Annotated in this window: 47 protein-coding genes and 1 pseudogene (1 of these 48 running past the window's edge); 39 read left to right on the top strand and 9 right to left on the bottom strand. The window is 40.2% G+C overall.

Annotated features, from left to right (window positions below; all coding sequences use genetic code 11):
• From GUY17_RS12590 to GUY17_RS12455, 28 genes are all read left to right on the top strand, one after another.
• A protein-coding gene (locus GUY17_RS12590; protein ID WP_162023347.1) for a serine/threonine-protein kinase crosses the window boundary here: on the top strand, positions 1–116 show its 3' end. It extends 1,870 nt beyond the left edge of the window; 116 of the gene's 1,986 nt are visible here — the last part of the coding sequence; its start codon lies off the left edge, out of view; its stop codon occupies positions 114–116.
• A gap of 53 nt (positions 117–169) precedes the next feature.
• Positions 170–1,522: a type VI secretion system-associated FHA domain protein TagH gene (tagH, locus tag GUY17_RS12585; protein ID WP_162023346.1), complete on the top strand. Its 1,353-nt coding sequence runs from the start codon at positions 170–172 to the stop codon at positions 1,520–1,522.
• An 18-nt stretch (positions 1,523–1,540) separates the two neighbouring features.
• Entirely contained in the window at positions 1,541–2,011 is a 471-nt protein-coding gene (gene tssJ / locus GUY17_RS12580; RefSeq protein WP_101086867.1) for a type VI secretion system lipoprotein TssJ, read from the top strand.
• Positions 2,012–2,035: 24 nt separating this feature from the next.
• Complete coding sequence (gene tssK / locus GUY17_RS12575; RefSeq protein ID WP_101086868.1) at positions 2,036–3,364, top strand: type VI secretion system baseplate subunit TssK; 1,329 nt, start codon at positions 2,036–2,038, stop codon at positions 3,362–3,364.
• Between the two features lie 24 nt (positions 3,365–3,388).
• Positions 3,389–4,678 (top strand): type VI secretion system protein TssL, long form, encoded by a 1,290-nt coding sequence (gene tssL, locus GUY17_RS12570; protein WP_162023345.1) that lies wholly within the window; start codon positions 3,389–3,391, stop codon positions 4,676–4,678.
• A 23-nt stretch (positions 4,679–4,701) separates the two neighbouring features.
• Complete coding sequence (gene tssM / locus GUY17_RS12565) at positions 4,702–8,250, top strand: type VI secretion system membrane subunit TssM (protein ID WP_162023344.1); 3,549 nt, start codon at positions 4,702–4,704, stop codon at positions 8,248–8,250.
• Positions 8,232–8,963 carry a type VI secretion system-associated protein TagF gene (gene tagF / locus GUY17_RS12560; RefSeq protein ID WP_162023343.1) on the top strand — a complete coding sequence of 244 codons (732 nt, stop codon included), beginning with the start codon at positions 8,232–8,234 and terminating at the stop codon, positions 8,961–8,963. Before tssM ends, tagF begins: the two co-directional genes overlap by 19 nt.
• Complete coding sequence (locus GUY17_RS12555; protein WP_162023342.1) at positions 8,954–9,721, top strand: PP2C family serine/threonine-protein phosphatase; 768 nt, start codon at positions 8,954–8,956, stop codon at positions 9,719–9,721. Before tagF ends, GUY17_RS12555 begins: the two co-directional genes overlap by 10 nt.
• 287 nt (positions 9,722–10,008) lie before the next feature.
• The gene (tssA, locus tag GUY17_RS12550; RefSeq protein ID WP_162023341.1) at positions 10,009–11,115 is read left to right on the top strand and encodes a type VI secretion system protein TssA; all 1,107 of its coding nucleotides are present in this window, start codon (positions 10,009–10,011) and stop codon (positions 11,113–11,115) included.
• Positions 11,116–11,156: 41 nt separating this feature from the next.
• Positions 11,157–11,657 carry a type VI secretion system contractile sheath small subunit gene (gene tssB, locus GUY17_RS12545; protein ID WP_101086874.1) on the top strand — a complete coding sequence of 167 codons (501 nt, stop codon included), beginning with the start codon at positions 11,157–11,159 and terminating at the stop codon, positions 11,655–11,657.
• Positions 11,657–13,150, top strand: coding sequence for a type VI secretion system contractile sheath large subunit (tssC, locus tag GUY17_RS12540; protein ID WP_011637822.1), 1,494 nt, complete (start codon positions 11,657–11,659; stop codon positions 13,148–13,150). Before tssB ends, tssC (GUY17_RS12540) begins: the two co-directional genes overlap by 1 nt.
• Positions 13,151–13,201: 51 nt before the next feature.
• The gene (gene tssC / locus GUY17_RS12535) at positions 13,202–14,737 is read left to right on the top strand and encodes a type VI secretion system contractile sheath large subunit (protein WP_162023340.1); all 1,536 of its coding nucleotides are present in this window, start codon (positions 13,202–13,204) and stop codon (positions 14,735–14,737) included.
• A gap of 14 nt (positions 14,738–14,751) precedes the next feature.
• Positions 14,752–15,540 (top strand): type VI secretion system accessory protein TagJ, encoded by a 789-nt coding sequence (locus tag GUY17_RS12530; protein WP_162023339.1) that lies wholly within the window; start codon positions 14,752–14,754, stop codon positions 15,538–15,540.
• Positions 15,541–15,548: 8 nt separating this feature from the next.
• A complete protein-coding gene (tssE, locus tag GUY17_RS12525) occupies positions 15,549–16,037 on the top strand; it encodes a type VI secretion system baseplate subunit TssE (RefSeq protein WP_242445137.1) in 489 nt (162 codons plus the stop codon).
• Positions 16,034–17,863, top strand: coding sequence for a type VI secretion system baseplate subunit TssF (gene tssF / locus GUY17_RS12520; protein ID WP_101086877.1), 1,830 nt, complete (start codon positions 16,034–16,036; stop codon positions 17,861–17,863). Before tssE ends, tssF begins: the two co-directional genes overlap by 4 nt.
• Positions 17,860–18,867, top strand: coding sequence for a type VI secretion system baseplate subunit TssG (gene tssG / locus GUY17_RS12515; RefSeq protein ID WP_102036674.1), 1,008 nt, complete (start codon positions 17,860–17,862; stop codon positions 18,865–18,867). The genes tssF and tssG overlap by 4 nt, the downstream gene beginning before the upstream one ends.
• Before the next feature lie 19 nt (positions 18,868–18,886).
• Positions 18,887–21,493: a type VI secretion system ATPase TssH gene (gene tssH, locus GUY17_RS12510; protein WP_162023338.1), complete on the top strand. Its 2,607-nt coding sequence runs from the start codon at positions 18,887–18,889 to the stop codon at positions 21,491–21,493.
• Positions 21,494–21,859: 366 nt separating this feature from the next.
• On the top strand, positions 21,860–22,339 hold the full coding sequence (locus GUY17_RS12505) for a type VI secretion system tube protein Hcp (protein WP_101086880.1): 480 nt from the start codon (positions 21,860–21,862) through the stop codon (positions 22,337–22,339).
• Between the two features lie 70 nt (positions 22,340–22,409).
• Positions 22,410–24,266, top strand: a complete 1,857-nt coding sequence (locus GUY17_RS12500; protein ID WP_162023337.1) for a type VI secretion system tip protein VgrG — start codon at positions 22,410–22,412, stop codon at positions 24,264–24,266.
• Positions 24,267–24,268: 2 nt separating this feature from the next.
• Positions 24,269–24,622, top strand: a complete 354-nt coding sequence (locus GUY17_RS12495; protein ID WP_101086882.1) for a hypothetical protein — start codon at positions 24,269–24,271, stop codon at positions 24,620–24,622.
• 42 nt (positions 24,623–24,664) lie between these two features.
• Positions 24,665–24,955 (top strand): PAAR domain-containing protein, encoded by a 291-nt coding sequence (locus GUY17_RS12490; RefSeq protein WP_011637812.1) that lies wholly within the window; start codon positions 24,665–24,667, stop codon positions 24,953–24,955.
• A gap of 21 nt (positions 24,956–24,976) precedes the next feature.
• Positions 24,977–26,077 carry a hypothetical protein gene (locus GUY17_RS12485; protein ID WP_162023336.1) on the top strand — a complete coding sequence of 367 codons (1,101 nt, stop codon included), beginning with the start codon at positions 24,977–24,979 and terminating at the stop codon, positions 26,075–26,077.
• A complete protein-coding gene (locus GUY17_RS12480; protein ID WP_162023335.1) occupies positions 26,074–27,018 on the top strand; it encodes a hypothetical protein in 945 nt (314 codons plus the stop codon). The genes GUY17_RS12485 and GUY17_RS12480 overlap by 4 nt, the downstream gene beginning before the upstream one ends.
• Positions 27,019–27,024: 6 nt before the next feature.
• Complete coding sequence (locus GUY17_RS12475; protein ID WP_162023334.1) at positions 27,025–31,674, top strand: RHS repeat-associated core domain-containing protein; 4,650 nt, start codon at positions 27,025–27,027, stop codon at positions 31,672–31,674.
• Complete coding sequence (locus GUY17_RS12470) at positions 31,667–31,927, top strand: hypothetical protein (RefSeq protein ID WP_162023333.1); 261 nt, start codon at positions 31,667–31,669, stop codon at positions 31,925–31,927. The genes GUY17_RS12475 and GUY17_RS12470 overlap by 8 nt, the downstream gene beginning before the upstream one ends.
• A gap of 235 nt (positions 31,928–32,162) precedes the next feature.
• Positions 32,163–32,345 (top strand): hypothetical protein, encoded by a 183-nt coding sequence (locus tag GUY17_RS12465; protein WP_162023332.1) that lies wholly within the window; start codon positions 32,163–32,165, stop codon positions 32,343–32,345.
• Positions 32,346–32,439: 94 nt separating this feature from the next.
• The gene (locus tag GUY17_RS12460; protein WP_217351053.1) at positions 32,440–33,231 is read left to right on the top strand and encodes a glycoside hydrolase family protein; all 792 of its coding nucleotides are present in this window, start codon (positions 32,440–32,442) and stop codon (positions 33,229–33,231) included.
• Positions 33,225–33,677, top strand: a complete 453-nt coding sequence (locus GUY17_RS12455; protein ID WP_162023331.1) for a hypothetical protein — start codon at positions 33,225–33,227, stop codon at positions 33,675–33,677. The genes GUY17_RS12460 and GUY17_RS12455 overlap by 7 nt, the downstream gene beginning before the upstream one ends.
• A 404-nt stretch (positions 33,678–34,081) precedes the next feature.
• Here GUY17_RS12455 and GUY17_RS12450 read toward each other — a convergent pair.
• From GUY17_RS12450 to GUY17_RS12435, 4 genes and pseudogenes are all read right to left on the bottom strand, one after another.
• Positions 34,082–35,559, bottom strand: a pseudogene (locus tag GUY17_RS12450) (IS66 family transposase).
• 91 nt (positions 35,560–35,650) lie between these two features.
• Positions 35,651–36,001 (bottom strand): IS66 family insertion sequence element accessory protein TnpB, encoded by a 351-nt coding sequence (tnpB, locus tag GUY17_RS12445; protein WP_162023330.1) that lies wholly within the window; start codon positions 35,999–36,001, stop codon positions 35,651–35,653.
• The gene (locus GUY17_RS12440; protein WP_162023329.1) at positions 35,998–36,342 is read right to left on the bottom strand and encodes an IS66 family insertion sequence element accessory protein TnpB; all 345 of its coding nucleotides are present in this window, start codon (positions 36,340–36,342) and stop codon (positions 35,998–36,000) included. The genes tnpB and GUY17_RS12440 overlap by 4 nt, the downstream gene beginning before the upstream one ends.
• A gap of 184 nt (positions 36,343–36,526) precedes the next feature.
• On the bottom strand, positions 36,527–37,813 hold the full coding sequence (locus GUY17_RS12435; protein WP_101086890.1) for a citrate synthase: 1,287 nt from the start codon (positions 37,811–37,813) through the stop codon (positions 36,527–36,529).
• 429 nt (positions 37,814–38,242) lie between these two features.
• Here GUY17_RS12435 and sdhC point away from each other — a divergent pair, with 429 nt between their 5' ends.
• From sdhC to GUY17_RS12390, 9 genes are all read left to right on the top strand, one after another.
• Positions 38,243–38,617 carry a succinate dehydrogenase cytochrome b556 subunit gene (sdhC, locus tag GUY17_RS12430; RefSeq protein WP_101086891.1) on the top strand — a complete coding sequence of 125 codons (375 nt, stop codon included), beginning with the start codon at positions 38,243–38,245 and terminating at the stop codon, positions 38,615–38,617.
• Positions 38,611–38,958 (top strand): succinate dehydrogenase, hydrophobic membrane anchor protein, encoded by a 348-nt coding sequence (sdhD, locus tag GUY17_RS12425; protein WP_101086892.1) that lies wholly within the window; start codon positions 38,611–38,613, stop codon positions 38,956–38,958. The genes sdhC and sdhD overlap by 7 nt, the downstream gene beginning before the upstream one ends.
• On the top strand, positions 38,959–40,725 hold the full coding sequence (gene sdhA / locus GUY17_RS12420; protein WP_101086893.1) for a succinate dehydrogenase flavoprotein subunit: 1,767 nt from the start codon (positions 38,959–38,961) through the stop codon (positions 40,723–40,725). It abuts the gene before it with no gap.
• Positions 40,726–40,741: 16 nt separating this feature from the next.
• On the top strand, positions 40,742–41,449 hold the full coding sequence (locus GUY17_RS12415) for a succinate dehydrogenase iron-sulfur subunit (protein ID WP_101086894.1): 708 nt from the start codon (positions 40,742–40,744) through the stop codon (positions 41,447–41,449).
• A 202-nt stretch (positions 41,450–41,651) separates the two neighbouring features.
• Entirely contained in the window at positions 41,652–44,474 is a 2,823-nt protein-coding gene (sucA, locus tag GUY17_RS12410) for a 2-oxoglutarate dehydrogenase E1 component (protein WP_101086895.1), read from the top strand.
• A 28-nt stretch (positions 44,475–44,502) separates the two neighbouring features.
• Complete coding sequence (odhB, locus tag GUY17_RS12405) at positions 44,503–45,699, top strand: 2-oxoglutarate dehydrogenase complex dihydrolipoyllysine-residue succinyltransferase (RefSeq protein WP_101086896.1); 1,197 nt, start codon at positions 44,503–44,505, stop codon at positions 45,697–45,699.
• A 76-nt stretch (positions 45,700–45,775) separates the two neighbouring features.
• Positions 45,776–46,942: an ADP-forming succinate--CoA ligase subunit beta gene (sucC, locus tag GUY17_RS12400; RefSeq protein WP_101086897.1), complete on the top strand. Its 1,167-nt coding sequence runs from the start codon at positions 45,776–45,778 to the stop codon at positions 46,940–46,942.
• On the top strand, positions 46,942–47,814 hold the full coding sequence (gene sucD / locus GUY17_RS12395) for a succinate--CoA ligase subunit alpha (protein ID WP_101086898.1): 873 nt from the start codon (positions 46,942–46,944) through the stop codon (positions 47,812–47,814). Before sucC ends, sucD begins: the two co-directional genes overlap by 1 nt.
• 137 nt (positions 47,815–47,951) lie before the next feature.
• Positions 47,952–48,878, top strand: coding sequence for an AEC family transporter (locus GUY17_RS12390; protein WP_162023328.1), 927 nt, complete (start codon positions 47,952–47,954; stop codon positions 48,876–48,878).
• Between the two features lie 80 nt (positions 48,879–48,958).
• Here GUY17_RS12390 and fur read toward each other — a convergent pair whose 3' ends face one another.
• Complete coding sequence (gene fur, locus GUY17_RS12385; RefSeq protein WP_101086900.1) at positions 48,959–49,390, bottom strand: ferric iron uptake transcriptional regulator; 432 nt, start codon at positions 49,388–49,390, stop codon at positions 48,959–48,961.
• 358 nt (positions 49,391–49,748) lie between these two features.
• Between fur and cobB the strand changes: the two genes are divergently transcribed.
• Together cobB and GUY17_RS12375 are read left to right on the top strand one after the other, a co-directional pair.
• Positions 49,749–50,471 carry a Sir2 family NAD+-dependent deacetylase gene (cobB, locus tag GUY17_RS12380; RefSeq protein ID WP_162023327.1) on the top strand — a complete coding sequence of 241 codons (723 nt, stop codon included), beginning with the start codon at positions 49,749–49,751 and terminating at the stop codon, positions 50,469–50,471.
• A gap of 31 nt (positions 50,472–50,502) precedes the next feature.
• The gene (locus GUY17_RS12375) at positions 50,503–50,949 is read left to right on the top strand and encodes an ATP-binding protein (protein WP_162024356.1); all 447 of its coding nucleotides are present in this window, start codon (positions 50,503–50,505) and stop codon (positions 50,947–50,949) included.
• A gap of 126 nt (positions 50,950–51,075) precedes the next feature.
• Here the strand turns inward: GUY17_RS12375 and GUY17_RS12370 are convergent, their stop codons facing one another.
• The 4 genes from GUY17_RS12370 to GUY17_RS12355 all read right to left on the bottom strand — a co-directional run bounded on the left by GUY17_RS12370 (position 51,076) and on the right by GUY17_RS12355 (position 57,481).
• Positions 51,076–53,175, bottom strand: coding sequence for a bifunctional 2',3'-cyclic-nucleotide 2'-phosphodiesterase/3'-nucleotidase (locus GUY17_RS12370; RefSeq protein WP_162023326.1), 2,100 nt, complete (start codon positions 53,173–53,175; stop codon positions 51,076–51,078).
• 978 nt (positions 53,176–54,153) lie between these two features.
• Positions 54,154–54,549, bottom strand: coding sequence for a phosphate ABC transporter substrate-binding protein (locus GUY17_RS12365; RefSeq protein ID WP_162023325.1), 396 nt, complete (start codon positions 54,547–54,549; stop codon positions 54,154–54,156).
• Between the two features lie 11 nt (positions 54,550–54,560).
• Positions 54,561–55,784: a hypothetical protein gene (locus tag GUY17_RS12360; RefSeq protein ID WP_162023324.1), complete on the bottom strand. Its 1,224-nt coding sequence runs from the start codon at positions 55,782–55,784 to the stop codon at positions 54,561–54,563.
• An 80-nt stretch (positions 55,785–55,864) separates the two neighbouring features.
• Positions 55,865–57,481 (bottom strand): methyl-accepting chemotaxis protein, encoded by a 1,617-nt coding sequence (locus GUY17_RS12355; RefSeq protein ID WP_162023323.1) that lies wholly within the window; start codon positions 57,479–57,481, stop codon positions 55,865–55,867.
• Positions 57,482–57,671: the final 190 nt, after the last annotated feature.

Genomic DNA, 57,671 nt, shown 5'->3' with positions numbered 1-57,671 from the left:
CTTTTTTACGCCAAGCAAATGTGTATCTTGATAAGCAATATCTGAAAACAGCCAGAGAGTTATTTGCCAGAGGAAATGAAATGTATGAACGTCTAAATGGTGTTCAACGCTTATAACGCAATGGGTATGATGGCTAGTCAACAAGTTGATGAAGGAAGATGTAATAGAAATGGAATTATTGCTAGAGATTGTGAGTTATCACAGGTTATCCCCTGAGCAGGTCATAACAAAAGATGTCACAGAAACCTTAACGTTAGGGCGCTCTGATGTATGTGATTGGCATATGCCTGATCCAGAAAAAGTGGTTTCTGGTACTCATGCTCGGATCACCAAGCGCAGTGATGATTTTTTCATTGAGGATTTATCAACCAACGGATTATATGTCAATCGCGCAGTCGAAGCGTTAGGCACCAATCGTGAGCATAAAATTGAACACGATGATCTGTTTACTTTTGGTGATTATGAGATCAGTGCGAAGTTACAAATGTTACATGTGGCCTCTAATAGTCAACCTCAACAAGAGATACATGACGCCCCACATGTTGCTACTTTGCAGCAAAATAAACTCATTCCAGCTTCTTCCTCATCAATGCTTGATACTGGGTTTGAATCTGATTTAGCAGGATTTGATTCTGCTATGTTACTGAACCAATCTCGACAACAATCAGCAGGTCTCTCGCAGATGAATGCTGATTTACAAGACCATTTTCAACCACCAGTAGCCATTCCAGAAGAATGGGATAAAGATATTTTTGGACAACATTCTCAAGCTCACGCAAAAACTGATATCCGATCTGTTGTTCCACAAGAGCCCGAGCTTCTGGTTGCTAAAGCTTCAGTTAACCCTATAAAAGTGCCTGAAACGGTAAAAGCGGAGGTGAAAAAAGTGGCCCCCGTGTCACCAAATACCAAAGTACCCGTTAGTACACAGGTAAGCCCTTCATCTGCATTAAGCAAAGCGTTTTTTCAGGGTATGGGAGTCAATGAACAAGATTATGTCAATGTGCTAACTGAAGAGTTGATGTTTGAACTGGGCCAAAGTATGCAGTTTATGTTGACTGGACTGATGGAATCACTACGTCAACGTTCAAAGCTGAAAACTGAGTTTAGGATCAATCAAACAACATTCCAGCAGCGTGAAAATAATCCATTGAAATTTTCGGCCAATATTGATGATGTATTTCAAAATTTATTTTTAAGGAAAAGTGCGAGTTTCTTGTCATCTCAACAAGCGATTACCGAAGCTTTTAATGACGGTCGAAAACATGATACTGCGTTAACTGCAGGCACATTAGGCGCTATCCGTGGATTGCTAAATCAATTAGATCCTGAATTTATTGAAGCCAAAAGTCAAAACCAGTCGCTTACAGACATGTTAGTGCCGGGACAGAAACAGATGCGCCAATGGAAAGTATATAAAAGCTTACATTCCAATTTAAAAACAGAATTTATGCAAGACAGTGCTGCTGCATTATCAGATGATTTTGTTAAAGCATACGACAATAAAATTAAAACATTATAAATTATTAAGGGCTAATAAATGAAATTGAAGTTAGGTCTATATCAAATTGTATTAGTGAGCTTTTTATTACTTAATTCTGGCTGTAAAACGATTAATGCTGTCGTCCCGCCATCGACAGATCTTACCTTTAATGCCAGTGCAGACATCAATCCTGACATTAACGATCGGCCATCACCAGTGGTGGTGAAAATATTTGAATTATCATCAAGAACTATCTTTGATACTCAAGATTTTTTTACCCTTGATGAGTCAGCTGAAAGTGTACTTGGTCCAGATCTTATTCGTAAAGATGAGTTGGAATTACAGCCATCAGAAACGCGTGAATATGCCATGACACTGGGACAAAACACCCGATTTGTTGGTGTTATTGTCGCATACAGAGATATTGATTCATCTCGTTGGCGTTCAGTCGTCGCTGTCGATCCTACTGGTTATGATGATGTCGTTATCAACATCGAAAAAATAGCTGTGTATAACTCTGAAAAATAATTGTTGTGAATAAATAGGGAAATTATGAGCGATTTTAGCCCAATAGCATGGACAGAGGGCATGTTTCTTCGTCCGCAACATATGCAGCAGCAAGAACGTTTTTTGCAACATCAACAAGCGCGAACTGCCAAGAATAACAATCCACTTGCTTGGGGGGTTGTGAGCTATGAAGTCAATTATGGCCTACTACCACTGGGGCAATTTGGGTTAGACCGCATCGATTGTGTTTTTCCTGATAACACCTTGGCTTGTCTTCCTGAGCAGAGCCCGTTACCAACGGCTATTACTGTCCCAGCAGGTACATTGGACCAACTTGTTTATCTTGTTCTTCCCGTTGCGAAAAGCAATGGGATGAATATTTCATCTTCTGAACAAAATCAAATTACTCGCTACAGCTATGAAGATCACAACATTGTTGACACAAGCGTTGGCTCTGATGCTATGGAAGTGCTGCAAGTTGCCAAATTAGATTGTCGGTTAAAGTTACAAACGGAAGATCGCTCAGGCTACGTCTCAATTGCGATCGCTCGGGTTATTGATGTGTCTGAAGAGGGCGTGATTCGATTAGATAAAAAGTTTATTCCGGCATGTATTGGCATTGAACACATTAAAACCTTAATGAATATGACAACTGAAGTCACTGGCATGATTAATCAGCGTGCAGAAGCCATAGCCGGTCGCTTAAGTCAATCCCAAGGGACTTCCAGTTCGATAGCAGACTTTTTAATGTTACAACTTTTGAATAAGTATCAACCTATTTTTGAACATTATGGGGTTGTTAGTCATATTCATCCAGAATTGCTATTTCGCACACTCATTAGTTTTTCTGGTGAGCTTTCAACGTTCAGTAGTCCCAACAAGCGACCGCCAAAATTTCCTGTCTATCAACATGATAATTTAACCTATGTGTTTAGTAACACTATGGTAATTGTTAATCATGGCTTAAGTAGTGTATTGGAACAAAGTGCCACAGAGCTGATCCTAGAGAAGACCAAATTTGGTGTGTATTTCTCGACGATTGCAGACAAAAGTATGCTTGATAATGCTGAATTTATTCTCGCTGTTAAAGCAAATGTTCCGCATGATGAGCTTCGTCAACGCCTACCTTCACAAATTAAAATAGGGTCAGTTGAAACCATTCGTGAACTGGTTAATAACCAATTACCCGGTATTGGAATATCCAACCTCCCAGTCGCGCCAAGACAGGTGCCATACCATGCGGGTTATCACTATTTTCAATTAGATAAAAATAATAGCCATTGGATAAAGCTTAAATCAAGTGGCGGTGTAGCAATGCATATTTCTGGAGCATATCCAGAGTTACAAATTGAACTTTGGGCCGTGAGTATTTAACGCCAAAACATTAAGGATAATTTTGTGAACGATAAAACCATCGTTAAACCTCGCCCAGGGAAAGGGTCGGGTATGGCTGGCAATAAAACAAAGGTCGATGATGATAGTCAGAAAACCTTGATCCAAGATCATCGTGCCGATAATCGAGACAACCGATCGCAACTAAGCTTATCGCAAAACCCAATCGTTGATTTTGCGGGTACGCTTTTATCTATTTGTACTCAGTTACGAAATAGTACCGAGCATGATGATGTCAATACTTTACGGGTGCATTGTGTCGAACTCATCAAGAATTATGAGCAACAATTACGTAATGCAAATTTAGCGTCAGATGACATTAAGTCTGCTCGATATTGCTTGTGTTGCTTTATAGATGAGGTGGTCCTCAATACGCCTTGGGGAGAGCAAAGCTATTGGGCGTCTGACAGTTTACTTTCTACTTTTCACAATGAAACCTTGGGTGGCGAATATTTCTATACCTTGCTTGACGCCTCACTTCGTCATCCTTCTGAAAAGTGTAATTTACTTGAGTTGATGTATTTATGTTTAACTCTTGGTTTTGTTGGCAAAATGAGAGTTGAGCCTCAAGGCGATCAAAAACTAGAAGCATTACGTGAAAAAACGTATTTAGCCATTCAATCTTGCAAAGGCGATTTCCATCGAGAATTATCACCAGGATGGCGACAGAATATTGTCCCTAATCTAACCTTCCAGCAGCCATTTCCTTTATGGGTTATCGGGGCATTATTTGGGGTGGTTATTTTATTTATCTATATGGGTTTTAGTTATAGCATCAACAATTACTCATCAGAGGCTTATAAAGAATTGACCTCGATTGTGCCTTGGGAGAAAACCATTGATGCGCAACAACAAATTAGTCGTGATGAAGCATTATTACTGCAACAACTTTTACAAACTGAAATTGGCAAGAATCTACTCGAAGTTGAACAATTAAGTGATCGTGTGAGGATCCGCATTGGGGCGACTGAACTGTTTGCTTCTGGTAACACTCAACCTCGTTCAGATTTTGAAGCTATTTTAGCTAAAATTGCTCTGACGCTAGAGAGCACAAATGGCAAAATATTGATCACCGGTCATACCGATGATGAGCCAATCTTTACGTCTAAATACCCATCAAATTGGCATCTTTCATTAGCAAGAGCAACGTCGATTGCGAACGTTCTCGCTAATAACTCATCGCTAAGTGGCCGCTTGTGGCCCGAAGGTCGTGGTGAGTCTGAGCCCCGTGTGGTGAACGACAGTGAACAGAACCGCGCGTTAAATCGTCGAATCGAAATCGACTTATTGTTTTAGTGTGACACAAAGGAATCGCATCAATGTCTTTAAAATCAATTGGCAAAGGAATTGTCGACACACTTAAGTCTAAATGGACAATTACCATAATAGGTTTTTTATGTTTGGCTTTACTTATTTGGTTTGGTGGCCCTTTAGTGGCTATAGCGGGGTATGAACCGTTAGCATCAGCAGCCACACGGATTATCTTACTACTGGTTATTGTTATTATTTTTGGTGCCATTCACTTTTCTCGACAACTCAAGAATAAAAAACAAAGCGAGAAAATGGTTGATAGCTTAATTAATGGTGAAGAGGGTAGCTCTGTGGCCAGTGATGACTTAGCAAAAAGTGAAATCACTGTTTTACAAAATAAAATGACCCAAGCATTAGATATTCTTAAAAATACCAAGTTAACTAAAAATAAAAGTATTTACGAATTACCTTGGTACATCATGATTGGTCCACCTGGAAGTGGAAAAACCACAGCTATTCAACATTCTGGTCTTGAATACCCATTAAAAGAAAAAATGGGCGTAGATATGATTGAAGGCGTTGGAGGAACAAGACATTGTGATTGGTGGTTTACCAATAAGGCAGTATTAATTGATACGGCGGGTCGTTATACGACTCAAGATAGTCATGTAAAACAAGACTCTCGGGCATGGCAAGGTTTTCTGGGTTTATTGAAAAAATACCGCCCAGTTCGTCCTATTAATGGGGTGATAATCAGCATGGGCATGTCTGATTTGTTAAACCAAACCAAGACAGAGAGAAATTTACACGCACGCGCAATTAAGCAGCGTTTACAAGAACTGCAAAATCAACTGGGTATGACTTTTCCGGTATATGTTTTATTTTCGAAATCAGATTTAGTTGCTGGGTTTAATGAGTTTTTTGATGATTTAACCAAAGAAGATTGTGAACAAATTTGGGGTATTACCTTCCCACTCAATGCCGATACAGAAGACACTGATATTGTCAGTTCATTTAATAAAGAATTTCATGATTTATTATTAAATTTAAATGCAAGATTAAATAGCCGTTTAAAAAACGAACGCGACCTAGAGCGTCGTGCGGCCATCTATGAGTTTCCAAAGCAGCTTCGGTTATTACAGAGCTCAGCCGATGATTTTCTTAAAGAGATCTTCGCGCCTAATGCATACGAAGAAGCACCGCTATTGCGTGGTGTTTATTTAACCAGCGCAACTCAAGAAGGTACCCCAATTGATCATCTTTCTAGTCACTTATCCAGTGGCATTAAGAGTAAAACTAAAACCTTCGCCGCCAATAAGCAACGCAGCTACTTTATTAAACGCCTATTAGAAGATGTTATTTTTCCAGAGAAAAATTTAGCATCGACCAATCGCAAGCATACAAACCATAATAAACTTTTACGAAAAATATCAGTAGGCATTGCTGCAGGTGTCACTTTGTTTGCGAGTTATGTTTGGTGGCAAAGTTATGATTGGAATAGACAATTGATTGATGATACCTATCAAGGTGTCACAGCATATAAAACGGTTACCAGTGGTGGGTTAAATGCTAAGTCTGATGTGATTACACTTACCAAAGGATTAACATTAATTCGTGATCTCCCTGTTGGTTTTGGTACTGACAAGCCTGAGGATGCATATACCTTTGGTTTGTATCAAGGAGATAAGCTTAAACAACCTGCTACAGCGGCTTATCACCGTGCTTTAGAAACACATTTAATGCCTTACCTACAAGGTGTGCTAAGTGCAGAAATGGACGCTAATGGTGGGCACCTTAACTACCTCTATGAGACATTGAAAACCTACTTAATGTTGTATTTTCCCGAGCATTTTGACAAAAGTGATGTGCAAGTCTGGTTCTCGGCTTATATCGATAGAAACCTGGTTGGTGATGTAAATGGTGAGGTTAGAAAGGAGTTAAATAAGCATATAGATACATTACTGTCTTTAGGGATTAGAGGTCATCAATATGACAGTATGACAGTGGATAGTGCCCGGATTAATTTGACCATGTTACCTCTGGTTGAGCGCGCATATCAGCGTTTAAAAAGTGATTTTTCAAACAGCAGTATCCCAGATTTTAAACTGGTTGATATTCTGGGTGTAGACAGTTTAGATGGCCTGGTGTTCATCAGTGGTCGCCAATTTAATCAAGGTATTCCTGGTCTTTATACTTTTAATGGTTTTCATGGCATTTTTAGTATAGAAAAGAATAAGATAATAAAAAACCTAACCGCAGACAGTTGGGTTTATGGTGATGAGTTAGTTGATTTAGACGAACAAGCGAAAGCGCAGATTACCCAAGAGTTAGAAAACAGATACATTCGTGATTATATTTTCTATTGGGAAGATTTCTTAAGCGACCTTGCTATCAAACCATATTCAACACGTGAGGAAGCTGAGAGTGTTACTGCAGCGCTTGCGAGCCCAGATCAACCGATCAAAACCATTATTACCGCAGTTCAGAAAAATGTGAATTTAACTAAGCTTCCTGCCGATTCAAATAATTTAAAGGCCGCGGCGGAAGTGGCCGGTAATATTTCTGATGTTGCATTTCGGTCTAAAAAAGCACGATTAAATAGACTGTTACCCGATACAGCAATAGAGTTAGATATTGATTTGCCTGGCAAAGATGTAGAATTTGCTTTTGCAGAATTGCTCAAAATAAATCCTGCTGACATTGATAAAATTCAAACGACGTTGCGGGCTCTTAATCGAAACTACAATAAATTATCAATGCAGTCAGAAGGACAAGGTAACGTTGTTAATCAAGCCACAGAAGAAAGCTTTGCTCAACTAGGTTCTAGTTTATCTGAGCAATTGATGGATCTACCTTATCCAGTAAAAAATTGGTTAAGTGAAGTGGCTTATCGTACTCGCTCGTTTGCTAAATCCAATCAAAGTCAGCGTTTCAATGGTATTTGGCGTTCGCAAGTGTTGGCTGAATTCAATCGAGCGATCGCAGGGCGTTACCCATTTGACCGAAAATCGTCAGAAGATGTCAGACTAAAAGACTTCAGTAAGTTTTTTGGTTATGGCGGCACCTTAGATAAATTTTGGGATCAATACCTCGCTTCACATGTCGATACCAGCAAAAAACCTTGGCGTTTTAAGCGTAATATCGGCATTCGTAATGACATTTTAGAAATGTATCAACGCGCAGAAATTATTAAAGAAGCATTTTTCGAACCGGGATCTAAGCAGCCTATTGTTAACTTTTCATTAGAACCGGAATTATTAGATAGAAGTGTGAGTATGTTTTTATTCGAAATAGATAGCCAACAGCTGAAGTATCGACACGGTCCTACTCGCAAAGAGTTATTTACCTGGCCTGGCCCTGGAGCAAATAACGAAACACGAATTGCATTTTCACCTCCTAACGGCGGGCGCTCTATCAATAAGAAATATGAAGGTGAATGGTCATTCTTCAAATTATTAGATGAATTAAGTAAAAAGCGTCCACAAACTAAAAAAGATGGCAAGTTACTCATCAATCTCAAAGGCTACAATGCTGTACTGAAATTGACCGCAAACAGTGTTAACAATCCATTTTGGATGGCAAATATGGAGAAGTTTAGATGTCCTGCGAATCTTTAACATCAGTAGGTTACTGTGGCAAAGTCCCCTCAAAAGGGGATTTTATTCAGCAGAACTTAAATGTTGATTTTCTTAAAAATTGGAATGACTGGTTACAAGCTGTTATTGCGGTGAGTAAAGAACAAACCGAACACAATTGGTTGGATTATTATCTGACGAGTCCCATATGGCATTTTTCGTTATCTGCCGGTGTGTGTTGCGACCAAGCTGTTGTCGGGACCGTCATACCAAGTGTTGACCATGTTGGTCGCCATTATCCATTCACATTAGCAGGATTACATAATCAATCGGCTTTAAGAGGTTGGAAAGACAATCAGTGGGTTGAGGTTTTTGAACAGAATATATTACAAGTGCTTGAAGATGATACTGTTCTTAGTAAATGGTTCGATGCCATTACAAAAGAGACTTTAACGGTTGCCGCCAATAACGACAAGCTACTCGAGAGCGAATCGTTGGATCGCAACAAGAAAGCGTGGGTATTTCAAGGCGACAATTCTCCTGATGTACTTTTATTACTGGACCAGCAATACAGAAAACGCTTTGATCGTTACAGCATTTGGTGGACAGAAGGCTCTGACGATGTTGAACCATGCACGATTATTACTGAAGGTTTACCACAGATCAGTCAATTTATTTCTATGTTAAATGGCCAATGGCAACAGCGTGGTTGGAATACTGCAGAGCTCATTAAGGATCAAACATCATGCACTTAAGTCATGCATTAACTCATCGAGGCACCGTAAGAGCAATCAACGAGGATGCATATCTTGAATTACCACATTTAGGTATTTGGGTGGTTGCAGATGGTATGGGTGGACATGCAGCAGGAGATGTCGCAAGTCAATTAGTGATTGATGGCATCCAGCAGGCCGTTGAACATTTACAACCAGAGACTATTACATTAGATGTTTTAAAACAGTCGCTTATTGCGAGCAATCGTTTTTTGCAACAAATGAGTGAGCATGAATTTGATGGGAAGGTGGCTGGCAGTACTGTCGTTGTTTTGTGGTTATACCAAGATAACTATCACTTGTTATGGGTAGGCGATAGTCGAATTTACTTGTTACGAGATCAACAAATGAAGCAAGTCACTAAAGACCACAGTCAAGTTAATGACATGATTGATGAAGGGTTACTTCTACCTGAAGAGGCTGAATCTCATCCATTAGCGAATGTAATCACTCGGGCTGTCGGTGTTGACTCACAATTAGACATAGATTATCGCACCGATAGTATGAAAGAGGGTGATGTCTTTTTACTTTGTAGCGATGGTTTAAATAAAGAATTAAATGATGTTGAAATTGAACGAACAATAAAGTCTGGCAATATCATTGATTCCGGTATGGCACTACTCCATGCCTCTTTAGTCAGGAATGCACGAGATAATGTCACCTGCATTCTTGTTAAAAATACACCTAAAAAAATAAATATCATTGATGATAGTGATAAAACAATTCCAATATTTGGTTAATGTTTTGATGAATTAAACTCATATAAGTGTTTTTGTTTGATGAGTTTAATTGTCGATAGCCATTAATTATAAATGTTGTATTTAGATGTGCTGTAACATTATTTCAAACGTAATTATATTGGGTGTAATCACATGGGGTGTTTTTGTTTTTTTGTGATTATCCATTGTAATTAGTTATTGGCATTATATTGTATTTTGCTTCTATTAAAGGGCAATAAGTATTGTTTTTGAAGTTCTATACTTTTATTATTATAAATTAATCGTTTTTATTCAGGGATTGAATTAGATTGAGTAAGCTAAAGAATTTAACAATTGATGAATTAATTCTTCCCATTACCATTGATGCGGAGTCAGGAGTTGATCCTCGTGAAGATATAAGTCCGACATCAACTTATTATCTACTTAAAGATGTGCGAAATATTGCACGTTCTAGAGAGCGTAAAGCACTAACTGACGAAGAAGATGTATTGTCCGTTGCAGCTGAATGGCGACCGATTTTCGAACAAGTTCCGGGCATCTTAAAACAACAATCAAAAGATATTGAATATGTAGCTTGGTTTATAGAGGCAGCTTGCAGGTTATATGGTTTTAAAGGACTTTGTTTTGGTTTCACTCTAGCTACAGAGCTCGTTGAGCGCTATTGGGACACTATTTACCCAACACCTGAACCAAATGATTTGGCAGAGCGCATTGCGCCGCTTATTGGTTTAAACGGTATCGAAAGCGAAGGTTCTTTAATTCATCCAATCAGAACTATTCCGATCACTGATGGTGGCGTCATTTATTCTACTTGGCAATATGAGCAAGCTTTAGACACCAGTCGTCTAGATAAAGACAAACAAGAAAAACGTTTTGATTCAGGTTCAGTGTCACTTGAAGATGTCGAACATAGCATAAGAGAAACCTCTGACAGTTTCTTTATTGAATTAGACCGTGATGTTCAAGATGCCATCGCTGCTTTTAGCAAACTTTCTGCTGCCATGGATGCTGCCATGAGCGGTGAGCCACAGCCTACCAGTTACATTCGCAAGGCATTAGAAGCATGTGCGCTACAAATCAGCGCTATCACGGCTCCCATTATTGCAAAAAACAAAGCAAACCTTGAACAAGAACAACATCACGAAAAAGAACAACACAGCGACCCTAATGACCACAGCACAACGTCATCAGGTGTTGATGGGCAGCTTAACTCGAGAGCACAAGCCATTAATAATCTTGAAACAATAGCGGACTTTTTTAGACGTACCGAACCACATTCGCCTATGTCTTATGCCATTGAACAAGTTATACGTTGGAGTGATCTCAGTTTGCCTGAGTTGTTACAAGAATTAATCCAAGATGGTGAAGCAAGGAATGGTTTCTTCAAGTTATCTGGAATAAAAACGGAAGATTAATCTGTAGTTGATTACTCAACATATTATTGAAAGGAGTTCATATGAGTGTACATGATAAATTAAAGCGAGTAAGAAAACCTCGTGTCCATATTACCTATGATGTCGAAACTGAAGGTACAGTTGTAAAAAAAGAACTGCCTTTTGTTATCGGTGTTACAGGTGATTTTACTGGACACAACACCGCAGATTTAAAACCATTGAAAGACCGCCGTTTTGTGCAAATCGATCGTGAAAATTTCAATGATGTATTAAAACGTATGAGTCCCCAATTAAACATTTCAGTGCCTAACACACTTGCCGGTGACGATACTGAAATGAAGGTTGCATTACAATTTAGCAGCATCGAAGACTTCGAGCCTGCTGCCATTGTTAATCAGGTTGAACCATTAAAAAAATTAATGGAAACTCGTAACAAACTCCGTGATTTGATGACCAAAGTTGATCGTTCTGAGAATCTCGAAAATATCTTAGAAGAAGTGTTAAATAACACTACTAGCCTAGATAAATTAGCTGGTGAACTTAACCTCAAAGGAGCGGAATAATGAGCATGGAAGCCGCGTCATTAGATGCTGTATCTGAAGAGCAAGCACAAAGTGTTTCTATTTTAGAGCAAGCAATTTTTGCAACCAAGCAAACCGATTCTTCGCGTGCTGAAGAGCTTATTCGTTCGTTAACGGAAGAAGCCTTGAAAGGCACTGTACAGTGGGATAAAAACCTCACAGTGACTTTTAACAAGGCGATTACTCGATTAGACGACATTATCTCTAAGCAATTAGCTGCCATCATGCACAATGAAGAACTGCAAAAACTGGAAGGCAGTTGGCGTGGATTGCATCATACAGTGAAAAATTCTGAAACAAATGAAACGCTTAAAATTCGTGTCATGAGTTTGTCTAAAAAAGAACTTCACAAAGATTTGAGTAAAGCAGTTGAGTTTGATCAGAGTCAAATGTTCAAAAAAATCTATGAAGCAGAATTTGGCACCCCGGGCGGAGAGCCTTATGGTTGTTTAGTCGGCGATTATGAGTTTAGTAATCATCCTGAAGACGTTGAAACATTATCGTTGATATCTAATGTTGCAGCCGCTGGCTTCTGCCCATTTGTTTCTGCTGCTGGTTCTTCTTTATTTGGTTTTGATGAGTGGACTGAACTCAGTAAACCACGCGATCTTGAAAAAGTATTTGAATCTTTAGAATACACTCAATGGCGCTCTTTCCGTGACAGTGATGACTCTCGTTTTGTCACCTTAACCATGCCACGAGTGCTTGCCCGTCTTCCATATGGTGAAGCAACAAAACCTGTTGAAGAGTTTTGCTATGAAGAATTCGAATTAGATTTAGAAAGTGGCCGTGCTAAAGTCGCTGATCATGATGACTATTGCTGGATGAATGCCGCGTATGTTATGGCAACTAATATGGGACAAGCATTTAGCAAATATGGTTTCTGTACCGCAATCCGTGGCGCCGAGGGTGGTGGTAAGGTTGAAGGATTACCTGCTCATGTATTTACCAGTGATGACGGTGATCCAGATTTAAAATGTCCAACAGAGATAGGCATTACCGATCGTCGCGAAGCTGAATTAAGTAAGTTGGGTTTCTTACCACTATGTCATTATAAGCATACTGATTATGCCGTGTTCTTTGGTTCTCAATCTTGCCAAAAACCTAAAATAATGTCTAACCATGATGCTACCGCGAATGCGGCCATTTCTGCACGTTTACCTTACCTAATGGCAACATCACGTTTTGCGCATTATCTTAAAGTGATGGCTCGAGACAAAATTGGTAGCTTTATGGAAGCTGAAGATGTCGAGTCTTGGTTAAATCGCTGGATTTTATCGTTTGTTAATGCTTCAGAAGGTGGTGGGCAAGAGATACGCGCCAAGTACCCATTAGCAGACGCAAAAGTTGAAGTTAAAGAGATCCCTGGTCAACCTGGTTCATACAATGCAGTTGCATGGTTACGTCCTTGGTTACAAATGGAAGAGCTTACAGCCTCTTTACGTTTAGTCGCGAAGATCCCTAAAGTAGGATAATCACGCGCTAATGCAGTGACCCTCATTTGTTTTCAAGGATAGAAACAAACGATGCCGCATGAAACCATTTCATTTGTAACAAGTGAAATTTTCAAAGAAGATACTGGTGTTAACAAACCAGTATCTTCGACGACACAGGCACTAAAAAATAAACACCTAGTCGAACGGTTCTTGCGAGAGTCGGACTCGACTAGGTCGTTATTGCTTTGGCTTGAAAACTCAAGCCATTCGCTTGAGCAATTCGATAAAACATCTGTTTTACCTTTCCTTCTTAAAGCCATTGATCGCATTGATAGACAATTAGAACAACAGCTTAACGCTATTATTCATCATGATGCATTTCAGGCGTTAGAAGCCAGCTGGCGCGGAGTACTTTATCTTGTTCAACAGCAAGATTTACATGATAAAGACCAGAAAGTGAAAGTAAAAATGCTCGATTGTTGTTGGACAACCTTGTCTAAAGACATTAATCGGGCCATTGAGTTTGATCAAAGCGATTTTTTTAAACTGATTTATAACAATGAATACGACATGTCTGGTGGCGAACCCTTCGGCACATTAATTGGTGATTATCAAATCACTCATAAAAGCCGTCCAGGTGTATCTACTAATGATATTGATATTTTAAAAGAAATCTCCCGCACTGCCGCGGCCGCTTTTGCGCCCTTTATTACCTCGGCCAGTCCTTCATTGTTCGGTGCTGATGATTTTTCCGATTTATCTGCTCATATGAATATTTCCAAAATTTTTGAACAACACGAGTACATTAAGTGGAATTCGTTACGTAAAATGGACGATTCTCGCTTTATTGGCTTAACAATGCCAAATATTCTTATGCGTTCTCCTTATCTCATTGATGGTACTCGTAGCGAAGGATTTAAGTTTAAGGAATCAATTAAAAACCCTAAAAAAGATCATTTATGGGGCAATGCTGCTTATGCATTCGGTGGGGTATTAATTCGTGCATTTAGTGAATCTGGCTGGTTTGGTCATATCCGTGGGCTAGAGCCTGGGGCTCGTAAGAAAGGATTAGTTTGCGATCTTGCAGTGAGTCAATATGAGCCTGATTTGTATCGGAAACGCATGAAGCCATCGGTGGACTTATTAATCAGTGATAGGGCGGAAAAGTCTATTTCTGACCAAGGTTTTATTCCTTTATCTCCGGTATTAGGTTGTGAGCATTTAGTTTTTTACAGTAATGCTTCTGTTCAGAAACCACCTAAATATGAACTGTTGGAAGACAGTATTAATGCAAAGTTATCATCGATGTTGCAGTACATTTTGTGTGTTTCACGTTTTGCTCATTACATCAAAGTATTAGGTCGTGAAAAAATAGGCTCACTTCATTCTGCAGAGGCTTGCCAGCGAGAGCTACAGCTGTGGCTGCATAAATACACTACCGCTTCAGATGTGTCTTCAGATGATGTAAGAAGTAAATACCCACTGCGAAGTGCCCAAGTACAGGTAAAAGAAATTCGCGGCAAGCCTGGGCATTTCTATTCGATTATTCAGTTACAACCACATTTTCAATTAGATCAGATGGTGTCCAGTATTAAATTGGTCACTGAACTGACATCAAGAAATTAAGATAAAGGTATCAAATGAAACAAATTCAACAAATGCTGCAGAGCGGCCAACTACAAGATGCAATTCAGTTAGTTGAGGCACAGTTAAAAGACGACCCGATGAATATTGACTTAAAAGGTCAACATGTTGAGTTGTTGTGTATTAATGGTGAGCTGGAACGTGCAGACAAACAATTAAACTTTTTAGTGCAAAAGCATCCCGACTTTTTAATTGGCGCAGCAAATTTACGTCAGTTGATCCGTGCTGAACAAGCCCGACAAGATTTTATGGCAGGCAAAGCCGTACCGCAACTTTTTGCTGAGTCTGATGCACATGTTGAAGCATTAATGAAATTACGCTTAGCAATGGTTGATGCTCAAGATGATGTGACTCAGTGTGCGAGCAGCCTTGAAACTCTGCGTCCCGAAGTTAACTTAGTGTTAAATGATATCACTCATCAAGAAATTCGTGATTTAGATGACACTTTAGGTGGTTTTATAGAAATTTTTGGTACTGACGGTAATTTCTATTTAGCGCAGTTATCTGAAATTGACTATATCAACTTTAAACCTGTGACCTCATTACTGGAAACGGTTTGGCGCCGGGTTGATCTAGCCATTAAAAATGGACCGAGTGGAGAAGCGCATATTCCAATGACTTATGGTGGCAGTGAAACTGATGCGCAAAAATTGGGACGAGAAACCGATTGGCATGAAATCGCAACTAATGTTGTTGCTGGCAAGGGCTTAAAAATGTGGTTTGTCGATGATAATGCTATTGCATTAAATCAAATGACTAAAGTTACCACTCCAGTGTTGCAGTAGGCCCTGTGTTGAGCAAAAACCAACAACCGATAATGGCGTCAATTCTAGATAGATTGATTGATGATGCGCCAAACGAGCAAGATGTCAAAGACAGCCATCGTGGTCTAAATCTACGTCAGTTAAGGTCTAATGTTCGGCGCGATTTAGAAAACCTACTCAATGCTAAATTGCAGTGGCAAACGTGGCCGGAACATTTAACTGAGCTTGATAATTCTCTGATGAATTATGGTTTGCGTGACTTTTCTTCTATGCCAGTCGCGAGCTTAGACGGGCGTCAGCTTTTATGTAAACAAGTTGCCGATACCATAAAACGATTCGAACCGAGATTTTTAGAAGTGATGGTTGAAACAGTCGATAATGAACAACCATTAGACCGGGTTTTAAGATTAAAAATCAATGCATTGTTGTATGCAGAACCTGAGCCTGAATATATTTCGTTTGACTCTGAAGTTGAGCCAGTCCACTTGGCGATGATAGTTAATGAGGGAATTCTGTGAATCAGGAATTATTGGAATATTACAATCGTGAGCTTGCTTTCATTCGTCATATGGGAGCGGAATTTGCTGAGCAATATCCTAAAGTTGCCGGGCGTTTACGCTTAAGTGATGAACACGTTGAAGATCCTCATGTTTCACGATTAATTGAAGCATTCTCTTTGCTAACAGCACAAATTAGGCAAAAACTTGATGATAGTTTTCCTGAATTAACCGAGGCGTTATTAGGCCAGTTATATCCCGATTACCAAGCGCCAATACCGTCTATGTCAGTTATCAAAGTCACCACTGAAAACTTGTCGACGACTGGTGTGTTATTACCCAGATCAACTCAGGTAGACACTCAGGTGGAAGGGATGAAAACCTGCCATTTTCAAACGTCATATGACATGAAATTATGGCCAATTGAAGTGCAGAAAGCCCAGTTTCAAAATGCACCGTTTAATGCCCCTGAACCGCAATGGCCAGAACGTGCTAAGGCTATTATTAAGCTTGATATCGCCTGTGAGTTTGACGAAATCAGTATGCCAAGCCTCGGTGTTGATAAATTACGCTTTTTCTTGAATGGCCAAGATCATCAAACGTTTCAACTTTATCAATTGTTATTTGAACACAGCCTCGGTTTTGCTTTAGTGAATGAGCAGCAAACTGTGTGTAAGTTTTTAACCAAAAGACATTTAAAAGCGGTTGGCTTTGAAGATGAACAACAAGTGATACCTTACAGTCAGCGTACCAGTTCTGGTTATCGATTATTATTGGAAAACTTTATTTTCCCAGAAAAATTCTTGTTTTTTGACATTGATGATTTAGACGGCAGCTGGCAAGGGATCGACAATAAGTTTTCACTTTATATTTATTTAAAGGAAGGCTCTCAGGATTTAGAGAAGCAAGTTAGTGCCAATCATTTTCTGTTAGGTTGTACGCCGGTGATTAATTTGTTTGAACAAAAATTAGAACCGGTAAGCATTGATGCGTCTCAGTATGAATATAAATTGGCTGCCCGTTATTCTGACTCTGAAGTGACTGAAATCATCAGTATTGAAGATGTTATTGCTTATGACCCGAAGGACAATAAGGTAGAAGTCACCCCATTTTATGGCGAATCACATCCGCAATATTTAGGTCACAATAATTTATTTTGGCATGTTAGGCGTGAGTCTGCTAGTTGGTCTGGTGGTTATGCTGAATTAGGCACTGAATCGTTTTTATCGTTAGTCGACCATAATTTTAAAGGATTTAAGTCAGAAGAAGACTACGGCGCTTGGATATTAAGTATCACCGCTCAATGCAGCAACCGCAATTTACCGGCGCATCTTCCGTTTGGTACTAATGAGCCCAAAATGTTCGTACCAGAGCGTGCCGACATTATTAAGCACGTGAAATGTTTGCTTGCGCCTACGCTACCGGTGCGTGCATCGCTGAGTGATGCTTCGCGATGGCAGTTAGTCACCCATTTATCCATTGATAGTTTTAGTGGCAAAGATGCACTGTCTAACTTAAAAGAAACCCTTAAGTTATACGATTTTAAGTGTTCGCCAGAAAATAAGAATTTAATAGAGAATATTCATTCTGTTGAAGTGAGCCCAGACACAGCCAGGGTTAACCAGCATGGCCGGATTAGCTTTTGCAGCGGCAGTCATATTGAAATTACCTTCATTAAAGATCATTATTCTGGCAGTGGCGTGTTTTTCTTTTGCACTATTTTAGATCACTTCTTTGCGCAATTTGCTGCAATCAATAGTTTTACCCGCTTGAGTATGCGCTTTAAAGATCATAATTCGATAGCCTATACCTGGCCAGCACGAGCTGGACAAAGGCCGCTGCTATGACCCAGCAAGTAATGAATAATCAGTTGCAGGCGATAATCGATACGCCATCTGAATATGACTTTTATCAAGCCGTTTATCAGTTTCAACAACAATTATCTCAAGGGCGAGAGCAAGGTTATAAGGTGGGTTATGACGCCATTCCAAGCCAAGAGTTGTTACGTTTTAAGTCTGATCAACATCTTGGTTTTCCAGGACAAGCAATCAGCAACGTAGCGTCTACATCGACAAGTCAAACTGATAAAGTTGCCGCCGATATGCATATATCATTTATGGGATTAACCGGACCTAGTGGTGTATTGCCTTCACATTATACCGAGTTGCTACTAGAGCGCTTGCGACTTAAAGATAATGGGATGCGTGACTTTTATGATTTATTTAACCATCGGCTTATCTCACTATTCTATCGTTCATGGGAAAAGTATCGTTTTTCGGCAAATTATCAATCACCAGAAACAGGCGTTACCGACAGCTTTACCCATGTATTGAGTTTGCTTAGTGGTAACAAATCATTAAACCGTTATTACGCAGGTTTTTGTCACACTAAAACGCCGAGTGCAGAGTCATTACGAAGAATGTTAAATGATTTTACTGGCTGTAATGTACATATTTTATCTTTTCAAGGGCGTTGGCAGTCCTTAGCGAAAACAGAGCAAACCCGAATGGCGAGTCGAAGTATGCCAGAAGGGCAATACGCCCGTTTAGGTGTTGATGCCAGCATAGGCAGCCGGGTATGGGATATTAATTCTAGTGTCAGTATTCATATAAAGCCGAAGGAAGGTGCATCGGTTAACGCTTTTATGCCTGGAACAGCCAGTTATCAATCACTTAAAAAACTGGTTTCTAACTATTTAGGCCAGTCAGTGAAATACAAAATATTTCTAGAAATAAAACAACAAGATGCACCTACAGCTCAATTATCAAAGTCCGCAATCGGACTAGGGTTAGGTTGTGGCCTAATGAGCCGTGCAGAGAATGGACAACAAATAAAAAGCTTAATGATTTAATTAATAAAGGACTATGAATATGTCAGCGATGACTTTAAGTAAATTGGTAGGAAAACTTAACCCAGTATGTCGACAATCTTTAGAAACCGCTGCCAGCGTATGCCATAGCCGCAGCCAATTCAGCGTTGAGATTGAGCATTGGTTATTAGCGTTGCTAGAAAATGGTTCAGGTGATTTAGACATCATCATGGCCAGTTTTTCAGTACAAAAAGATCAGCTGATTAGTGATATCCGTCAGGGATTAGAAAAGTTTAAAACAGGCAACAGTGCAGCGCCAAGTTTGTCTCCACATATAGTGAGTTTGCTTCGTCAAACTTGGTTAAATACCAGTATTGAATTCAACGATAGTGAGATAAGAACTGCCTATCTGATTTTTACCTTACTGACTGACGATTCATTAAACTCTTTGGTTTCACGCTCTGCAAAACAGCTTCTTAAAATAGATCCAGCACAGCTAAAACATGCATGGCCTCAGCTTGCTCGTCAATCTACCGAGCATAAAGTGTCAAGTAGCGATATTGAAGAAACTCAGGCGATGCAATCAGCGCCGAGCAAAACGCCAAATCTAGACCAATTTACCCAAAATTTAACCGAGCAAGCTGAACTGGGGAAAATAGATCCCATTCTCGGACGTGATAATGAAATTAGGCAGATGATCGACATTTTAACCCGTCGCCGTCAAAATAATCCTATTTTAACGGGTGAAGCCGGTGTCGGTAAAACCGCTGTTGTCGAAGGTTTAGCGCTTAAAATTGCCCAAAAAGAAGTTCCAACAGCATTACAATATGTTCGTATTCACGTACTGGATTTAGCCTTACTACAAGCTGGAGCCGGAGTGAAAGGGGAATTTGAGAATCGGTTAAAAGCTTTAATTAAAGAAGTAAAACAGTCTGTTAAACCTATTATTTTATTTATAGATGAAGCTCACACCATGATTGGCAGCGGCGGACAAGCTGGACAAAATGACGCGGCAAATTTATTAAAACCTGCATTAGCGCGTGGTGAGTTACGTACCATTGCGGCAACAACATGGGCAGAATATAAAAAGTTCTTTGAAAAAGATGCCGCATTAACTCGTCGTTTTCAAGTGGTTAAAATTGAAGAGCCTTCTCCTGAACAAGCCATTGCAATGATGCGGGGCTTGTTACCTGTAATGGAAGGGCATCATAAAATTCTTGTTTCCGACCAAGCTTTATGTGCTGCAGTTAACTTATCTCATCGATATATTACTGGCCGACAACTGCCAGATAAAGCGGTAAGTTTATTAGATACTGCATGCGCGCGTGTCGCTATGAGTCAAGCTTCTACCCCTGGAATGGTTGAATCCTTACAACGACAAATTCAGCAACTAGATACACAAATTAGCATTCTTACTCGTGAGCAAAAAACCGGTTCAGATCATAAAAAGTCGATTACAGAGTTAACCAAAAAACATAAATTGCTTTCAAAAGAACTCGCTCCTTTGACAACACAATGGCAGGACGAATTAGTTACCGTTCAAAAAATTGCTGAATTAGTTGGCCAGATTCAAGCATCAGAAACAGATACCGCACCTTTGTTAGCGGAGTTAACGGCGTTTAAGGCAATATTGTCAGCCAATAAACAGCCTATGGTGCATTGGCAAGTTGATGAACAATTGATTGCTGAAGTCATTTCTGATTGGACTGGCATTCCGGCAGGTAAAATGCAGGATGATGAAATAAAAACAATTTTGAACTTAAAAGACACCATGGCCAAGCGCGTTATCGGCCAAGATCATGCCTTGGATTTAATCGCCAAAACAGTGCAAACGTCTCGTGCACAGCTGGGTGATGAAAAACGTCCCATTGGTGTGTTTTTACTGACGGGCCCTAGCGGTGTAGGTAAAACAGAAACGGCATTAACATTGGCTGAGCAAGTTTATGGCAGTGAAGACAATGTGACAGTCATCAACATGTCCGAATTTAAAGAAGAACATAAAGTGTCATTACTTTTAGGTTCACCTCCAGGTTATGTTGGCTATGGTGAAGGTGGAGTGCTGACTGAAGCCGTTCGCCGTAAACCTTATAGTGTTATTTTGCTGGATGAAATGGAAAAGGCACATCCAGGCGTTCAAGATATTTTTTATCAAGTTTTTGATAAAGGCACCATTAAAGATGGTGAGGGGCGCGATATAGATTTCAAAAATACTATTATCATTATGACCTCAAATGCTGGTACAGAAACCACGATGGGCTTATTTGAAGATGAACAAATTGCCCCATCAATTAAAGGTTTACGTAAAGCACTTCAAGATGATTTATTGAGTTATTTCAAACCGGCATTTTTAGGCCGTTTGAATGTCATTCCTTATATTCCACTGACCCAACCTATGCTCAATGAAATCACTAAATTGCAATTACAGCGAGTTGCTAATCGTTTAGCTGAGCATTATCAAGCTAAGTTTACTTACAGTGATGATGTGGTGAGCCAAATTGTGTCTATGTGTCAGGATGCCGGTTCAGGTGCTCGCAATGTGCATAATATTTTACAAAATACGATGTTGCCTGATCTTTCGATCAAAATATTACACAATATGGCTAACAATAAGAAAACAACCAATGTAAAAGTAAACGTAGTAAACGATGAGTTTATTTATAAAATTTAAATGAATATAAAACCGTGACATTAATAACTAATTAGTAAGTATTAGTTTGGTTATTTATAACATCATATTTGAGGGGTATATAATAAAGTATATACCCTTTGTAATGTCGTGTAGTTATTATTAATGTATAAATTATTAGTCTTGGTTGTATTTTTTTATTTATATAAACGATTAGTTGATTATCAAAAAACCTTTGATATAATCCGTTGGCTTAATTATGAGGACTCACTATATTTAAATGGATAATGCAGTTGAGTATTATTTGTTGGTAAGTGCATTTTTAATAAATTGAAATATTAAGTTTGATTATTGAACTTATAAAACTGTCCATTAATGGATGACATCCACGCAAAAGGAGCATTAATAATGCAAGCGAATACATATTTAAATTATGAAGGGATTAAAGGCGAAACCACTGCTGAAGAATTCAAAGATCTGATTACTGTGTTATCAGTCGATTGGAATATTAGCCGTGAGATCACTTCTTTCACTGGTACTGCAAAAGACCGTGAAGCTAGCTCAACTCGTTTAGGTGATGTGACCATTACTAAATTACAAGATAATTCTTCTACTGACTTGTTCAAAGAAGCGACTATCGGTAAAGGTAAAAAAGCGGTTTTCCACATCACTAAGCAAGGTGACAAAATCGAAGAAATCATGCAAATCGAATTAACAGATGCAATGATCTCTAGCTACAGTGTTTCAGTTCATGGTGACCGTCCTGTAGAGACAATCACTATTAGCTACACTGAAATGATGATGGCTGTTACGCCAACTGATGATAAAAACAACATTACTGCAGCGCTACGTTATGGCTACAGCGGTGTTAAAGGTCAACAAATGTAAGTTGTTTGTGATCTTATATCTTGGGGAACTTGTTCCCCAAGATCTTTACTCTTAAAGACTGAGGCAAGGAATGCTTAAGGCCACTCAAAAAAATAATATCATCAGTATCACAACGCCATTAGGTAAGGATACTCTGTACCTAACGCATTTTACTGCCACAGAAGCCATCTCTCAGCTTTTTTCAATCAGCGTCTCCATGTTCACCGTTGGCACCCAGATTAGTCTCGACAGTTTAGTGGGTAAAAATGTTTGTATTACTTTACGTAATGCCGAAAGTAATGGTGCAGTTCGATACTTTCATGGGGTGGTAAGTCATCTTGAGTCTGCTGGAATGCGGACCGCAGCGTCAGACGATGCACAGAATTATATAGATTATCAAGCCGTTATAGTACCTCAGATGGCATTGATGAAAAAACGCAGTAATTGTCGAATTTTTCAAAATAAGTCAGTCATTGATATTGTTAAAGACTTGTTTGGTCAACATAAAGTTGAATTTCAAAATAAAACCACCAACACATACCCTAAGTATGAATACTGTGTGCAGTATTTAGAATCAGATGTCGATTTTGTTTGTCGTTTATTACAGCAAGAGGGAATTTTCTTCTTCTTCGAGCATAGTGTTGGTGCTCATACCCTAGTACTTGCTGATGATATAAACGCCTATAAACCTTGTGCAGAAGAGAAGGTTCGTTGTTTCTCAGGTCATTTAGCCGAGTCGCACGTGTCTCATTGGCAAGGCGGCATGAGCATGGTGAGCGGCGGTTTTATTCAAAAAGGTTACGACTACGAACAACCTAAATTATACCCATCAGGTAATCATACTAACGCAAATCTTCCTGAGCAAAGTGCACTTGAGGTATACGATTATTTGGGCGAATCTGAGTTCAATAAGCGCGCTCAACCGTTTGCCAATAATCAACTTGAAGCCCTGCAAAAAGACATGAATAAATGCAGCGGTCAAGGCGATTGTCGTAGTTTTATGGTGGGTAAGTTTTTTACTTTCAAAGATCATGAAAACGCGAGTTATAAAGGCAAGAGCTTTGTTATAAGCTCGCTGAGAACGTCGGCTACTCAGCCTAATCAGTCAGGCACAAGCCAATCAATGTCTGGCAGTGTTTATCAAAATGATTTTGAATGTGTGCCTAAAAGTACTCCTTATCGCTCACAGCTTCATTTACGTAAACCATTAATTAATGGCGTACAAACCGCGGTAGTGACTGGTGAACCTGGTGATGAACAACATATTGATAAATTTGGCCGTGTAAAAGTACAGTTTCATTGGGATCGTGAAGGCGAGTTCAATAGTAAAAGTTCATGTTGGATCCGTGTCGCACAAAGTTGGGCTGGCAACAAGTGGGGTGCATTTTTCTTCCCTCGGGTAGGCCAGGAGGTGTTAGTTGAGTTTATCAATGGTGACCCTGATCAACCGATTATCAGCGGTGCTGTTTATAACGCAGACTTAATGCCTCCTTATGCATTACCGGCTAAAAAGACTCAGTCTGGGATTAAAACCCATAGTACTAAAGACGGTGGTGCCGACAATTTCAATGAGTTACGTTTTGACGATGAAAAAGGCAAAGAGTTATTATTCCTCCAAGCAGAAAAAGATCATCTATTAAATGTAAAACATGATCAAAAAGACACCATAGGCAACGACCGTTTCACTGACATCGTTAATAACGATAACGTTAAAATTGGTAATGATCGACTAGAAGACATAGCCAATAATGACAGCTTAAAAGTCGGTAAAGTACTTAATATTGAAGCGGGTAATGAAATTGTCATTAAAACCGGCAGCGCATCAATCAAAATGAGCAGCGACGGTTCGATTTCTATCGAAGGCACCAACATTACTATTAAAGGGACAAACGTTAAGGTTAATGGTACCAGTATTGCCTTAAAAGCTGCTCAAATTAAGTTGAACTAGCCATGTCATTATCTCGTTATCCTGGAGTCGGTTTAGCAGGGCCATTTTGTCGAGGCCATGAAATTGTCTGTCAATTTGGCTATCGACATTTAATCTGCAAACCGGTTGATAAGCCACATGACCCACTCCTTAATACACCCAATATGACGTTTTGGGTCAGTGCTACATTTGGAGAGCAGTTTTTGGTTAATAGGCATAGTTGGAAGAATTCTCCTGAACTGTTAAACCAAGTTTACTGTTATCTACATAATGATACTTACGCAGCCGTTCAACAAGCTGAAGCTGCAATGATATGCACTCTTGCGATGTCGTTTGAACAGCGTACTTTGCTGGTCATCCCGTTAGACAGCCAGTAAGCCACCGGTATCAATGCGCTACAACAAATAAAGGAATATTTGATGGGAATGCCAGCAGCAACCATTTCGTGTATGCATCTTTGTCCGAAAATGAATCCCGGTCCCGTTCCACATGTTGGTGGTCCCATTGTGATGGGCTCAGGTAATGTCCTTATTGGTTCGTTACCTGCAGCGCGCAAAGGTGACAAGTTAATTTGTGTCGGCCCGCCTGATACCATTAATGCGGGGTCGAGTTCGGTACTGATTAACGGAAAACCAGCCGCCAGAATGGGTGATGGTACCGCACATGGTGGAAAAATTATTGTGGGTAATCCAACAGTAATGATCGGCTAGTATAAACAAGGATTGTGGTAAATGAATTTGATTGATAGTTTTAATCTTCTGTTGGCACAACGACATGTCATGTTGTCGTCGTTTCAGTGTATGCCAAAAAATATTGAAGATAATACTCAATCGCTAATGGTCATTTTAAAGATGATCCAGCAAAGAAAAGATGCTGAATGGCCATTACTTATTGCCAACACCTGTGATGAAATTGTCGATGCATTTGAAACAGATGTGTTTTATTGCCCAACAGACAAAATGGTGATCTTATCTTTACTATTGCAACTGCACTATAAGGCTCAGCCAGTTAAGCAATCAGGTATCGTTCAAGCTTTGTTTGCCAGTACAATTATAGATGTTGGCCACTATAGCCCTGCATTTGCATTAATGGCCAGCCAACTTAATCTTGATAAAGTTAATTTTACAGCCAGCAACAAAACGCCTGAACAAATCCAGCAATACATCTTATTCTGCATCTATCGAGGTAAACGTTTAAAGCGTGCCGACGGAATTGACTCCCTCAACATTTCTCGGTCATCACTGACGTCTTTGTATATTGAAATGTTGATGATCAACATTAACGAACCGTTAAAACTCTATGGGGTATTTTGTCAATTAGACTATTGCCATAGTGCGCTTTTTGAAGTGTTTATTACTTCGTTAGACGAAGTAATATTGAGCCAAATATTTAATTTAATGAGTGAGAATGCAGATTTAACCCTAAGAGTGATTGAGTTAATGGGTTATTCAGGTTTTAGTAAATTCGTGCCTTTTTTAGCTCGAGCAATGCAGCAACCTAGTCAAACATTAATGGCTTTTCGAGCACTTCGAACTATTTTAGGGCCAGAGTTGGATCAAGCGGTGCCTTATCAATGGCAGTTTGAAGAAGATGAAGTCGAACGTTGTGAATACCTACAGTTTTACAGTGCCAAATTATTACATCGGTGGATGTTATTGGCGCTTAAAATGCCAGATGTCAGATTGATTGATGGTGTTGAAGTTAATGGTACCAGTATTGATAAGATCATTAGTTATTCAAGCCCCGTGCACCAGCGTATTGCCTTTTTACATAAGCTTCGGCTGAATAATGTGGTTAGTTGCAGCCCACAACGTATGAAAGTGGCCTTATGATTATGCATGCAGAGGCCATTAATATGGTCGTAGGGTCATACGAAAACCCACAGCAGTTAATTAACTTACCTTTATCCGAAGGGGTCGATTTCAGCTATCAATTATCTGATGGTCAGCATGTGGCAGCGGTCATGGCGCACGAGCTTGCTACAGACACTCAATTAAACCGCCTAATTGATATGTTGCATAAATTACCTATTCAAAATAAAACTCAATGGCAACCGTACTCTCACCAAGCGATTTTTTGGATTTTACCTCACCTAGAAAAACAACAACTTGTTGATTGGGTCACTCGTTTACATGCACTTTTTCCGCATTGTTTTGTGCATCCCAATAGCCGGTTTTTTCCTATGGGCAGTGCTGGTATTTTTTCTGCTTTGAGCGCATTAAAGGCAATGCCGGTCGACAATCAAAGTGCAATATTTATTGCCGTAGACAGCTTGTTCTTCGACCTTGTGGATTTTAACCGTGACCAAGATCTGATTACTCAACAACAAGACACCGGACGTTGTCCTGCTGAAGCGGTCATCATGGCCAGCATCAATGTTGCAAACGAAGGCATGGAAATAGTGGATTTATTTCAAGATTCATGTAGTGCTGTTCAGCAAACCCAAACAATAAAAGCTTTGTTTAATCGTGCCTGCCAGATTGAAGACTTGGATGTATTTGCTCAATTGTATTTACCCGGCAACCATGCCGCTGTAACAGATAACTGGCTTAATGCTTATGAGCAATTAGCCGGCAGAATCGATCAAGAGACACAAATTTCCCAATCTAGTTATTTTACAGGCGATATCGGTTGTGTGGCGGGGTTATATAATTTGCTGCACATCTATAACCGTTACCAACAACAAAATGCTACTGGAACAAGCTTACAACTGGAAGTATCTCAACAACTTCACCTTGGTTTGGCAATGTACTCATGGATAGAGAAGGCATAAACGAACATGACGGTCAGTAATTTCAATTTTAAAGGTCATAACCGTTATATCGTTATCGTGCCTGCCAGTGCGTCAACGCCAGCTGGATTCCAGTTATTAACGTTTGAGCAAAACAATAATGTTAGTGAGATAATTAATGAAATCTCGCCTCATTTAGTTCGTGATCGTAATGCATTAATTTATGCGCGCAGTCTAGTGATGAATGCGGGTGTAAATGCTAGCTTAAATCCAAGAGATATCACTCGTAAACTCAGTGACATTATTGAGCGCAATTTACTCAGAGTGTATGGTGAAACACCCAAACAACAAACTCAGCATTCAACTGAAACAGGCACTCTAGGCGCAAGTTCAACCAATACCAAAGCACCCAAAACCAATAAGGGTAAACAAACTTCTGCGTCAGTTCAATCCGGTACTGTGGCGAATCATTCCCCGACGGAAGTGGCTATTGATCAGCAAGAGTGCCGCAGCGATCCCGTATCAATGTTAAGTGGCGAAGAAATTTTACCGTTAGTAGATTTTGAGCTTAATGGCTTAATGCCGCTAACGTGGCGTCGTTTGTATCGTTCGAGCAAAATTCTTAACAATGTTGGTATGGGTTACGGCTGGCGACATAACTTTTGTGTGCAGCTGGATCATAAATATCAAGCGCCAGCGAAAGTTGGGCCTAAAAAACCCGGTAAATATTGGTTTGAATTAACCGACGATGAAGGCCGAGTACATGTGTTCGACTCGGTTAAACGAGGGCAAACCAGTATCCAACTTTCAACAGGTTGGTCGTTAGTACATCAAGCTGATGGCCGCCATGTGTTAATAAAGCCCGATGACAGCCATTGGGCATTTATACAAAAACAAGTTGCAGGCAAAGATGTTTGGCAACTTGAAACCATTAGTAATCATCAAGGCCAATATTTTCAGCTGTATTATGATCAGCAAGGGCGTTTAACCCAAATCACCACAGGCCCAAAACGTGGCGTATTGTTATTTTACAATGCACAAAGCAATTTGTTAAAAGTCGCTTCGTACATGTTAGATAACGAAGGCAACAAACAAATTCACCAAAATTTGTTAGCCAGTTATCAATATGATGACGCTCAAGCACTTATAGCCGCCACAGATAGTAATGGGCGAGTAGAGCGTTACAGTTATGTTAAGGTCAAGTCAGCCGACATCACATCTGACAGTGATCATCAATACAATCCTAAAAGTACCACCTATCTATTACAACGCAGAACTCGTGCATCAGGCTTTAGTCATCACTTTTCGTGGGACGGACAAGACCAGCGCGCTAAATGTATTGAGCAATGGGGTGATGATGATATTTATCATTATCACTTTGAATATACGGCACTCGTTAACGGTATAAAAAGCAGTTGTACAGACTCTTTAGGTCATCGCGAGACTTTTATTCACAATGCACAAGGGCTTTTGACTGAGCATCATAAGCCTAATGGCACTGTGATACGTCATCAATATGACGCTGTTGGTCGCAAAGTGGCCACCGTTGATGCGTGTAATAATCCAATTCAATATACCTATAACGAGCAAGGGCAGTTACTGGCTGTTATTCAAGCGGATGGTGGTACCACAAGGTTTGAATATAATCGTTTAGGTCAAAGAATTGTCACCCGAGATGCGATAGGCCGAACGGCTAAAAGACATTACGATGCCACGGGACGATTATTGTCTGAGAGTGGTTTTGATGGCCGTCAAAGTCAATTTCAATACAATGATGCTGGGCAGTTAACTCAAAAAGTCGATGTTAATGGTGTTATTCATCGTTACCATTGGGACCGCGATGGCGAATTGTTGGCAACGCAAGTCGGTGATGCGTTAACTCGTTTTAGCCATGACAGACTGGGGCGAGTTAATGCCACGATTAATCCGCAAGGTTTGGTCACTGAATTTATTCGTGACAACAAAGGCCAAATTGTCGAAAGTAAATCCTATCCACAAGACAAACAAGATCACTCTGAAGAAGCCATTAGTCATTATTATCAATATGATGATGCCGGCCGTATTATTCGCCAGCGTCAACAGGCTGATGTAGCTGGCGAGCAAGAACTCAGTAACGATAGCGAGTACATTGAAAACATTATCGACTATGACGGTTTAGCCCAACCGCGCCAACAAACCTTTGCCGATGGCAGTTGGCTGAAGTTTTTTTATGATAAAGAACGTAACTTAAATCGCATCGAGCGAAGTGACGGGGCGCAGTACCGTATTGAATACACAGCAACAGAGCAACCTAAAACATTAATCGGTTTTGATGGCCGTGAACAACATTATCAATATGACGCCAATGATAACTTAGTGGCAGTGAACGACAGTGATATTCGTTTTGTTGAGTTAAAACGTGATTCAATGGGGCGAATTTGTCAGCAAAGTAGTCATGTCAAACTTGAGCTCAGTGCCACATCTGCATTACTGAATACTCAGAACTTTTATCAATATAATCCGATAGGTCAAATTACTCGAGCCCATAACCAACATCGCACCGTGCAGCAACACCTTGACGCTCAAGGGCGTATAAATCGGGTATTACAAAGCCAGTGGCAACTTGAATATCAATATGATGATTCAGGCAACCGCTGTGGCTTAACCTTGCCTGACGGGCAACAGATTGATTATCAATACAATAAAAACAGTCAATTAAGTGGCATTAGCGTTACAGGCAATGGATTTACAGTCAATGGCCCATCGAAGCAGCGCATACCGCTGGCTCATTATCACTATCTGCCATCGGGTTTGTTGCACAAAACAATCCAGGGTAATCAGCTTGAACTCACTCATGCCTATGATGCTCATTCAAGGTTAATTGAGCAGACATGGCAACATGCACAAAATCAGACTCGATTCTTTGCATCAAGACGTTATCAATACGATAAACAGCATCAATTACAACGCTGCGAAAGTAAGTTTGGAAACGATAGTGCTGTGAATGGTCAATCTTCTGAGCATATCGAACATAAGCCAGAGGTTAAACAGTTTAGCTATAACAAAATCAGCCAGTTAATCAGTATTAGTGATACTGGCGTGTCTGGCGAAAACCCAAATATTGCTGACAATGCATCTAATGCTCGTCAGCAATACCAATGGGATGCTTTTGGTAACCCATTACAGGCTATTCGTGCTAGTGATACCCATACCCAAGGTATAAGTAGTAAACATGTTAGCGCTAATGAAACTGCTAGCAGTCAATCAGCTGAAACAGTAAGGCCAAATAAAAAAAATCATGATGTGGTGGTTAACAACGACCGCTTAATGAGTATGGCTGGAGTTGATTACCGCTATGACGCCAGTGGCAACCAAATCAGCCAAGTGGGCACTGGCGATAAACAACAGCGCAGCTTTAATGGTTTAAACCAGTTGGTGCAAATCAACGTTAATGGCAAGCTGACCCAATACGAATATGATGCCCTAGGCCGTCGCAGTGCAAAAATCACCGAACTAGGTCGCACCGACTTCATTTGGGACAATCATCAGCTTATTGGCGAATGCACTTTAGGTGAATACACTTGGTATATTTATCAGCCTGATACTTTTACACCTGTAGCACTGATTAAAGCAGGACAGGTTTATTATTATCACTTAGACCAACTCGGCACACCTATTTGCTTAACGGATGAAAATGCTAAAATTGTCTGGCGCAGCCAACAAGATGTGTTCGGCCAGACAATTAAAAGCACATCTATTAAAGATACAGATATTGAAGATGCGGATAATGAGCATGCCTATATTGATTATGCAGCTCTGCAAGACAAGATTGCTAACCCAATCCGTTTTCAAGGGCAATACTTTGATGACGAATCAGGGTTACACTACAATCGTTTTAGGTACTACAGCCCCGATCAAGCTCGATTTATACACCAAGACCCTATTGGTTTGGTAGGCGGGATAAACCATTATCAATACGCACCTAATCATGTCAACTGGGTGGATCCGTTTGGGTTATTGTGTAAAGAAGGTCAAAGTAAGGTTAAAGCAGCTTTAGACGCAAACCTGGTAATATCTGATGAGTTAAAAGATAAGCTAATAGCGCTTACTAAATTAGAGAACACGCCTTTTACCGCAGATGAAATGATTGAAAGTATTAAAAGCGGAACAGCAGAAAACTTAGTATCAAAAATATCGAAAGTAGACCCTATTAAAGTTAATTGGAATGAGTCAAATCCTGAAGGGATTGAAGTTAAAGATCCAAGAGATTATTTTGTTGGTAAAATCATTTATGAAACCCTTTTAGGAAAGGGAATGGAAGCTGATCTGGCATTGACTATATCACGAGAGTTGTTAGAGTCAGGAAGTGTTGAGCCACAAGTTGTCACTTTACAACCCGGAGATAAACTGTATAAATTAGTTCCCAAAAATTCAGGTGCGCCTAATGAAAACTCTCCATACTTTATGACATTTGAAATGCTCAGTAAGCTACCAAATGATTCACAAAGTACAGGTTCTTTACTTGGTTTACCGCAAATACCAGAAGAGTTCGATACTTACGAGGTCGAAGCTCAAGAAAAAGTAAATGTTTATCAAAGCACAATCGCCCCATTTTCTGTTAATAATGCGAAATACCGTAGGAAAGGTGGAGGCGTCCAAACCCTTATAGTTAATAGAGAGAAATTTAGTTCTCCTAAGATGTTGGTAATAAATGAATAAAATTGACCAAATAAAAAAAGAGCGAAAAGATTTAGAAAATATGCTGCTAGCAAAATCAAATAATAAGGCTGCGAAAGATGTTTTTGAAGCTCTACAGCCTTTTTTTGAAAAAATTGACAGTATGAAAAGTTATCACCCTATAGGTAGAATTAGATTGGTATATTTATTTTTGGAAAGTGATTTGAGCAATGATAAGGATTTATTTAATTGTTATGGTCGCTTTGCAAATCTTGTTGAAGGTGTTGAAGTTTAATTGTCGAATTAAACTTATATAATAACATGGTCACCCATCTCAGTTATTGCGCTGTCATGAAAAAATACGGACGATGATATTAAAATTAACGAATGCTTTACCACGAAGATGCAAGAACGATGTAATTAATACTCTTAGCGCTAACAAAGGGGACATATGGCAAGCTATTGGCGAGTTTTGGGAAAACTAGTGGTGATGATATGAATGAACATGATAAATGGTAACAAGAGATTAGATGAAAGGAAGCCCCTTAATAGGTAAAGATCCATTCAATTTACAGGGCCTTAAAAAGCACTGGATTTTTTGTTGTCAGAAGAACCTTAATTCAAAGCAGATTGATGAAGCTATGAAGGAGATAGTGGCAGGTAAGCAATTTTTGACAATGAGAGCGTTTGGAGAATACTTGATGGAAATGTAATTATATCGCTAAATTGTCAAAAATCAATTCCCAAACAATTAAAGAATTACAGATTTTATTTCTTATTAAAATCAACAATGACAAGGATAATACGATGTCATCAATAAAAATAACTCAAGCTGTCGGGCTGGGTGGAGCTAACAATTTAAATGATGTGAAAGTAGTACAAACTGCATTAAATAAATTACTCAAACTCATTCCTCCTACAAAATCACTAATTGTTGATGGCCGTTTAGGCTCTAGGCCTGAAAACGCTAAAACTGTTGCAGCGATAAAGCTATTTCAAAGAAAAGTACTCAATATGGTACGTCCAGACGGCAAAATTGACGCTAATGGTCGAACTCATCGAAAGATAAATGAAAAATTGGCAGGTAGCATTGGCTTAAATATCGGGCTTACATTAAGTGTAAAAGGCATTAACTTATTAAAAGCAATAGAAAATTTTAGAAGCAAACCTTATGATGATCAAACTGGTTCTGATATAAGAGCATGGGTTGAAGGAGCAACTATTGGATATGGTCATTTAATTGCTAAAGGTGATTGGGCTAGATACAGTTCTTCGATTACAATGTCTGACGCATCGATTTTATTTGAACATGATTTAGCCCCTTATGTTCGAGATGTGAGGCAACATGTAAAAGTAGCGTTAACTCAACAACAATTTGATTCACTTGTTATTTTTACCTTTAATATCGGCGGTTCAAACTTTAAGTCATCTTCGGTATTAACGTTAATTAATGACTCGGCAGCACTTACATCCTATCCAAATTTGGAGTCCGCTTGGAAAGCATGGAAAAAATCTCAAGGGATTGTTAATAAGGGTTTAGTTAATCGCAGAAATTGTGAATGGAACATTTATACAAAAGGGATCTATAAAGAATGGTAAAATTAACAAAGATTATTTTTTTATCTTTTCAACTATTCATTATTTCACAGTGCTTCGCTATAGACAATCCTGATGCTCCAGATTATGTCAACGATTTTATAGCTGATGCACTTATTTATGAAAGTAAGCTGTCACAATGTGACTGTAGTCCTATTGAATTAACTGCTGAATATGAAGCGTTTAATCAGTTTTTAGACCAACGGCTAGTCCATTCTGAGCGTCTCGTTAATCACTTCGTAGAAGATGATGGAAAATTGTTATTTAATGAGTCACAAGCTTCTTGGGAAGCATATGCTAAAAAAGAAGGCGAGTTTATATTAGCTAATTGGACAAAAGAAAGTTTCGGTTCTTCTTACTTGTTGTCTCGATTAGATTATCTAACCAGCATCAAGAAACAGCGAATAATAACCCTTTATTATTACGCAAAAAACTATCCACCTTTATGACTTATGCTGTCCTTCAATTCTTATTCAACACCTAATTCAGTTAAAGTGTTTGCTGCATAAATGGAGTTATTTTATAGTCTTAGTGATTAGTGGTCTAGTACAAACATTAAATCAATAAACTTAACATAATAATATCTGACGTCTAACTTCATAAAGACATTAGATGAGATCAACATTATCAATAAGGTAAAGGAATACTATGCACGATATATTTGGCGAAATTAGACGCGAATTTTACACTCAAACAATCAGGGAGTGGTTAGGGTGGATTGTGGGGACCTTTTTACTGGTTGTGTTGATTAAATGGTTTGCTCAACAATATGACGTCCCAGAATTTGAATTTCATGTCTGGGTTTCAGCAACTCTTTATCTCTGGTATGTCGTAACCGTCTAGCGAACCACACCTACTGTTTAAAATTCCAGGGTAACAGGATGTCGATATCAGGTGCTGGTTTACACAGTTCATCAAGGCAAACCATGATGTAATCAAATGGGATTAGACCATTTATTTTGGCGGTTTCCACAATGCTGTAAAGGGTGGCACTTGCATGTGCACCGTTAGCCGTTTGGCTAAATAACCAATTTTTTCGGCCTATCACAAACGGTTTTACCGCGCGTTCAGCTCTATTATTATCGATGCTGAGTCGTCCATCATCGACATACCGAATGAGCTTGTGCCATTGATTAGCCAGGTAATTAGCTGCCTCAATCAGTTTGGTATTGCCCACTAAATTTAGCTGGTTCTGCTCAAGCCAATTTTTTAGCTTGTCCAGTATAGGCACACTGGCTTGTTGTCTTGTCGTGTATTTATCATCCGCACTTTTATCTTTAACGCGTGACTCAACGCCGTACAGTTTTTGGATAAGGCTCAATACCACATCCGCTTTGCCGGTTTTATTTTTCCCTTGCAGCTTTTTCGCGTCGATAAATTTACGACGAGCATGAGCCCAACAGCCGATTAAGGTTGCCTCTGTTTTGGCATAGGCCTGATAACCATCCACGTGTAAATACCCTTGATATCCATCAAGATAATTAACCACGCAGGCGGCCGCGCGACTATTGTGGAAGTCGTAAAGCACGATATTAGGGATAGGATTATTCGGGTCTGGTGAATCTCGACCTGACCATTACACATGTAGCTGTTCACTTTATCGGATTTCACCACCTTTAATGGCGTTTCATCGGCAAACAGCGTGGGCTGCTTTAACAGCTCGGCTTTAAGTCGCTCAACTAGTGGCGCGAAGAGTGCGGCGGATTTGTCTATCCAGCTGCTCATGGTCTGGCGACTGAGCTCAATACCGTATTGCTTGAACATTCCTTCCTGGCGATAAAGCGGTAACCCATATTGGTATTTACTGGTGATAAGCTGACTGAGCAAACTGCTCGTTGCAATGCCTTTGTTGATGGGTATGGCAGGCATTGAGGCTTGCTTTATCTGTGTTTGAATCGAGGCTTTATCACCGTAACGGCAAGCGTACTTAGGCCGAATGTGCTCAATCACTTTGATTTGAGCGGGAATAAACTCAAGCTTTTCTGACTTATCCTCACCCATTTTATGTAGCTCACCGCCACAACAATTACAGGTTTTATCTTCGATATCGTGGATAACCTGCTCACGGGGTAAGTCTTTTGGCAGTGGCTTACGCACTGGCTTTTTACGGGTATAGCTAATGGATTGTTGCTCAGCCTCAGCGGCTTCAACAGTTTCCTCCACTTCATTGAATAACTCGCCTTGCCCTACAAAGCCTTCAGCACTTTTGCCGAATTGTTTTTGTTGAGCTAAACGCCAGCGCTCTTCCAAGGCTGCGATTTGTGCATCCTTCTGCGCTAACAGTTTTTCAAGTTCAGCAATACGCTGTTTAAGGGCGAGTTCATTTTTCATGAAGCCTATTTTAAGGCATAACAAAAGGCTTTCCAGTGCTAACTGAACGTCTTTTGATGATCATCAATCGATCGCCATATCTTTTGAATAATTAAAGCACTTGCTTACCTGCGACATCAATTTTGCTGTGGCCAATCACATCATAACCCGCTAATAACCAGTGTAATTGTTGCTCGGTTAATGTCATGGTGGGTGACATGAGTTTAGGCCATTTGAACTTATATTTATCTAATCGCTTATACCACAGTGCAAAGCCGGTGTTATCCCAGTACAGCAGTTTGAGTTTGTCGCGCCCTTTATTACAAAACACAAATAGCGCACCACTGAGCACCGGTAGTTCAAGCTCTGCTTCCACTAAGGCGGCTAATCCATTAATCGATTTACGAAAATCGACCACATCCGCACATAAATAAACGGTGGGCACATCAACAAACATCTTCATGCCATCAGCCCTTTAATGATGGCAACGATATCGTTCATTGCTAAATTGGCAGGAAACATTAACTGGCCTGTGCGGATATCAAACTGCACCACATTTTGATGAGTTTGCGCGCAGACTTCAGTGGTGGTTTGTTTTAACTGAATAAAACGTGATGATGTGGGGTTCGTTGTTTGCACTGGCAAGGTTGAATTAGGCTGATATTCAGCCAGTAAAGCGCGCTGTTTATAGTAAGTGGTGATAGAGACATTATGGTGTTGGCAAAATTCGATATTAGTGCCACTAAACGAGCCGCGTTGTTGAAGTAGCATCTGCCACTGAGTCGTTGTTCTGTATGTTTTCATCACCTGCTCTAAATTTATCATTGAGCAGGTATTTTTAGACAATCAGAACATCGATGCTAGGTGTACTTCGCTAGACGCATACTTTAGGACTGATTTATACACTACGTTAAATAGTCTCTGATATCTAAATTTAAATAACAAAAAAGCGCCTTTCGGCGCTTTTTTAGTTTGGTTAATCAAAAGATTAACGCTTATCAACGCTCACAAATTCACGTGCAGACTCACCAGTGTATAACTGACGTGGACGGCTGATTTTGTGGCCTGGTTGATCTAACATTTCTTTCCAATGTGAAATCCAACCAACAGTACGTGACAATGCGAATAGCACTGTGAACATATCGTTAGGGATACCAATGGCTTTCATGATGATACCAGAGTAGAAATCAACGTTCGGGTATAGCTTCTTAGAGATGAAGTATTCATCTTCAAGAGCGATACGCTCAAGTTCCATTGCCACGTCTAATAATGGATCAACCACTTTAAGTTCTTTAAGGACTTCATGACAAGTTTCACGCATCACTTTAGCGCGAGGGTCGAAGTTCTTATAAACGCGATGGCCAAAGCCCATTAGACGGAATGGATCGTTTTTGTCTTTCGCTTTCTCGATAAATTCAGGAATGCGATCAACGCTGCCGATTTCTTCTAACATTTCTAAGCAAGCTTCGTTAGCACCACCATGAGCTGGGCCCCACAACGAAGCAATACCCGCTGCAATACATGCAAATGGGTTAGCACCTGAAGAGCCAGCTAAACGAACTGTAGATGTAGATGCATTTTGCTCATGATCAGCATGCAATACAAAAATACGGTCCATTGCTTTTTCTACAACAGGATTAACTTTGTACTCTTCACACGGAGTAGCAAACATCATCGACAAGAAGTTACCTGCATAACTTAAATCGTTACGTGGATAAACAAAAGGTTGCCCCATTGAGTACTTGTAGCACATCGCTGCTATTGTCGGCATTTTCGACACTAAGCGGTAAGCTGCAATTTCACGATGCTTTGGATTGTTAACATCAAGAGAATCTTGATAGAAAGCAGATAATGCACCTGTTACACCACATAGCATTGCCATTGGGTGTGCGTCACGGCGGAAACCTCTGAAAAAGAATGCAATTTGTTCATGAACCATAGTGTGTTCTTTCACTGTGGAAACAAATTGTTCGTAATCAGCTTTAGACGGTAATTCACCATATAATAGCAAGTAGCATAAATCTAAGTAGGTCGATTCAGTTGCAAGTTGTTCAATTGGATACCCACGGTGTAACAAGATACCTTGCTCACCATCAATATAAGTAATTGCTGACTCACAAGATGCAGTAGCTAAAAAGCCTGGATCAAAGGTGAAATACCCTTTTTTTCCAAGTGTACTGATGTCGATAACGTCAAAACCTTCAGTACCTTTCTTGATAGGTAGGTCGATTGATTCGTTTCCTGGTAACTCTAATTTGGCTATATTATCAGCCATACCCCGTTCTCCTTACTTCATTCTTCTATATGAGTGCGGCATGTTAAGCGGTCATTACTTTACAGTGGATCGGGATCACAGATCAATTTAAATAAGCGTTTAAATTTGTTAGACCATGGTATATGTGCCCTGTAAACCGCTCTGCGCTTGGATTAGAATAAAAAAATACTAAAAAAACTTATTTTGCATAATGTGAGGTTTGTATTTGACAATTCCCACGAGTATACTTGCCTGCGCCCCCAAGGGCGACGAACATCACAGTTTAGGAATGATGAATTTACGAACTAAATAGTGGTTTCTCAATTGATTAGATGTTTCAGAGTGGTCCGTTATTTGTTTTAAAACGTATGCCTAGTGTTAGCGTTAATAGTTAAACAAAAAACAGATAGATAACAAAAATAATGCTCGACGGAGCTGAGTGAGCAGAACGTGAAAAAGCAAAGACCTGTCCATCTAGACCTGCAGACGATAAGCTTTCCTGCGACAGCTATCGCGTCAATCCTACACCGTATTTCCGGTGTTATCATGCTATTCGCAATTGGTATTCTTCTATGGCTGTTAAATTCGACTTTAACATCACCAGAGGGGTTTGCTAGCGTACAATCCTTGTTCGATGGTTTCGTGATGAAGTTCATCATTTGGGGTATTTTAACTGCGTTGGGTTATCATTTATTAGGTGGCATTCGTCATTTGATTATGGATGCCGGACACTGGGAAGAATTAACTTCGGGTGTTGCATCAGCTAAGGCTACTTTTGTGTTAGCAGTAGTCTTTTCAATCATAGCGGGGATTTGGGTATGGTAACAAATGCAGCAAGTTTTGGACGCAGTGGTGTTCATGACTATATTCTATTACGCGCAAGTGCAGTGATCCTCGCTTGTTATACTATTTTCTTAGTAGGTTTTATCGCGTGTAGTGCCCCGTTAACTTTCGAAATTTGGAGTGGCTTATTTAGTTCACTTCCAATGAAAGTCTTTACCCTTATAACGTTAGTTGCTTTACTTATTCATGCGTGGATTGGTGTATGGCAAGTGTTGACTGATTATGTCAAACACACAGCGTTACGTGGTGTATTACAGTTTACCTTTGTTATGGTCGCGATCAGTTATTTAGCGTCAGGCATTGTAATAGTGTGGGGTGTTTAAGTGAGTATTCCAGTACGCGAATTTGATGTAATCGTAATCGGCGCCGGTGGCGCGGGTATGCGAGCAGCATTACAGATTTCTAAAGAAGGTAAGAGCTGTGCGCTGTTATCTAAAGTATTCCCAACTCGTTCACATACCGTTTCTGCTCAAGGTGGTATCACCGTAGCATTAGGTAATGCTCACGAGGACCATTGGGAACAACACATGTACGATACGGTTAAAGGTTCTGATTTTATCGGCGACCAAGAAGCTATTGAGTTTATGTGTAAAACGGGTCCGGAAGCGATTATTGAACTTGAGCAAATGGGTTTACCTTTTTCTCGTTTCGAAAATGGCACAATCTACCAGCGTCCTTTTGGTGGCCAGTCTCGTAACTTTGGTGGCGAGCAAGCTGCTCGTACCGCTGCTGCTGCTGACCGTACAGGCCATGCATTGCTTCATTGTTTATACCAACAAAACGTTAAACATAAAACTAACGTTTATTCTGAGTGGTATGCCTTAGATTTGGTTAAAAATGAAGATGACGTTGTAGTGGGTTGTACCGCAATTGAAATTGAAACAGGCGATATTGTTTATTTCAAAGCCAAAGCAACGATATTAGCAACGGGTGGTGCAGGGCGTATTTATGCTTCGACCACTAATGCTCATATTAACACCGGTGACGGTGTAGGTATGGCAGCACGTGCTGGCATTCAATTACAAGACATGGAAATGTGGCAGTTCCACCCAACGGGTATTGCTGGTGCAGGTACCTTGGTAACTGAAGGTTGTCGTGGCGAAGGCGGTTACTTATTAAATAAAGATGGCGAACGCTTCATGGAGCGCTATGCACCGAATGCGAAGGATTTAGCTTCTCGTGACGTGGTAGCACGTTCAATGATGACTGAAATTCGCGAAGGTCGTGGTTTAGACGGTCCTTTAGGTCCGCATTTGTTACTAAAGCTTGATCATTTGGGCAAAGAAACCCTTGAAGCGCGTCTTCCTGGTGTGTGTGAATTATCACGTACTTTCGCTCATATCGATCCAGCAGACGGTCCTATTCCTGTATTGCCAACATGCCACTACATGATGGGCGGTTTACCGACTAAAGTGAGCGGTCAAGTTATTCGTCAGAATAAAGATGGCAGTGAGCAAGATGTATTAGGTTTATTTGCGGTTGGTGAAATCGCTTGTGTATCTGTACACGGTGCAAACCGCTTAGGCGGTAACTCATTACTCGATTTAGTGGTCTTTGGACGTGCTGCGGGTCAACATTTAGGTAAAGCGTTAGACGCGACACCTGATCCAAAAGCGGCATCAGACATAGAAATTAGTGCATCACTTGCTCGTCTTAATCGTTGGGAAAGCAACAAAGACGGCGAAGAACCTGCGGTTATTCGTAAAGCGCTTCAATTGTGTATGCAGTTAAATTTCTCTGTTTTCCGCAGTGGTGAAGCCATGGCTGAAGGTCTAGAGCAGCTACAAGCTATTCAAAAGCGACTTGATAATGCTAAGTTATCTGATAACTCAAATGAATTTAATACTCAGCGTATTGAATGTTTAGAATTAGATAATTTAATGGCAACAGCGCTGGCAACTGCTTATGCAGCTAACTTCCGTACTGAAAGCCGTGGTGCGCATTCTCGTGAAGATTATTTAGATCGTGATGATGACAATTGGTTGTGTCATAGCTTATTTGACCCAGTGACTAAGAATATGAGCAAACGTGATGTCAACATGACACCTAAATTACGTGATGCATTCCCACCAGTAAAACGTACCTATTAGGCAGGAGTTGCAAAAGATGAAATTAACATTTGCATTGTATCGTTATAATCCTGATGTAGATACCAAGCCTTACATGAAGGATTACACCCTAGAAGTGCCTGATGGTTCTGATATGATGGTGTTGGATGCGTTAATTAAGCTGAAAGAACAAGACTCAACGATTGCGTTTCGTCGCTCATGCCGTGAAGGCGTGTGTGGTTCTGACGGTGTTAACATGAATGGTAAAAATGGATTAGCGTGTATTACGCCAATATCTACCTTTAAAGGGAAGAAAATTGAAGTCCGTCCTTTACCAGGCATGCCAGTAGTTCGAGATTTGGTCGTTGACCTAACTCAGTTCTACAAGCAATACGAAAAAATTAAGCCTTATCTGATCAATGATGAAAAGGCGCCAGCTCGTGAACATATACAATCACCTGAAGAGCGTGCTCATTTAGATGGTTTATACGAATGTATTTTGTGTGCATGTTGTTCAACTTCGTGTCCATCTTTCTGGTGGAATCCGGATAAATTTATCGGTCCAGCCGGTTTATTGCATGCTTATCGTTTCTTGATTGACAGCCGCGACACGGCAACTGAGGAGCGTTTATCTGATCTAGATGATGCTTACAGTGTGTTCCGTTGTCATGGCATCATGAACTGTGTTGATGTTTGTCCTAAAGGATTAAACCCAACTAAAGCGATTGGTCATATCAAGTCGATGTTACTGAAGCGAGCTGTTTAATGCACGACGAAGAGCAAAATAGTCTGACTTATTAGCTCTGTTAAGAGTCATCTTCATTATTGGAGATGGCTCTTTTGCGTGTTTATGTAAGACCTCCTGCTACTATCTTGTAAAGATAGTTTCAGTCTACGTGTGATGTAACTTACGTTACTCACTGTTATGTTTATGGCTAGCACGTGTATCAAGTTTGAAAGGAATAACAATGCACCAAGGCATCATGAAAGCCTGGCTCGAGTCGTCACATTTAAGTGGTTCGAACTCGACCTACGTAGAAGAGATGTATGAAGCCTATCAAGAAGATCCGCAATCAGTGACCCCTGATTGGCAGCTTGTTTTTGATAATCTCCCTCCGGTTAACGGTGCCTCAGTAGAAGTACCCGAAACTGCTCACTCTAAAGTTCGTGACTATTTCCGCAGTTTAGCTCTACAAGGTCGTTTAAAAAACGCTACCAGCGTCGGCGATCCAGAGTTAGATGCGAAGCAAGTTAAGGTTCTGCAACTGATCAATGCTCACCGTTTCCGTGGCCATCAAAATGCCAATTTAGATCCATTAGGATTGTGGAAGCGCGAGGAAGTTCAGGAGTTAGATCCTGCTTATCACGGCTTAACCGTAGATGACATGCAGCGTCAGTTTAATACTGGTTCATTCGCCCTAGGTGGTGAGACCATGAAACTGGCTGATATTATTCACGCACTAAAGAGCACTTATTGTGGCTCGATTGGTGCTGAATACATGCATATTACTGATACCGATGAAAAGCGTTGGATCCAACAACGTCTTGAACCCACATTAGGTAAAGCCCAGTACGATAACAGCGTCAAAAAGCGTATTCTTGAAGGGTTGAATGCTGCAGAAGGTATCGAAAAATACCTTGGTGCTAAATTCCCTGGAGCTAAGCGATTCTCTTTAGAAGGTGGTGATTCGCTCGTTCCGATGATGCGTGAAATCATTTACCGTGCAGGCGAAGCGGGTACTAAAGAAATCGTGGTAGGTATGGCTCACCGTGGTCGTTTAAACTTGCTCATTAACGTGCTAGGTAAACGTCCTGCTGAACTTTTTGATGAGTTTGCGGGTAAGCATGCCGACACTCACGGTTCTGGCGATGTAAAATATCACCAAGGTTTCTCATCTGATTTTGAAACGCCAGGTGGAAACGTTCATTTAGCACTTGCCTTTAACCCATCTCACTTAGAGATCGTTAATCCAGTGGTTATTGGTTCTGTTCGTGCTCGTCAAGATCGTCGTGGTTGTAAAGACGGTCTGCAAGTCATGCCAATTACTATTCATGGTGATTCTGCTATAACTGGCCAAGGCATTGTGCAAGAGACGTTTAACATGTCTCAAACACGTGGTTTTACTGTTGGCGGTAGCATTCGAATAGTGGTCAATAACCAAGTTGGTTTTACCACATCTAATCAGGCTGACACACGTTCAACCGAATACTGTACTGACATCGCTAAGATGGTTCAGGCGCCAATTTTTCATGTTAATTCTGACGATCCTGAAGCGGTTGCGTTTATCTCTCAACTTGCAGTGGATTATCGTAATGAATTTAAGCGTGATGTGGTTATTGATTTAGTGTGTTATCGCCGTCATGGCCATAACGAAGCTGACGAGCCTAGTGCTACACAGCCGCTGATGTACGCTAAAATCAAAAAGCACCCTACGCCACGTAAAATCTATGCAGATAAGTTAATCGCTGAAAATAGTATTCCAGCCGATGAAGTGACTGGTTTGATTAACCATTATCGTGATGCATTAGATGCTGGTGATTGTGTGGTTAAAGAATGGCGTCCTATGACGTTACATACTGTTGACTGGACACCGTATCTTAATCGCGAATGGGATGAAGATTACGCGGGTGCTATGTCAATGGAACGTCTACAAAACTTAGCCAATAAGTTAGTTGATATTCCTGAAAACCATACGCTTCAATCTCGTGTTGCCAAAATTTGTGCTGACCGTACTGCGATGGCTAAAGGCGAAAAGTTATTAGACTGGGGCTTCGCTGAAACCTTGGCCTATGCTTCTATCCTTGAAGATAACAAGCGTGTGCGGATCACTGGTCAAGACTCTGGTCGTGGTACGTTCTTCCATCGTCATGCTGTATTGCATAGCCAAAAAGACGGCACTACCTATTTACCTTTGCGTAATGTGGCTGATGAACAAGGGCCAATTGATATTATTGACTCAGTATTATCTGAAGCATCTGTGTTGGCATTTGAATACGGTTACGCTACGGCAGAACCAGGTGGCTTGACCATTTGGGAAGCGCAGTTTGGTGATTTCGTCAACTGTGCCCAAGTGGTGATTGATCAATTCTTATCATCTGGTGAGCAAAAGTGGGGCCGTTTATGTGGTCTAACGATGCTATTACCTCATGGTTATGAAGGCCAAGGTCCTGAGCATTCAAGTGCACGTCTAGAGCGCTTCTTGCAATTATGTGCTAACCACAACATGCAAGTGTGTGTGCCATCAACTCCGGCGCAGGTTTATCACATGTTGCGTCGCCAGGTTGTGCGTCCAATGCGTCGCCCGCTGGTAGTCATGTCACCTAAATCTTTGCTACGTCATCCATTAGCGGTGTCTACCTTAGAAGAGCTTGCTGAAGGGACTTTCCAAAATATTATTGGTGAGATTGATACCTTAGATGCAAGCCAAGTTGACCGCGTTGTATTCTGTAGCGGCAAGGTGTATTTCGAGTTACTTGAAAAACGTCGCAAAGAGAATGTTACCAACGTTGCCATTGTGCGTGTTGAGCAGCTATATCCGTTCCCTGACGTGGAATTGCGTGAGGCATTAGCAACATATCAACATGTTACTGATTTTGTTTGGTGTCAAGAAGAGCCACAAAACCAAGGTGCATGGTACTGTAGTCAGCATCATTTCTGGGCTAATATTCCTGCAGGCGCTCAACTAACTTATGCCGGTCGTGAAGCTTCTGCTGCACCAGCATGTGGTTATCCTGGGTTACACGTACAGCAGCAAGAATCATTAGTAAATAGCGCATTAAAACTGTCGTAATAGATAATTTATATAAGGGAAGCTTTCCATGAGTATCGAAATTAAGGTACCCGTATTACCAGAATCTGTTGCTGATGCAACTATTGCTACTTGGCATGTTAAACCTGGTGAACAGGTGACACGCGATCAAAACTTAGTTGATATCGAGACTGACAAAGTTGTATTAGAAGTGGTTGCACCAGAAGACGGTTCAATCTCTGAATTGTTATTCCAAGAAGGTGACACCGTTTTAGGTGAGCAAGTGATTGCTAATTTCGTCGCTGGTGCAGTGTCTGGCCAAGAAGTGACTAAAGCTGAAGCATCAGCGCCTTCTACTAATACAACGACTGAAGTCGCTACTGATGAATCTAACGATGCATTAAGTCCATCTGTTCGTCGTGTTATTGCTGAGCATAATCTTGATGCCAGTAAAATTAAAGGTTCTGGTGTTGGTGGACGTGTGACTAAGGATGATGTTGATGCATTCCTTAAGTCTGCTCCAGCTAAAGCAGCAGCGCCGGTAGCGCCTGTTGCAGTATTAGAAGGCCGTAGTGAGAAGCGTGTACCAATGTCACGTCTTCGTAAGACTATCGCTAAACGTCTTTTAGAAGCGAAAAATTCAACGGCAATGTTAACCACGTTTAACGAAGTTAACATGAAGCCAATCATGGATATTCGTAAACAGTACCAAGACATTTTCGAAAAACGTCATGGTATTCGTTTAGGCTTTATGTCTTTCTATATCAAAGCGGTGACTGAAGCGCTAAAACGTTTCCCTGAAGTTAACGCCTCTATCGATGGTGATGACATTGTGTATCACAACTATTTTGATATCAGCATTGCAGTATCGACTCCACGTGGCCTGGTGACACCAGTATTACGTGACACTGATACCATGAACCTAGCTGAGATTGAGAAAGCGGTACGTGAATTAGCCATTAAAGGCCGTGACGGAAAACTGTCTGTTGCAGACATGACTGGCGGTAACTTCACTGTGACAAACGGTGGTGTTTTCGGCTCGCTAATGTCTACACCCATTTTGAACCTACCACAAAGCGCAATCTTAGGCATGCATGCCATTAAAGATCGCCCAATGGCAGTCAATGGTCAGGTTGAAATCCTGCCTATGATGTACCTAGCACTCTCTTACGATCATCGTATTGTTGATGGTCGTGAGTCAGTTGGCTTCTTAGTCGCGATTAAAGACTTCCTAGAAGATCCAACTCGTCTGCTACTTGATCTATAAGTAGTTAGATAAAACCCTCGTCGCTGGCTCATATTGAGCCAGTTGGATTTGATTAGAAGTATATGGATAGATCATCATGAATTTGCATGAGTATCAGGCAAAATCTTTATTTGCCGAATATGGTTTACCAGTCTCTGAAGGCTTTGCATGTGATACCGCTCAAGAAGCAGTTGAAGCAGCTGGCCACATTGGCGGGAACCTATGGGTTGTTAAGTGTCAAGTACACGCTGGCGGCCGTGGTAAAGCAGGTGGCGTTAAAGTTACCGGAAGTAAAGACGAAATCAGAGCATTCGCTGAAAACTGGTTAGGTAAGAACTTAGTAACGTACCAGACTGACGCTAAAGGTCAGCCAGTTGCTAAAATTCTAGTTGAAAGCTGCACTGACATCGCCAATGAATTGTACTTAGGTGCAGTTGTTGACCGTAGCACACGTCGTGTAGTGTTCATGGCGTCGACTGAAGGTGGTGTTGATATTGAAACTGTGGCTGAACATACGCCAGAGCTTATTCACACAGCTATCATTGATCCGTTAACAGGTCCTCAGGCTTTCCAAGCTCGCGATCTTGGCTTCAAGTTAGGTTTAAACCCAACACAAATGAAGCAGTTTACTAAGATCTTTATGGGTCTAGCGAACATGTTTAACGACCATGATTTTGCGTTATTAGAAATCAATCCACTTGTTATCACCACTGAAGGCAACCTTCATTGTTTAGATGGCAAAATTGGTATTGATGGCAACGCATTATTCCGTCAGCCAAAAATCAAAGCGATGCATGATCCATCACAAGATGATGCACGTGAAGCACATGCTGCAAAATTTGAATTAAACTATGTTGCTTTAGACGGTAACGTAGGTTGTATGGTTAACGGTGCCGGCCTAGCAATGGGTACAATGGACATTGTAAACCTACACGGTGGCAAGCCAGCTAACTTCTTAGACGTTGGCGGTGGAGCAACTAAAGAACGTGTTGCTGAAGCCTTTAAGATCATTCTTTCTGACAGCAATGTTAAAGCAGTATTGGTTAACATCTTCGGTGGTATCGTGCGTTGCGATATGATCGCTGAAGGTATTATCGGTGCGGTTAAAGAAGTTGGCGTTAAAGTGCCAGTTGTTGTTCGTCTTGAAGGTACTAACGCCGAATTAGGTCGTGAAGTATTGGCTAAGTCTGGTCTTGATATCATCGCGGCTACAAGTCTAACTGACGCGGCTGAGCAAGTTGTTAAAGCTGCGGAGGGCAAATAATGTCTGTTTTAATTAACAAAGATACCAAGGTAATCTGTCAAGGTTTCACTGGTGGTCAGGGTACTTTTCACTCTGAACAGGCGATTGCTTATGGCACGCAAATGGTTGGTGGTGTTTCTCCTGGAAAAGGTGGTCAAACTCACCTAGGTCTTCCAGTCTTTAACACAGTTAAAGATGCTGTAGCGGCAACAGGTGCAACTGCAACTGTTATCTACGTACCAGCACCTTTTTGTAAAGATGCTATCCTTGAAGCAATCGATGCTGGCCTTGAGCTAATCGTTTGTATCACTGAAGGTATCCCAACACTTGATATGCTGCAAGTGAAAGTGAAGCTTGAAGAAACTGGCACTCGCATGATTGGTCCTAACTGCCCAGGTGTTATCACGCCTGGTGAATGTAAGATTGGTATCATGCCTGGTCACATCCATTTACCTGGTAAAGTTGGTATTGTTTCACGCTCTGGTACATTAACGTACGAAGCAGTTAAGCAAACTACTGATGAAGGTTTCGGCCAATCTACTTGTGTAGGTATCGGTGGTGATCCAATTCCTGGTACTAACTTCATTGACGTATTGGAAATGTTCCAAAACGATCCACAGACTGAAGCGATTGTAATGATCGGTGAAATCGGTGGTAATGCAGAAGAAGAAGCTGCTGAATATATCAAAGCACACGTAACTAAGCCTGTTGTATCTTACATTGCTGGTGTTACTGCACCAGAAGGTAAGCGCATGGGCCATGCTGGCGCAATTATCGCTGGTGGTAAAGGTACTGCTGAAGATAAGTTTGCTGCTCTTGAAGCTGCAGGCGTTACGACTGTTCGCTCTTTAGCTGACATTGGTAAAGCACTACGTATTCGTACTGGCTGGTAATATTTACTCGGCTTGAAAAAGGCGCTTAGGCGCCTTTTTTATTGGTTTTTTTTACACTATTTTTCATACTGTTATATTTTTCATATTATTATAATAGACAATCAGTTGGCATTTAGTTCGGTATTTGTAAGGTAAGTATGGCCATCATCAGTATTATATTTCCGTTAATTTTTATGGTGGTATTAGGTTTTGTATTAACCCGAGTGGGTTTCTTTAATAAAGAACACATTGCTGGGATCAGCAAATTTACTTTTTATGTCAGTATTCCGGCATTTTTATTTATCAATATGCTGGCAGCACCATTAGCGCAAAGCATTGATCCATTTGCATTGCTGGCTTTTTATTTACCAGTGTTGTTAGTGTTTGCTATAGGTTACCGAATTAATCGCCTCTTTAGTCCAATAGCGCTGCAGGGGCGTGATGCCAGTGCGGTATTCGCGTTGGGCGCCAGTTATTCCAATACGGTATTGGTAGGTTTACCCATTATTATCGCTGCATTAGGCCCAGCAATGATAGGGCAGGTATTTATGATCATTACTTTTCATAGCGCCACCCTGTTTGCACTGACTTTTATCTTAGCTGCACGAGCGCAGCCTCAGGGTTTCTCGTGGCGACGGTTTGCTCGCTCTATGGCACTTAATCCGGTAGTAATGAGTATAGGGCTAGGCATTTTTGCGAATGCATTAAGTATTAACTTGGGACCACAATTAGATGATGGTTTAGCGCTATTAGCTAAGCCCGCTTTGGCGTGTGCATTGTTTGTGCTAGGTGCTAATTTAAGTTTTTATCGCGTAGGTGAACATTGGCGTTTAGCCTTAATGGCAAGTAGCTTAAAAATTATTTTATTGCCAGCGTTAGTGTATGTGATGGCGCATTTTGTGTTTGAGCTAGCAGCTTCAAGCACCGCGATGTTGGTGTTACTCAGTGCCTCTCCTCTTGGCGTCAACGCTTATCTTATTGCCACAGAGCTTAAGCAACATGAATCAACTTTAGGTAGCACAGTGGTATTATCGACCTTGTTATCTGTGTTTAGTTTTAGCCTATGGCTGACATTGTTGCTTTAACTAAATTTTCAATCTTATGACAAATATTAACCAATAAAAAACCAGCAAATTTGCTGGTTTGTTTGTTGCTCACATACTGACTATTCGTCAGCGTGATCACAAGTATCATTGGTGCAATGGCCATAAAGGTACAAGCTATGGTGAGTCAGCTTGATGTTATGACGCATGGCGATTTCATCTTGGCGACGTTCAATTACGTCGTCAGTAAACTCAATCACTTTATCACAGGTTAAACACACTAAATGATCATGGTGTTGTTGAGTCGACATTTCAAACACCGCTTTACCACTTTCAAAATGATGACGATTTAGAATGCCCGCATCATCGAACTGGTTTAATACTCTGTATACAGTAGCGAGACCAATTTCCTCGCCTATTTCGAGTAACTTTTTATATAAGTCTTCTGCACTGATATGCTGGTTGTCTGGGGATTGCATCAGTTCTAGAATTTTAACTCGCGGCAGAGTTATTTTTAATCCGGCTTTTTTGAGTGCTTGATTTCCATCTGTCATTGCTAATCTCTTGATTGCAGAACCAATCGGTTCATCGGTGGATATTCTAATCATTATATGTCTTGAGTCTAAAAACATAAACCTCTTAAGCTGCTTTATCAACCTATATAGAGGATATTTAGTAAAACAGTCACTTAAGCTGATATTATTTGTTAAGGATCTCTCAATAAGCTTACTTATACTAAGGGATTATTGTACCTATTCGGATATCCGATATTATTATCAAATCTATAACATGAATTTTATGTGAATTTTTAGACCGTGTAGTGACAACATTTTGTAACCTGAGTACGTATTTTTGATATGGTATTAAAAGTCATTACATTTTATTTTACATCATCACAATAAAGGACAAACAATGTACCGGCAAATTGTAGTGCTGACCGGCGCAGGTATTTCAGCTGAGTCGGGTATGAGCACGTTTAGAGATCAGCATGGTTTATGGGAACAGCATCATATTGAAGATGTTGCCACTCCTGAAGGCTATGCAAGAGATATCGAGTTAGTGGAGCGTTTTTATAATAGCCGCTGGCAACAATTACACAGTGATGATGTCATTCCAAATGCAGCACATTTAGCACTCGCGAAACTTGAAACAGAATTTACGGGTGAATTGCTAGTGATAACCCAAAATGTTGATGATTTACACGAGCGGGCAGGGTCTAAACGATTACTGCATATGCACGGCGAATTAGCAAAAGGTCGATGCCCACAATCATTACAAACCTTTGTATTACGTGAACCTTTTGGTGCTGAAAACTGTTGCACTTGTTGTATCCCGGGAAAACGCTTGCGGCCACATATTGTGTGGTTTGGGGAAATGCCTTTTGGTATGGACAGAATCCACGACGCTTTAGACCACTGTGACTTATTTATTGCGATTGGCACATCTGGTACGGTTTATCCCGCGGCAGGCTTTGTCGATAGCGCGAATCACCACGGTGCTCAAACTGTGGAGGTTAACCTTGATCCTGCAGACCGTCATAGTCAGTTTCAATATCATTTTACCGGAAAAGCGGGTGATATTTTACCTAGGTTAGTTGATGATATTTTAGCGGGTAAGGTGGTTGGAAGTGAGTGAAACGTTAGTTGATAGAGTGGTAAATGACGTGATGCCGTCAAAGCTGGCGATTATAATGCGTGGTTTACCTGGCAGTGGTAAGTCTTATTGGGTTGAACAATTTATTATTTCTCAAGGCATTGAGCAGGCGATTCATATCCGACAGCATGGTCTATTCTCTACAGACCGCTATTTTTATCAACAGGGACAATATCGCTTTAATCCGCAAAAAATTGGCCAATATCATCAGGCTAATTTAACGGCTTTTATTCAGGCGTTGGCGCGAAATGAACCAATAGTTATTTGTGATAATACTAATATCGCGAAATGGGAATTTATGGCTTATGACGCAGCAGCAAAAGCGTTAGGCTATCAAGTTAAAGTGGTATTAGTAGGGAATCCAGATGATGACCAACATCAACAGCTTTGTGCACAACGAAATCAACATCACGTTTCATTAGTGCATATTCAAAAAATGGCGCAGTTGTTTGAAGAGTAATAGTTTGCAAACTCATTGTTTAAATAATGGTGACTGTATTTAAGTTGTGTGGCCATATTTTAGGCCAGAACTATAAAAATAAAGAAGGCGCATAAAGCGCCTTCTTTGTATCTAGTCCGCGAATAATTATTTAGCAGCAACAGGTGTCGTTAGGTCGATGCTATAAATCGCAAAGCCTGCGACAACATCAGCTGTTTTAGGTAACTTCACCATTTTACGTTGTTGATTATCAGCAACAAACTTGTCAGCAACATCGCTATCTTGAGTTTCAAAACGAATGTCTAATGCAACAGTCGCATTATCAATAGTTTTAAAATCCCAGTTGTAATCAGCTGATGGATCGACCATAGCATCATATCCGCCAGTTGCATTTGGTTGTGATTGCTCAGTAATATAAGCTGATAATGCATCACGGTTGGTATCTGGCAGTTCTAGCACTACGTGGTCAGAACCGGTACCCGCAAATGAACCACCAAATGCACGGTAGTTATTTGATGCCACTACAAATGACATAGCGGCTAAATCATTACCCGTAATAACCGTACCATCGGCAGCAGTGTAAGCTAAGTCAACAATACGGTTAGCACCGGCGTTAACAACTTCACAGCTACGGTCAAACTTAGTTGGTTGAGTTACATCTATTTTGTAAGTTAGGCCATCAATAACGTCGAAGTTATAGGTTGGGTGGCCTGCGCGATTAATTAAATTTTGTGGGGCACTGATGGTTGGATCAATTTGATTAAACTGGTTGGCAGAACATTCTAACCAATCTTTTAATTCCGCACCGGTGGCTTTAACTGCAACCATAGTATTTGGATAAAGGTATAAGTCAGCTGCGTTTTTATACGAAAGGTCGCCAGCATCAACTTGTACATATTGGCTTGCATCTCCTTCAGCATAACGTCCACCGGCTTTAAATGGTGCCGATGCTGACAAGATTGGCAAATCTTTTAAATCATCAGTAATTAATGTTTTAACACGCGCTATTTGAGCATTAGATACAATCTGAACCGTTGGATCATCTTGAACTAACGTTAAGAAGCTGTACATGTTAGCGGCAGCAACCCCAATAGGTTGGCTAACATATTCGATAGTACCATTATGTTCAATTTCAATTGCATCACGTAAGCTCGCTTCACCTTCAACCAATGCTACTTTATTAGCATTGTCGTAAATTGGGCGTGCTTTAGCCGTTGATTCTTCATGAATTACGGTCCATTTCCCTTCTACTTGGCGTACAACTAAGTCAACCACACCTAAGTTATCACCCCAACGACCAGGCATTACAGCTGGAATGCCGTTTAATAGCCCTTTTTCTACGTCGGTGTTCGGTAAATCGCTATTGCTTGCTGCTGGGAAAACTGAGTGGCTGTGGCCAAAGAATATTGCATCAATACCATCAACATTGGTGAGTGCATAAGTGGCGTTTTCTGCCCATGGATCGCCAGGGTTTTCACTTGAACCAATACCAGAATGCGGAATGGCTAAAATAATATCAGCACCTTCAGCTTTCATTTGCGGAATAAACTTATTAGCCGCTTGAACAATGCCTAAGACTTCAACTTTACCGTCTAAGTTAGCTTTATCCCATTGTAAAACCTGTGGTGGTACAAAACCGATATATCCGATTTTGATTGTGTGTTCATTACCGTCAACATCGATAACAACTTTGTCTTTAATGATATACGGTGTGAACATGTTTTCATTAAATAGCACATCACCCCAACAACCATCTTTATCAGCACAAATTACGTTCGAGTTAATGTAGGGGAAATTTGCCCCCGATATTGATTGTTCAAGAAATGTTAAGCCATAATTAAATTCATGGTTACCAATATTACCCACTTCATAATCTAGTGTATTCATTGCTTTGTACACTGGGTGTGTGTCGGTTAACATGTTGCTGTCAGTTTTGAATTTATTGGCAATGTAATCCCCCATAGGGCTACCTTGCAATAAATCACCGTTGTCTAATAAAACTGAGTTAGTGACTTCGGCGCGTGCTGCATTGATTAAACTTGCTGTACGTACCAGACCAATGGTCTTATCATCTTTCCCTGAGTAATAGTTGTAATCCATCATATTAGTATGAAGATCAGTCGTTTCCATTACACGTAACTTGATATCTGCAGTAACAGTATTTGTTTGATCGTCATTATCAGAGCCGCAACCGCCTAGTCCCAGTGCGCCAGCGATAACAACGGCAAGAAGTGTTTTATTTAACATATTTTACTCTCTATATTTATTTGACCCCGAGGCGTATTTTTTCTGTTTTTGCCTCTTACGTAGTGTTAACGTTCCTTAACTATTTTGATAATAAAATGAAAACACCGCGGTGATTATAAGCATAAGATATGAATAAATTGTGATGGAACGCTGAATTAATATGATTAATGAGTGCGTTCGCGCAATTAATAGCCATAAAAAGTGATAAAAAGCTGACTGGCTATCATTGTATTTTATATTAATTTTTCTGTTTACTTAATAAAGACTAAGACTAAGACTAAGACTAAGACTAAGACTAAGACTGGAACTATGAACTTATTTCATGGTTTACTATGAATAACACTTATGTCACTAAATATATAAATTCTGCTTATTTAGACTAAATAGTCATTATAAATGTAATAATATTCACTGTGCTGGTTAAAATTAACACGACCAAAACCATAACGGGTATGGTTAATAATAGAATTAAAATCTTAATATATTAAGGTTTATCCTTTAATCAACCTTTGCTAGGTAACAGCGTTTTAATACTTGCATCTTTACCTTTTAGTTATCTGTACCATTTCATCGGTACATGATCTGTTAAATTAAAAATATGTATTTGACGCGAGTGAAATTAATATGATTATTCTATTGCTTCAATCATATGGCAAGGCAGATATTTAACGATTATCAATGCGAGTACTAACTCTCTGGTATAACTCATCAATCGTAGTTTCAATGGCCTGAATATCATATTGCGGGCAATATTTATTAGTTTATGGATATCAGCAAAGTACCATAAACATTAATAAACGGATTGTTGATATGTTTTGATGCTATTAACTTAGTCGGCTCAATGTTTTATTGATGAGTTAGCAACAAAAAACCGAGCAATCGTGGTAATTGCTCGGTTTGTTTTTTGGTTACTGTCAAACCATCGCTGGTTATGTTTCTACCCTATTTGGTGAGTATTAATCACAATTTCATTATTATTTATGGCTTAATAATGATTTTTACTGTGGCATCAACGTCTGCTTCATCAATGTAGCCAATGGCATTTGGATTGCTTGCAATTGCTGATTTCATCGCACTTGCACCAGAAACCGCAGGAGGTGGAGTACCTTTACCTGTGAAGACTTGCTTAGACCAAAATGCTTTCAGTTGAGCATCTGACTTACCGGTAACAGCTTGATGAAACTCACTGCGAATAGGATTACCTTCTTCTAATTCGTAAACGACGACTGAAGAATCACCTTTTCCTAAAAAAGCTTTTTTTACATCATTAATTGAAATATCTGCAGCAGCAGGATTGCCAATAATCACTACAGCAGCATTAGATGAGGTAACGGCAGTTAAACTTAGTGCTAAAATTGTTAATAATTTTTTCATTATCATACCCCTTAAAATACTGCGTCGAATTTAACGGTGTAAATCAAGGTGTCATCGTAAGTGAATTTACCTGTTGACGTGTCCAAGTTGTTGCCTAAGAATCCACCTGAAGTGTCACCAAAATCATCGGCGTAGGTGACATCAAATTTAATCGCAACGTTATCAATTGCATCCCATCGCAAACCAATACTGTAAGCCATACGTTCAGCATTAAAGGCGACCATCTGAATTGCAGCCGCTGTAGATAAAGGTAGACGCTCATCATTATCTTGAGTTTTCGTATAAGCAACAGTAGCGTAAGGCGTAAATTCCTTAATACGATAGCCTAATGTTAAGTAACCAGAATCAATATCAGGGTAAGCGTTATCAATTTCTGAACGAGTCCATTCTGTTATCGCAATGACTTCACCATTGTCGTAACTTGCACCCACTCCGACGAAAGAACCTTTATCATCATCAAGTTCTAATACCGTATAGTTCGCTTGGGTGTTCACTCCAGGCGCTAATGTTACGTCAACTTCATTAACAATAGGTCCGTCTAGTTGTGCTTGAGCGTATACGGCACGTAAAGTCCATATTTCGTCAGTCCAGCTCAGGTTAGCACCCATAAGGTTACTGAGTTCAACCGCTGAATTTTTAACATCTGACTCACCACCAAAGGCTTGCATTGTTAAGGTTGAGTCATCATATTCAACATCGTATGACACGCCAGCGCCTGTGTAAGACGAAAACGGAATAGCGCCGTATACTTCTTGTGGTGGACGAGCAAATGGCTGTGCGTAGCCAACATCTAAGTAATCAGAGTACATGAATAAAGGGACTCGCAGTTTACCACCACGAATCTTGACGCCGTTTTCAAAGCGATGAGATAAATAGGCCCATTCTGCTTCAACTTCCCAGTCGTATTTACCGCGCATCATTAACTGTAATACTGCTTGAGTATTGTCAGAAATGTTAAAGGTACCTTGTAGCCCTAATTTACTGTCTTCGTTAAAATCAGCACTTGAATCTGCATTATTATAACCAGCATCATTGTCAGAGCTGATATAGGCTCCACTAATAAAGCCGTTAAATTTTACTTTGTCAGTTAGGCTAGCATTTTGTTGTTTTTGCAGCGTTTGAACTTGCTGCTCTAACTTAGCTATTTTTGCATCAGCAGCTTCATCTGCTGTTGCTAGGTTAGGTATCATTGCCATTGATATTGCAACAGATAATACTTTTAAATTAAACTGCATGGTGTTACTCCTTGATCATCACTCAATATGCCTTTAGGGCTTATATTTTTGGTTTTCTGCTACTGCATTTACAATCAATCTCACACCTTAAATTGGTTAGTAATTGATTGTAGTCTTTCACTTATATTTTGAATATCAACACTGATCCCTCCCATATCAGCCGTCGTTACCCTGACTTTCTGTGAACCGGCTTCCATTTCAGCTACATATTGCTGAATCAACACCGAAGTTGTATGTTGTTCTTCGGTGGCAGCCGCAATTTGGTCATTAACCTCTGATATTGCACTCACTTTACCTGTTATACGTTGTAAGGCTTCACCGGCTAAAGAGGTTGATTTAACCCCTATTGCTGCAGTGTTGATACCACGAGCCATCGCGTCAACGGCTTGTTTAGACGTGGAGCGTAATTCTTGTAGCACTTGTTGGATTTCTTGGGTCGAGGTTTGTGTTCTAGAGGCCAATGTTCTGACTTCATCTGCAACTACCGCAAACCCGCGCCCATGTTCACCAGCACGCGCGGCTTCAATCGCAGCGTTAAGTGCGAGTAAATTAGTCTGATCTGCAATACTTCTTATCGTGTCTAATATGTCATTAACATTATGGGTATATGCGTCCAATTGATTAACGACAACCGCAGTTTGCTGTACTTCTTCAGCCAAGGTATTAATGGTAATAACAGCATCGTTAACAATAACAACGCCTTGTTTTGCCTCAGTGTTGGCATTCTCAGCATCAAGCGCTGCGCTTGATGCGTATTCAGCAATATGAGTGACACTGACAAACATTTCTTTCATGGCTTGTGATATCTGCTCAATGGATTCATTTTGTTGCTGTACATTGAGTTCACTGTATTGACTACCACTGAGTAACGTTGCTGCAACTTCGGTTAAATTTTCAGTGGTATTCTTTGTATCGGCAATAGACGATTGAAGTTTAGACACAAATTGATTAAACCAATAAACAAGCTGTGCTATTTCATCTTTGCCTGCATACTGAATCCGTGATCGTAGATCGCCTTCACCTTGGGATATGTTACGAAGTGACTGGGTTACATTGTCGATAGTACTAATAATTGATTTATTAACTAAGACTCCTACTGCAATCATGACGACTGTAGCCGCAATACCAATGAGCATTAGACTATTTTCTGCACGTTCAGTACTGGCTATGGTTAATTGGATCCGTTGCTCAAACTCTGTTGAATAATCTTTCTTCTTGGCCGCAAATTGTTTAACTAAAGTTTGATATCGCTTGGCATTATCTGTCGCTTGAGTTTGAATTTTACTAAAGTCAACATCATCCTTTATAAACTCGGCAGCAAGGCTTCTAGCATTTTCATGATAAAGGGTAATGTCACGAATCAATTGCTGTGTATTTATTTCTTCAGCAGGAAGTAAAATGGCTAACTCATTTAAATTATCCGTAATTTGCTTCACCATCGTTTTAGCTATGTCTAAGCTGTCTTCTTCGCCTGTGGTTATTGCTGACTGAATAGTTTGATCTAATTGCAGTAACAACCCTTGATTTATGGTTGCTAGATTAAGTGCGGGATAAAGTTGGTTTTGAAGTCCGTTTAACCGTTGTGCATTGTTTTCACCAGTTTGATTGTTAATAATTAAAGAAATCACAAACGACAAAATGGCGACAACAGTAAGTAGGGTAATTCTGTGCTTAATTTTTAAATTTGTCAGCAGCATATAACCTTATGTAATCAATTTATTTAACATGGTTACAATAATATCACTTTAAATAATGGGATAAAATCACTAACAAAAGCTAAAGCTTAATAAACAATCACATTGCGATGTTAGTATTGTTCAACTCGTTGGAAATACAATATTGATTTTGTTTTAATATAATAAAATATTATTCACCCTTGAATGAGGT

The sequence above is a fragment of the Shewanella sp. Arc9-LZ genome (assembly GCF_010092445.1).
Classification (GTDB): domain Bacteria; phylum Pseudomonadota; class Gammaproteobacteria; order Enterobacterales; family Shewanellaceae; genus Shewanella.
This window is presented reverse-complemented; position numbering and strand designations above follow the sequence as displayed.

Coding starts and splice junctions, on each gene's coding strand:
- tagH (WP_162023346.1), top strand. CDS start 170: ATGGAATTATTGCTAGAGATTGTGAGTTATCACAGGTTATCCCCTGAG.
- tssJ (WP_101086867.1), top strand. CDS start 1,541: ATGAAATTGAAGTTAGGTCTATATCAAATTGTATTAGTGAGCTTTTTA.
- tssK (WP_101086868.1), top strand. CDS start 2,036: ATGAGCGATTTTAGCCCAATAGCATGGACAGAGGGCATGTTTCTTCGT.
- tssM (WP_162023344.1), top strand. CDS start 4,702: ATGTCTTTAAAATCAATTGGCAAAGGAATTGTCGACACACTTAAGTCT.
- tagF (WP_162023343.1), top strand. CDS start 8,232: ATGTCCTGCGAATCTTTAACATCAGTAGGTTACTGTGGCAAAGTCCCC.
- GUY17_RS12555 (WP_162023342.1), top strand. CDS start 8,954: ATGCACTTAAGTCATGCATTAACTCATCGAGGCACCGTAAGAGCAATC.
- tssB (WP_101086874.1), top strand. CDS start 11,157: ATGAGTGTACATGATAAATTAAAGCGAGTAAGAAAACCTCGTGTCCAT.
- tssC (WP_011637822.1), top strand. CDS start 11,657: ATGAGCATGGAAGCCGCGTCATTAGATGCTGTATCTGAAGAGCAAGCA.
- tssC (WP_162023340.1), top strand. CDS start 13,202: ATGCCGCATGAAACCATTTCATTTGTAACAAGTGAAATTTTCAAAGAA.
- GUY17_RS12530 (WP_162023339.1), top strand. CDS start 14,752: ATGAAACAAATTCAACAAATGCTGCAGAGCGGCCAACTACAAGATGCA.
- tssG (WP_102036674.1), top strand. CDS start 17,860: ATGACCCAGCAAGTAATGAATAATCAGTTGCAGGCGATAATCGATACG.
- tssH (WP_162023338.1), top strand. CDS start 18,887: ATGTCAGCGATGACTTTAAGTAAATTGGTAGGAAAACTTAACCCAGTA.
- GUY17_RS12505 (WP_101086880.1), top strand. CDS start 21,860: ATGCAAGCGAATACATATTTAAATTATGAAGGGATTAAAGGCGAAACC.
- GUY17_RS12500 (WP_162023337.1), top strand. CDS start 22,410: ATGCTTAAGGCCACTCAAAAAAATAATATCATCAGTATCACAACGCCA.
- GUY17_RS12495 (WP_101086882.1), top strand. CDS start 24,269: ATGTCATTATCTCGTTATCCTGGAGTCGGTTTAGCAGGGCCATTTTGT.
- GUY17_RS12490 (WP_011637812.1), top strand. CDS start 24,665: ATGGGAATGCCAGCAGCAACCATTTCGTGTATGCATCTTTGTCCGAAA.
- GUY17_RS12485 (WP_162023336.1), top strand. CDS start 24,977: ATGAATTTGATTGATAGTTTTAATCTTCTGTTGGCACAACGACATGTC.
- GUY17_RS12480 (WP_162023335.1), top strand. CDS start 26,074: ATGATTATGCATGCAGAGGCCATTAATATGGTCGTAGGGTCATACGAA.
- GUY17_RS12475 (WP_162023334.1), top strand. CDS start 27,025: ATGACGGTCAGTAATTTCAATTTTAAAGGTCATAACCGTTATATCGTT.
- GUY17_RS12470 (WP_162023333.1), top strand. CDS start 31,667: ATGAATAAAATTGACCAAATAAAAAAAGAGCGAAAAGATTTAGAAAAT.
- GUY17_RS12465 (WP_162023332.1), top strand. CDS start 32,163: ATGAAAGGAAGCCCCTTAATAGGTAAAGATCCATTCAATTTACAGGGC.
- GUY17_RS12460 (WP_217351053.1), top strand. CDS start 32,440: ATGTCATCAATAAAAATAACTCAAGCTGTCGGGCTGGGTGGAGCTAAC.
- GUY17_RS12455 (WP_162023331.1), top strand. CDS start 33,225: ATGGTAAAATTAACAAAGATTATTTTTTTATCTTTTCAACTATTCATT.
- tnpB (WP_162023330.1), bottom strand. CDS start 36,001: ATGAAGATGTTTGTTGATGTGCCCACCGTTTATTTATGTGCGGATGTG.
- GUY17_RS12440 (WP_162023329.1), bottom strand. CDS start 36,342: ATGAAAACATACAGAACAACGACTCAGTGGCAGATGCTACTTCAACAA.
- GUY17_RS12435 (WP_101086890.1), bottom strand. CDS start 37,813: ATGGCTGATAATATAGCCAAATTAGAGTTACCAGGAAACGAATCAATC.
- sdhD (WP_101086892.1), top strand. CDS start 38,611: ATGGTAACAAATGCAGCAAGTTTTGGACGCAGTGGTGTTCATGACTAT.
- GUY17_RS12415 (WP_101086894.1), top strand. CDS start 40,742: ATGAAATTAACATTTGCATTGTATCGTTATAATCCTGATGTAGATACC.
- sucA (WP_101086895.1), top strand. CDS start 41,652: ATGCACCAAGGCATCATGAAAGCCTGGCTCGAGTCGTCACATTTAAGT.
- odhB (WP_101086896.1), top strand. CDS start 44,503: ATGAGTATCGAAATTAAGGTACCCGTATTACCAGAATCTGTTGCTGAT.
- sucC (WP_101086897.1), top strand. CDS start 45,776: ATGAATTTGCATGAGTATCAGGCAAAATCTTTATTTGCCGAATATGGT.
- sucD (WP_101086898.1), top strand. CDS start 46,942: ATGTCTGTTTTAATTAACAAAGATACCAAGGTAATCTGTCAAGGTTTC.
- GUY17_RS12390 (WP_162023328.1), top strand. CDS start 47,952: ATGGCCATCATCAGTATTATATTTCCGTTAATTTTTATGGTGGTATTA.
- fur (WP_101086900.1), bottom strand. CDS start 49,390: ATGACAGATGGAAATCAAGCACTCAAAAAAGCCGGATTAAAAATAACT.
- cobB (WP_162023327.1), top strand. CDS start 49,749: ATGTACCGGCAAATTGTAGTGCTGACCGGCGCAGGTATTTCAGCTGAG.
- GUY17_RS12375 (WP_162024356.1), top strand. CDS start 50,503: ATGCCGTCAAAGCTGGCGATTATAATGCGTGGTTTACCTGGCAGTGGT.
- GUY17_RS12370 (WP_162023326.1), bottom strand. CDS start 53,175: ATGTTAAATAAAACACTTCTTGCCGTTGTTATCGCTGGCGCACTGGGA.
- GUY17_RS12365 (WP_162023325.1), bottom strand. CDS start 54,549: ATGAAAAAATTATTAACAATTTTAGCACTAAGTTTAACTGCCGTTACC.
- GUY17_RS12360 (WP_162023324.1), bottom strand. CDS start 55,784: ATGCAGTTTAATTTAAAAGTATTATCTGTTGCAATATCAATGGCAATG.
- GUY17_RS12355 (WP_162023323.1), bottom strand. CDS start 57,481: ATGCTGCTGACAAATTTAAAAATTAAGCACAGAATTACCCTACTTACT.